General features: G+C 60.7%; 57 protein-coding genes and 1 pseudogene (1 of these 58 running past the window's edge). 27 read left to right on the top strand and 31 right to left on the bottom strand.

From position 1 onward, the window contains the following. The coding region (locus J2046_RS14370; protein ID WP_411828503.1) for a LexA family protein at positions 1–430 on the top strand (430 nt) is incomplete at its 5' end. Positions 431–441: 11 nt separating this feature from the next. On the opposite strand, the gene J2046_RS14375 is transcribed toward J2046_RS14370, so the two are convergent. From J2046_RS14375 to lgt, 5 genes are all read right to left on the bottom strand, one after another. Then, positions 442–1,206, bottom strand: coding sequence for a hypothetical protein (locus J2046_RS14375; RefSeq protein WP_210052834.1), 765 nt, complete (start codon positions 1,204–1,206; stop codon positions 442–444). 84 nt (positions 1,207–1,290) lie between these two features. Then, the gene (locus J2046_RS14380) at positions 1,291–2,442 is read right to left on the bottom strand and encodes a M24 family metallopeptidase (protein WP_210052836.1); all 1,152 of its coding nucleotides are present in this window, start codon (positions 2,440–2,442) and stop codon (positions 1,291–1,293) included. A 1-nt stretch (position 2,443) separates the two neighbouring features. Beyond that, the gene (gene pgeF / locus J2046_RS14385) at positions 2,444–3,238 is read right to left on the bottom strand and encodes a peptidoglycan editing factor PgeF (protein ID WP_210052838.1); all 795 of its coding nucleotides are present in this window, start codon (positions 3,236–3,238) and stop codon (positions 2,444–2,446) included. Positions 3,239–3,340: 102 nt separating this feature from the next. Further along, positions 3,341–4,441 (bottom strand): class I SAM-dependent methyltransferase, encoded by a 1,101-nt coding sequence (locus J2046_RS14390; protein ID WP_210052839.1) that lies wholly within the window; start codon positions 4,439–4,441, stop codon positions 3,341–3,343. A gap of 17 nt (positions 4,442–4,458) precedes the next feature. Further along, positions 4,459–5,286: a prolipoprotein diacylglyceryl transferase gene (gene lgt / locus J2046_RS14395; RefSeq protein WP_411828508.1), complete on the bottom strand. Its 828-nt coding sequence runs from the start codon at positions 5,284–5,286 to the stop codon at positions 4,459–4,461. 230 nt (positions 5,287–5,516) lie between these two features. On the opposite strand from lgt, the gene J2046_RS14400 reads away from it, so the two are divergent. The 5 genes from J2046_RS14400 (at position 5,517) to J2046_RS14420 (ending at position 8,607) form a co-directional block, all read left to right on the top strand. Beyond that, complete coding sequence (locus tag J2046_RS14400; protein WP_210052843.1) at positions 5,517–5,771, top strand: accessory factor UbiK family protein; 255 nt, start codon at positions 5,517–5,519, stop codon at positions 5,769–5,771. Positions 5,772–5,805: 34 nt separating this feature from the next. Continuing rightward, complete coding sequence (locus J2046_RS14405) at positions 5,806–6,606, top strand: nucleotidyltransferase family protein (RefSeq protein WP_210052845.1); 801 nt, start codon at positions 5,806–5,808, stop codon at positions 6,604–6,606. A 329-nt stretch (positions 6,607–6,935) separates the two neighbouring features. Further along, positions 6,936–7,436 (top strand): type III secretion system chaperone family protein, encoded by a 501-nt coding sequence (locus tag J2046_RS14410; protein ID WP_037147997.1) that lies wholly within the window; start codon positions 6,936–6,938, stop codon positions 7,434–7,436. Continuing rightward, positions 7,436–8,254 (top strand): pyrroline-5-carboxylate reductase, encoded by an 819-nt coding sequence (gene proC, locus J2046_RS14415; RefSeq protein ID WP_210052846.1) that lies wholly within the window; start codon positions 7,436–7,438, stop codon positions 8,252–8,254. Before J2046_RS14410 ends, proC begins: the two co-directional genes overlap by 1 nt. 11 nt (positions 8,255–8,265) lie before the next feature. Then, positions 8,266–8,607, top strand: coding sequence for a tRNA-binding protein (locus tag J2046_RS14420; protein ID WP_210052848.1), 342 nt, complete (start codon positions 8,266–8,268; stop codon positions 8,605–8,607). A 23-nt stretch (positions 8,608–8,630) separates the two neighbouring features. Here J2046_RS14420 and J2046_RS14425 read toward each other — a convergent pair whose 3' ends face one another. The 5 genes from J2046_RS14425 to J2046_RS14445 form a co-directional block, all read right to left on the bottom strand. Continuing rightward, a complete protein-coding gene (locus J2046_RS14425) occupies positions 8,631–9,212 on the bottom strand; it encodes a DUF1349 domain-containing protein (protein WP_210052850.1) in 582 nt (193 codons plus the stop codon). 13 nt (positions 9,213–9,225) lie between these two features. After that, complete coding sequence (locus tag J2046_RS14430; protein WP_210052853.1) at positions 9,226–10,605, bottom strand: ATP-binding protein; 1,380 nt, start codon at positions 10,603–10,605, stop codon at positions 9,226–9,228. 196 nt (positions 10,606–10,801) lie between these two features. After that, positions 10,802–11,500: a response regulator gene (locus J2046_RS14435; protein ID WP_210052855.1), complete on the bottom strand. Its 699-nt coding sequence runs from the start codon at positions 11,498–11,500 to the stop codon at positions 10,802–10,804. A 36-nt stretch (positions 11,501–11,536) separates the two neighbouring features. Next, positions 11,537–12,013, bottom strand: a complete 477-nt coding sequence (locus tag J2046_RS14440; RefSeq protein ID WP_233469789.1) for a MarR family winged helix-turn-helix transcriptional regulator — start codon at positions 12,011–12,013, stop codon at positions 11,537–11,539. Positions 12,014–12,240: 227 nt separating this feature from the next. Then, entirely contained in the window at positions 12,241–12,870 is a 630-nt protein-coding gene (locus J2046_RS14445) for a DUF1236 domain-containing protein (protein ID WP_210052859.1), read from the bottom strand. Positions 12,871–13,038: 168 nt separating this feature from the next. Here J2046_RS14445 and J2046_RS14450 point away from each other — a divergent pair, with 168 nt between their 5' ends. After that, positions 13,039–13,242 (top strand): hypothetical protein, encoded by a 204-nt coding sequence (locus J2046_RS14450; protein WP_210052862.1) that lies wholly within the window; start codon positions 13,039–13,041, stop codon positions 13,240–13,242. A gap of 173 nt (positions 13,243–13,415) precedes the next feature. After that, positions 13,416–14,063 carry an MBL fold metallo-hydrolase gene (locus J2046_RS14455; RefSeq protein WP_210052864.1) on the top strand — a complete coding sequence of 216 codons (648 nt, stop codon included), beginning with the start codon at positions 13,416–13,418 and terminating at the stop codon, positions 14,061–14,063. Between the two features lie 69 nt (positions 14,064–14,132). Here J2046_RS14455 and J2046_RS14460 read toward each other — a convergent pair whose 3' ends face one another. Next, positions 14,133–14,348 (bottom strand): cold-shock protein, encoded by a 216-nt coding sequence (locus J2046_RS14460; protein WP_003494703.1) that lies wholly within the window; start codon positions 14,346–14,348, stop codon positions 14,133–14,135. Positions 14,349–14,879: 531 nt separating this feature from the next. Further along, positions 14,880–15,821 carry an EAL domain-containing protein gene (locus tag J2046_RS14465; RefSeq protein WP_210052866.1) on the bottom strand — a complete coding sequence of 314 codons (942 nt, stop codon included), beginning with the start codon at positions 15,819–15,821 and terminating at the stop codon, positions 14,880–14,882. Between the two features lie 210 nt (positions 15,822–16,031). Between J2046_RS14465 and J2046_RS14470 the strand changes: the two genes are divergently transcribed. From J2046_RS14470 to J2046_RS14480, 3 genes are all read left to right on the top strand, one after another. Continuing rightward, entirely contained in the window at positions 16,032–17,234 is a 1,203-nt protein-coding gene (locus tag J2046_RS14470) for a pyridoxal phosphate-dependent aminotransferase (protein ID WP_210052868.1), read from the top strand. A gap of 100 nt (positions 17,235–17,334) precedes the next feature. Next, positions 17,335–17,601: a type II toxin-antitoxin system Phd/YefM family antitoxin gene (locus J2046_RS14475; protein WP_210052870.1), complete on the top strand. Its 267-nt coding sequence runs from the start codon at positions 17,335–17,337 to the stop codon at positions 17,599–17,601. Next, entirely contained in the window at positions 17,598–17,984 is a 387-nt protein-coding gene (locus J2046_RS14480) for a type II toxin-antitoxin system VapC family toxin (protein WP_210052872.1), read from the top strand. Before J2046_RS14475 ends, J2046_RS14480 begins: the two co-directional genes overlap by 4 nt. Before the next feature lie 39 nt (positions 17,985–18,023). Here the strand turns inward: J2046_RS14480 and J2046_RS14485 are convergent, their stop codons facing one another. The 4 genes from J2046_RS14485 to J2046_RS14500 form a co-directional block, all read right to left on the bottom strand. After that, positions 18,024–19,250 (bottom strand): PQQ-dependent sugar dehydrogenase, encoded by a 1,227-nt coding sequence (locus J2046_RS14485; RefSeq protein WP_210052874.1) that lies wholly within the window; start codon positions 19,248–19,250, stop codon positions 18,024–18,026. Positions 19,251–19,482: 232 nt separating this feature from the next. Further along, a complete protein-coding gene (locus tag J2046_RS14490) occupies positions 19,483–19,896 on the bottom strand; it encodes a DUF3597 domain-containing protein (RefSeq protein ID WP_210052876.1) in 414 nt (137 codons plus the stop codon). A 97-nt stretch (positions 19,897–19,993) separates the two neighbouring features. Beyond that, positions 19,994–21,109, bottom strand: coding sequence for a 5-methyltetrahydropteroyltriglutamate--homocysteine S-methyltransferase (locus J2046_RS14495; protein WP_210052878.1), 1,116 nt, complete (start codon positions 21,107–21,109; stop codon positions 19,994–19,996). A gap of 168 nt (positions 21,110–21,277) precedes the next feature. Further along, on the bottom strand, positions 21,278–22,381 hold the full coding sequence (locus tag J2046_RS14500; protein WP_325169758.1) for a calcium:cation antiporter: 1,104 nt from the start codon (positions 22,379–22,381) through the stop codon (positions 21,278–21,280). Between the two features lie 221 nt (positions 22,382–22,602). Here J2046_RS14500 and J2046_RS14505 point away from each other — a divergent pair, with 221 nt between their 5' ends. Then, positions 22,603–22,866, top strand: coding sequence for a DUF2188 domain-containing protein (locus J2046_RS14505; protein ID WP_037147972.1), 264 nt, complete (start codon positions 22,603–22,605; stop codon positions 22,864–22,866). A gap of 9 nt (positions 22,867–22,875) precedes the next feature. Here J2046_RS14505 and J2046_RS14510 read toward each other — a convergent pair whose 3' ends face one another. Next, positions 22,876–23,784, bottom strand: coding sequence for a LysR family transcriptional regulator (locus tag J2046_RS14510; protein WP_210052882.1), 909 nt, complete (start codon positions 23,782–23,784; stop codon positions 22,876–22,878). A 97-nt stretch (positions 23,785–23,881) separates the two neighbouring features. On the opposite strand from J2046_RS14510, the gene J2046_RS14515 reads away from it, so the two are divergent. Together J2046_RS14515 and J2046_RS14520 are read left to right on the top strand one after the other, a co-directional pair. Then, positions 23,882–24,892 carry an NAD-dependent epimerase/dehydratase family protein gene (locus J2046_RS14515; protein WP_233469780.1) on the top strand — a complete coding sequence of 337 codons (1,011 nt, stop codon included), beginning with the start codon at positions 23,882–23,884 and terminating at the stop codon, positions 24,890–24,892. Beyond that, positions 24,889–25,275, top strand: coding sequence for a DUF6220 domain-containing protein (locus J2046_RS14520; protein WP_210052886.1), 387 nt, complete (start codon positions 24,889–24,891; stop codon positions 25,273–25,275). The genes J2046_RS14515 and J2046_RS14520 overlap by 4 nt, the downstream gene beginning before the upstream one ends. Positions 25,276–25,315: 40 nt before the next feature. Here the strand turns inward: J2046_RS14520 and J2046_RS14525 are convergent, their stop codons facing one another. The 4 genes from J2046_RS14525 to trxB form a co-directional block, all read right to left on the bottom strand. After that, positions 25,316–26,437: an alkene reductase gene (locus J2046_RS14525; RefSeq protein WP_210052888.1), complete on the bottom strand. Its 1,122-nt coding sequence runs from the start codon at positions 26,435–26,437 to the stop codon at positions 25,316–25,318. 40 nt (positions 26,438–26,477) lie between these two features. Then, positions 26,478–26,774 carry an ArsR/SmtB family transcription factor gene (locus tag J2046_RS14530; protein WP_210052890.1) on the bottom strand — a complete coding sequence of 99 codons (297 nt, stop codon included), beginning with the start codon at positions 26,772–26,774 and terminating at the stop codon, positions 26,478–26,480. Positions 26,775–27,371: 597 nt separating this feature from the next. Further along, the gene (locus J2046_RS14535) at positions 27,372–28,268 is read right to left on the bottom strand and encodes a LysR family transcriptional regulator VtlR (protein ID WP_037148640.1); all 897 of its coding nucleotides are present in this window, start codon (positions 28,266–28,268) and stop codon (positions 27,372–27,374) included. Between the two features lie 15 nt (positions 28,269–28,283). Continuing rightward, the gene (trxB, locus tag J2046_RS14540) at positions 28,284–29,258 is read right to left on the bottom strand and encodes a thioredoxin-disulfide reductase (protein WP_210052892.1); all 975 of its coding nucleotides are present in this window, start codon (positions 29,256–29,258) and stop codon (positions 28,284–28,286) included. Between the two features lie 175 nt (positions 29,259–29,433). Here trxB and J2046_RS14545 point away from each other — a divergent pair, with 175 nt between their 5' ends. Genes J2046_RS14545 through J2046_RS14560 form a run of 4 tightly spaced genes read left to right on the top strand, consistent with a single transcriptional unit; the run spans position 29,434 to position 32,826 of the window. Beyond that, positions 29,434–29,943 (top strand): Lrp/AsnC family transcriptional regulator, encoded by a 510-nt coding sequence (locus tag J2046_RS14545; RefSeq protein ID WP_233469781.1) that lies wholly within the window; start codon positions 29,434–29,436, stop codon positions 29,941–29,943. 8 nt (positions 29,944–29,951) lie between these two features. Next, on the top strand, positions 29,952–30,761 hold the full coding sequence (locus J2046_RS14550; RefSeq protein WP_210052894.1) for a glycosyltransferase family 2 protein: 810 nt from the start codon (positions 29,952–29,954) through the stop codon (positions 30,759–30,761). A 14-nt stretch (positions 30,762–30,775) separates the two neighbouring features. Continuing rightward, positions 30,776–31,807, top strand: coding sequence for a glycosyltransferase (locus J2046_RS14555; RefSeq protein ID WP_210052896.1), 1,032 nt, complete (start codon positions 30,776–30,778; stop codon positions 31,805–31,807). Further along, positions 31,804–32,826: a glycosyltransferase gene (locus J2046_RS14560; RefSeq protein WP_210052898.1), complete on the top strand. Its 1,023-nt coding sequence runs from the start codon at positions 31,804–31,806 to the stop codon at positions 32,824–32,826. The genes J2046_RS14555 and J2046_RS14560 overlap by 4 nt, the downstream gene beginning before the upstream one ends. On the opposite strand, the gene J2046_RS14565 is transcribed toward J2046_RS14560, so the two are convergent. The 6 genes from J2046_RS14565 to J2046_RS14590 form a co-directional block, all read right to left on the bottom strand. After that, positions 32,810–33,868 carry a glycosyltransferase family 4 protein gene (locus J2046_RS14565; protein ID WP_210053409.1) on the bottom strand — a complete coding sequence of 353 codons (1,059 nt, stop codon included), beginning with the start codon at positions 33,866–33,868 and terminating at the stop codon, positions 32,810–32,812. The two genes, J2046_RS14560 and J2046_RS14565, sit on opposite strands and share 17 nt — an antisense overlap. Before the next feature lie 42 nt (positions 33,869–33,910). Continuing rightward, entirely contained in the window at positions 33,911–34,387 is a 477-nt protein-coding gene (gene greA, locus J2046_RS14570) for a transcription elongation factor GreA (RefSeq protein WP_210052901.1), read from the bottom strand. Positions 34,388–34,716: 329 nt separating this feature from the next. Then, on the bottom strand, positions 34,717–35,925 hold the full coding sequence (locus tag J2046_RS14575; protein ID WP_210052903.1) for a T6SS phospholipase effector Tle1-like catalytic domain-containing protein: 1,209 nt from the start codon (positions 35,923–35,925) through the stop codon (positions 34,717–34,719). Between the two features lie 254 nt (positions 35,926–36,179). After that, positions 36,180–37,466 (bottom strand): UDP-N-acetylglucosamine 1-carboxyvinyltransferase, encoded by a 1,287-nt coding sequence (locus J2046_RS14580; protein ID WP_210052905.1) that lies wholly within the window; start codon positions 37,464–37,466, stop codon positions 36,180–36,182. 8 nt (positions 37,467–37,474) lie between these two features. Next, positions 37,475–40,960, bottom strand: a complete 3,486-nt coding sequence (gene carB / locus J2046_RS14585) for a carbamoyl-phosphate synthase large subunit (RefSeq protein ID WP_210052906.1) — start codon at positions 40,958–40,960, stop codon at positions 37,475–37,477. A 154-nt stretch (positions 40,961–41,114) separates the two neighbouring features. Next, entirely contained in the window at positions 41,115–41,924 is an 810-nt protein-coding gene (locus J2046_RS14590; RefSeq protein ID WP_210052908.1) for a LytTR family DNA-binding domain-containing protein, read from the bottom strand. Between the two features lie 104 nt (positions 41,925–42,028). Here J2046_RS14590 and J2046_RS14595 point away from each other — a divergent pair, with 104 nt between their 5' ends. From J2046_RS14595 to ypfJ, 3 genes are all read left to right on the top strand, one after another. Continuing rightward, positions 42,029–42,511: a DUF2306 domain-containing protein gene (locus J2046_RS14595; RefSeq protein ID WP_210052910.1), complete on the top strand. Its 483-nt coding sequence runs from the start codon at positions 42,029–42,031 to the stop codon at positions 42,509–42,511. 143 nt (positions 42,512–42,654) lie between these two features. Next, positions 42,655–43,881 (top strand): MFS transporter, encoded by a 1,227-nt coding sequence (locus J2046_RS14600; RefSeq protein ID WP_210052912.1) that lies wholly within the window; start codon positions 42,655–42,657, stop codon positions 43,879–43,881. 95 nt (positions 43,882–43,976) lie between these two features. Beyond that, positions 43,977–44,879: a KPN_02809 family neutral zinc metallopeptidase gene (gene ypfJ, locus J2046_RS14605; protein ID WP_210052914.1), complete on the top strand. Its 903-nt coding sequence runs from the start codon at positions 43,977–43,979 to the stop codon at positions 44,877–44,879. Positions 44,880–45,616: 737 nt separating this feature from the next. On the opposite strand, the gene J2046_RS14610 is transcribed toward ypfJ, so the two are convergent. Further along, positions 45,617–46,099: an SRPBCC family protein gene (locus J2046_RS14610; protein WP_210052916.1), complete on the bottom strand. Its 483-nt coding sequence runs from the start codon at positions 46,097–46,099 to the stop codon at positions 45,617–45,619. A gap of 50 nt (positions 46,100–46,149) precedes the next feature. Between J2046_RS14610 and J2046_RS14615 the strand changes: the two genes are divergently transcribed. Beyond that, positions 46,150–46,473 carry an ArsR/SmtB family transcription factor gene (locus J2046_RS14615; RefSeq protein ID WP_037147935.1) on the top strand — a complete coding sequence of 108 codons (324 nt, stop codon included), beginning with the start codon at positions 46,150–46,152 and terminating at the stop codon, positions 46,471–46,473. Positions 46,474–46,477: 4 nt separating this feature from the next. On the opposite strand, the gene J2046_RS14620 is transcribed toward J2046_RS14615, so the two are convergent. Then, a complete protein-coding gene (locus tag J2046_RS14620) occupies positions 46,478–46,957 on the bottom strand; it encodes a DUF2938 domain-containing protein (RefSeq protein ID WP_210052918.1) in 480 nt (159 codons plus the stop codon). A gap of 188 nt (positions 46,958–47,145) precedes the next feature. Between J2046_RS14620 and J2046_RS14625 the strand changes: the two genes are divergently transcribed. From J2046_RS14625 to J2046_RS14635, 3 genes are all read left to right on the top strand, one after another. Further along, the gene (locus J2046_RS14625; RefSeq protein WP_210052920.1) at positions 47,146–48,405 is read left to right on the top strand and encodes a TCR/Tet family MFS transporter; all 1,260 of its coding nucleotides are present in this window, start codon (positions 47,146–47,148) and stop codon (positions 48,403–48,405) included. Between the two features lie 128 nt (positions 48,406–48,533). After that, the gene (locus J2046_RS14630) at positions 48,534–49,928 is read left to right on the top strand and encodes an MATE family efflux transporter (RefSeq protein ID WP_210052922.1); all 1,395 of its coding nucleotides are present in this window, start codon (positions 48,534–48,536) and stop codon (positions 49,926–49,928) included. An 80-nt stretch (positions 49,929–50,008) separates the two neighbouring features. Next, entirely contained in the window at positions 50,009–50,158 is a 150-nt protein-coding gene (locus tag J2046_RS14635) for a hypothetical protein (RefSeq protein ID WP_210052924.1), read from the top strand. Positions 50,159–50,188: 30 nt separating this feature from the next. Here J2046_RS14635 and J2046_RS34340 read toward each other — a convergent pair. After that, positions 50,189–50,311: pseudogene (locus J2046_RS34340) on the bottom strand (antibiotic biosynthesis monooxygenase); the annotation flags it as partial. 98 nt (positions 50,312–50,409) lie between these two features. Next, entirely contained in the window at positions 50,410–51,615 is a 1,206-nt protein-coding gene (gene carA, locus J2046_RS14640) for a glutamine-hydrolyzing carbamoyl-phosphate synthase small subunit (RefSeq protein ID WP_210052925.1), read from the bottom strand. A gap of 324 nt (positions 51,616–51,939) precedes the next feature. Between carA and J2046_RS14645 the strand changes: the two genes are divergently transcribed. Together J2046_RS14645 and dnaG are read left to right on the top strand one after the other, a co-directional pair. Further along, complete coding sequence (locus J2046_RS14645; RefSeq protein WP_411828504.1) at positions 51,940–52,392, top strand: GatB/YqeY domain-containing protein; 453 nt, start codon at positions 51,940–51,942, stop codon at positions 52,390–52,392. 439 nt (positions 52,393–52,831) lie between these two features. Continuing rightward, positions 52,832–54,710: the 5' portion of a DNA primase gene (gene dnaG / locus J2046_RS14650; RefSeq protein WP_210052927.1), read on the top strand. Its footprint extends 116 nt past the window's final position; the window shows 1,879 of its 1,995 coding nt (coding positions 1–1,879); its start codon is at positions 52,832–52,834; its stop codon lies beyond the right edge, outside the window.

Here is a 54,710-nt window from a genome sequence, read left to right on the forward strand (position 1 = left end):
GTTGCTTGCCACCACTTACCAAAGCGCCAAGCTCGTCGCGTTCGATCTGGCTAAGATCGACTCGATATCGTACGTTCATCACAATATCCCTCATCGTCGAGGGACCTTGGATGAATCCGAAATGAATCAATTGCTTGACCAAAAGAAGCCGGGCGGACCAACCCCCTTCACCGCAAAGCAGGGCCAGTATCTTGCCTTCATATGGGCCTATTCACAGATCAATGGCCGTGCCCCAGCCGAGGCAGACTTCCAGCGATACTTCAAAGTCACCCCACCCTCGGTCCACCAGATGCTAAAGACACTTGAGAAAATCGGATTGATCCAAAAGCAACCAGGTGTCGCGCGCAGCATCCAACTGCTCGTCCCCCCGCAAGACCTGCCAATTCTGGGCATAGAACAACCCGTCATAATCTCTGGGACGTCACACTAGAGCCTCAGGCCCTAGCCCCTCTGCGATTGCCGCCAGCTCAGATAGTCCTGAATGGTTTTGCTGGCGATCGCCTCCATGGTGGAAGCAGGTACCGCGGCCCATGGATCGGAGCCTTTGGCCGGCACGCTTTCCTGCCCCTGCATGCGATGCAACCGAGCGCCTGAATTGTCGAGTATATCCCAGACATAGACGATGGTGACCTTGCCGCCGTCGACGAAGGCGGAGAAGTAGCCCTTCAGGATATTCTCCGTGCCGGTATCGCCTGATGGGCGGATGGTAAGCCCGCTGGCGCGCGCCTCGGCGCCGAGCTGACGCGAAAGCGGGGTCACCGCCTGGACCGGCGCGCCGATGATCGGCAGGAAACGGATCGTGCTGGAGGAGGAACTCGGGGGCGGTAACGATGCCTGCCGGGGTGCAGCAGCCGTTGCGGGCTGTTGCGTCGCCTGCTCCTGTCCCTGTCCATCCCATTGCGGCGGTGGGCCGGAGGAGGAGGGGGATACCGTATTGCCTGATTCCAGAGCGCGAGCCTGGGCTTCCAGCGTGTTCTGCGGTCCCGTTGCTCCGCCTTGGGCATAGGTGCTGCTATTGTTATTATTATAGGTCTCCGGCTGCTGCGAGCGCGCCATCCGGTCCGCCTCGGCTTGTGTCACCGGCGTCGAAGCCCCGCCATTGCCCGTGCCCACGTTCGCCTGTGGCGTCAGGGCCTCCGTCGTGTTGCAAGAGGACAGAATGATGGCGAGCAGGGTGGCGGAAAATAATCTTCCGAAAAGCTGCATGCCCGCCTCCTGTCAAAGATTCCCTGTCACGAAAGCTTATTGGTCGCCTTCGGGACCTGTCAATTGCCTGATCAAAGCGGGAAATCAGCGCAAAATAAGGTCCAGACCGTGGCGCGAAAGCGGCTGCGGATCGGCGCCCGTCGTCAGATAGGTGTGGCCGAGCGTCATGGCGGCACCGCTGTCGGAATCCATGATGATCATGTGCACGAAGAGGGTCATGTCGGGCAGGATCTCCTGCGGGTTGCCGACATGGAACATCTGGTGCTCCATCCACGAGGGCGAGAAACGGGCGCCGAGCGAATAGCCGCAGGCATTGAGGCGGTGGCGTGAGAGCCCGCGCTCGTCGAGGATCCGGGCATGCGTGTCGAAGACGTCGCCGAACGTGTGGCCGGGGCGCAGCACGCTCTCGATGGCCTGGATCGTCTCGAGGCAAGCTTTGTAAAGCTCCCGGTGGCGGAAGGACGGTTCGCCGACCATGATCGTGCGCATCATGGCGGCATGATAATGTACCGCCGTGCCGGCCCATTCGAGCGTCAATTGGTCGGTCGCGTCGAGTTTTCGACGGCCGGCCTTGTAGCGGCAGAGGAGCGCGTCGGCGCCCGACCCGATAATGAATTCGTTGGCCGGATAATCACCGCCGCCCAGGAAGATCGCGCCCTGCATCGCAGCGAGGATTTCCGCCTCGTCGCCGCCGGCCTTGATGAGAGGGAGTGCCGCATCAAGCGCATCATCCGCAAGTTCGGCGGCGCGCCTGGCGTAAGCGACCTCCGCCGGGCTTTTGACGAGCCTGAGCGCGCTGACGAGATAGGAGGCGTCGCTGATCTGGCCGAATGTGGCGAGCTGATTGTCAAGCAGGCGGGCGACCCGGCCGGTCATGCCGTGCGTGTCGTACTCGACGCCGATCTTCGCGCCTAGCAGGTCCATGTCGCTCAGGAGATTCTTGAGGTCGAGCGTCGGATCGGCATTCACCCGGTCGACCCACACGATGACATTCTCGATGACCGAGGTATGGCGCGCCTGACGCAGGTCGGCCGAGCGGGTCAGCAGCGTCATCGTGCCATCGGCCTTGACCACCAGCGTCTGGAAAAAGCAGTAGCCGAAGGTATCGTAGCCGGTTAGCCAATACATGCTCTCCTGGGCGAAGAGAAGCAGCGCATCCAGCTTTTCAGCACGCATCTTTTCCGTCAGTCGTGTCAGGCGGTCAGCATATTCGCTTCTTTCGAAATGCAGGGCCATATCAATCCTCCCGAAGTGCAATGGCTGAAATCTGGCGGCCGTAATCCGGCTCCTTGGCGTGAGTCGTGCGGCGATAGGAAAAGAACCGTGCCGTGTCCGGGTAGGTGTCGAAGCCCAGGTTTTCGGCGCGCACGCCTGCGGCCGTCAGCCGTCTGATCGTCAGCGACGGCAGGTCGAACATGGCATGTCCCGGCTTCGGTGAGGGCATGAAGAATTCCTCGTATGCCGAATCGAATGCCAGAAAGCGTTCGACGAATTCCGGGCCGACTTCGTAGCTCTTCGGGCCGATGGAGGGACCGAGCACCGCATTGATCCTGCCGCGCATGGCGCCGAGGGAAACCATCGCTTCGATCGTGTTTTCCAGCACCCCGCCAAGTGCACCCTTCCAGCCGGCATGGGCCGCGCCGATCACGCCGTTCTCGCAGTCGGCAAACAGGATCGGTCCGCAATCGGCCGAAAGCACGCCGAGTGCCACGCCGGGGACCGACGTCACCATCGCATCCACCTGCGGCCGCTCGCCGGCATAGGTCTCGTCGACGATGAAGACGTCGGGCGAGTGGACCTGATGGACGGTTGCAAGCTTTTCGGTGGGCAAACCGAACCAGGCGGCGACCCGCGCACGGTTCTCGATCACTCTTTCCCGGTGATCGTTCGAGCCGATGCCGACATTGAGGCCGGCATAAAGCCCTTCGGATACGCCGCCCTGACGGGTGAAGAAGCCATGGCGGATACGATTGCCGGCCATCTCGTTCAACAGGGGGCTCTCGATGGGCGTCGGCAAGGGGCTGTCCTGCATCGGCGTTGTCTATCCCGTTGATTTCAAGAGGTTTTCTGCAGGCGATGAAACCTGCGTGCTGCTTCGATCTAGGGCGAGAGTGGCGCAAGGAAAGGGCGGATGTCAATCCACCGGCCGGAACGGCATCAAATTCAAGGCCGGGCTGGAAACTGCGATCACCTTGAACAACTCCCCCATCTTGCCCGCACCTTCGCCCGCCAGCCGATCGACCGCCGCGGCAATCAGCCGCTGTTCGGATGGCGCCTTGTCCTTCGCGAGTGCCGCGGCGCGTTCGGCAAGGCCGAGGCCGTAGAGGAACTCGCCCTGGCGCAAGCCGCCGTTCAGGTGAACACCCATGGAAAGGGCGATCCTCGCCAGATCCTCGAAGTCCACGTGGCTCGTCAGGTCCGCCTCGCCCGGATGGGCGAGCGGTGGATCGAAGTCGTGGTTGCGCACGGCCTGCAGCGTGTCTCCGAAGCCGGTGACCATATGGCCGTAGTCGATGATCAGGGCAGTTCCGCCAAACGTCTTCAGCCGGTCGCAGAGCGTCTGCATGACCGCCTGGCGTGCCGGCGCCAGCTCGAAGACCGTGCCGTCGGGAATGGAGGCCGTTGACGATGGCAGAAGATCGGGATCGAGCGTCGCGACGCCGGCGGCGAAAGTGAGTTGATCGTCGGCATTCAGGCCGACAAGACGCTCGCGGAAGCCGGTCGGTGTTCTGACGAACTGGCGGATCGGGATCGCGTCGAAGAGTTCATTCGCGGCAATCAGCGTAAAACCTTCGGGTACATCTTCGAAACTGTCGTGCCAGGTAATCTTCGTGGAATAGGCCTCCAGCGTCACGCGCTGCACGCCGCGAAGCCTTTCGCTGGTCTCGACCAGATGAACATTCAGGCCTTCGAAGAGCAGGGGGGCGATGCGTTTGATCACCCGCAGCATATCGGCCATCATCGTGCCGCGGCCGGGCCCGACCTCGACCAGCCGGACGGCTGCCGGGCTGCCATGGCGCTGCCAGGCATGCACGACGAAGATGCCGACCATCTCGCCGAAAAGCTGGCTGATCTCCGGTGCGGTGATGAAATCGCCATGCCGGCCGAAAGGCTCGCGGCTGCGGTAATAGCCATATTCCGGATCGGCGAGGCAGAGCGCGAAATAATCGGTGACGCTGATCGGGCCGCTCGCCCGGATGAGGTTTTTTATCTTGTCTGTAAGGGGCGTGCTCACGGCCGTGCGCCTCCGCCTCAAACCTGGGCAGACGCAGAAGCAGCTGCTGCGCGTGCCCGGGCGATGGCCCAAAGGCCGACAGCGATCATCGGCAGCGACAGAACCATGCCCATCGTCAGCCAATTCGTGCCGAGCAAGTAGCCGAGTTGGGCATCCGGCTCCCGGAAAAACTCCACGAAAATACGGCAGAGCGCATATCCGACGACGAAGGTGCCGCAGACCGTGCCAGGGGCCCTCAGCGCCTTGAAGCCGAAAATCATCAGCGCCAGCACCAGAACGAGCACGATTCCTTCGAGGCCCGCTTCGTAGAGCTGGCTCGGATGGCGCGCGAACGGCCCACCGGTCGGGAAGACGACGGCCCAGGGCATGTCGCTCAATCGTCCCCAAAGCTCGCCGTTGATGAAGTTGGCGATGCGGCCGAAGAAGAGCCCGAAGGGCACGACGGCAGCCACCGTATCGAACATGCTCCAGACCGGAATGCCATTGCGGCGGGCAAAGAAGATCATGGCGATCGTCGCGCCAAGGAAACCGCCGTGGAAGGACATGCCGCCGTTCCAGATCTCGATTGCCCGAATCGGATTCTCCAAAACGGCAGCGAAATCGTAGAAGAGCACGTAGCCGATGCGGCCGCCGAGCACCACGCCGACAGCGACCCAGACCAGGAAGTCGTCGAGGTGGGCAATGGTGATCGGAGACTGACCACCCTTCCAGAGCGAGCCGTTTGCCGCCAGACGGCGCGCATAGAGCCAGCCGAGCAGGATGCCGGCGACATAGGCCAGACCGTACCAATGGATGGCCAGCGGGCCGATGGAGAAGGCCACCGGATCGATGTTCGGGAACGGCATCAGGGCGAAAAGATGTAGCGCTTCGTACAAGTTATCGGGTTCTCAACCTGTTCATATCGTCGCGGAACATGGCGTTGCGGCCATCGCCGGTCAAGGCGAATCTCAGCAAGAGCCCGTGCCGGCGGTGGATGACGCTTGCAACGGGTCGCGGCAGGCCCTACTTCATCTTCATGGACATTTTCGGGCCGCACTTCCGTAGAGTGGGCGGCCAGACATACGGGAGTAAGATCATGGCAACCGGCACGAACCGCATTCTCGACGATTTCGCGCGGCTGATGACCGATGCCGCGGGAGCTGCGCAAGGCGTGCGCAAGGAGTTCGAGACAGCCTTCCACGCTCAGGCCGAGCGCTTCCTGAACAATATGGACGTAGTCAAGCGTGAGGAATTCGAGGCCGTCCGCGAAATGGCCGCCCGCGCCCGCGACGAAAACGAGGCACTGAAAGCCCGGATCGAGGCGCTGGAGGCGAAGCTTTCAGGCCAATGAGACCGGTACCGTTTATGAGGACGGGGGCAGTGGAATGGACAAGGCGACCGTCATCAACGATATCGCGGCCGCCCTCAGAAACGAACCGACGATCGCAGCGCTGTTCTTAAGCGGCAGCTATGGCGCTGGAATCGAGGATGCATACAGCGATATCGATTTCCTGGCGGTTTCCCGCGACGGCCCTACGGATGAATTTGCCGCGCTCTTGCGCGAATCCATCGGTAAAAAGGGTGAAATCGTTCTCTGGCGGGACAGGCAGATCAAACCCACGCTGATCAACGCCATCACGGCGGATTGGCTGCGCATCGACGTTGACATCATCAATCCCGATCAAATGGCCCGGCGAAGCGCCGACGGTTTGAAGGTCGTGTTCGATCACGATCGGATTCTGGAAACCTTGCCAACGGCTCCGTCAAGGGCGAGCCCCGATCCGGCGCGCATGAAATGGCAGTTCGAGGAATTCATCCGGATTTTCGGGCTGCTGCCGCTCGCGATAGGCAGAGGGGAATATCTTAACGGGATCACCGGCATCTTCCATCTCAGGAATCTTCTCACCGAGCTTCTGATCGAAGAGACAGCCGCTCCCAATCGGGGAGGGGCTCTTCATCTGAACAGGCTGATCACCGAGGAGCAAAAGCAGGTCCTCGCCGGGTTGCCACTGCCTTCACCGACGAGAGAGGCGATCATCTCAGCCAATCTAGCCTATGCGAAAGCGTATCTGCCGCGGGCACGCAGGGTGGCGACGAAGATCGGCGTGGAATGGCCCGAGCGGTTCGAAGCGGCTACGTGGGCTCACCTCCGGCACATGTTGGGAATCGAGTTTTCCGACACCTGATCCGACCTTGCCGTCGAAAAATCCTTCCCTGTGGACACTGGCAAAAAAGCAAGTCGCCAGAGTCGGTTATGACTCCCTTCTGATCCCGGACGCGAAGAAGTTTCCAAGTGGAATTTAGTAAAATCGAGTGAAAGGGGCTGCCAGTCGGACTCCGTCTAGGTACACTGATTTTAAACGATGATTCGAAACGGGTTGGTAAGCTCCAGACAGGGTGACTGCGTTATTCTGGAGGTGTCGGGCGATCATCGAACGTGTTGTTCCCGGTCATTGTTCGCGTGTTTTGGCGTTTTCGCACGAATCCGCAATCATCCCGGTCAAGAAGGTGCCGCATGAGCCTTATGGAATTGGAAATCGAACGTCAGTCGAATCCGGTCGACATGATCGAGTTCGTCGCAGCCTCGAACGACTGGACGTTCGAACGGTCGGGCGAAGATGAAATCGCTATGACCGTGGAAGGGCGCTGGGCCGACTACCATGTTTCCTTCTCCTGGATGGAAGAATTCGAAGCGCTGCATCTGGCCTGCGCCTTCGATATCAAGATCCCGGACATACGGGTCAATGAAGTCATCCGCCTGCTCTCGCATATTAACGGGCAGGTGCTGATGGGTCATTTCGACCTTTGGCGTCAGGAAGATGTGATCATCTTCCGGCAATCCTTGCTGCTGGCCGGCGGTGCGGAGCCGAACAATCAGCAGGTGGAAGTGCTGCTGTCGAGCGCGCTTGAGGCCTGCGAGGCCTATTATCAGGCCTTCCAGTTTGTCGTATGGTCGGGCATGGAAGCGAAAGCGGCCATGGATGCCGTTCTGTTTGAAACCGTAGGCGAAGCCTGATGACCGTGGTCCAGCTCGGATCGATCCTTCTCATCGGCGCCGGCAACATGGGGGGCGCGATGCTTTCCGGCTGGCTGAAGAACGGCGTGCCCGGCGCTTCCGTCACGGTTGTCGATCCGTCGCCGTCGGAGGCGATGAAGGCGATCATTTCCGATGCCGGCGCGCGTCATTTCACCGCCCTGCCGGAAAGGTTTTCGGCCGATATCCTGTTCCTTGCAATCAAGCCGCAATTGATGGATGCAGTCCTGCCGCCGTTGAAGCCGGCTGTTGGTCCGGGGACCGTCGTGGTCTCCGTCGCTGCCGGCAAGACACTGTCCTATCTTCAAAGCCATCTTGGCGATGCGGCGATGGTGCGCGCCATGCCGAATACGCCGGCGATGATCGGCCGCGGCGTTACCGGTGCCTATGCCAATCCCAAGGTCAGCGATGCCCAGCGAGAGGCGGTGCAGTCTCTGCTCAAGGTCAGTGGGCCTGTGGAATGGGTGTCGAGCGAAGCGGATATCGATGCAGTGACCGCGGTTTCGGGCAGCGGTCCGGCTTATGTGTTCTATCTCGTGGAGTGCATGGCCGAGGCGGGCCGCAAAGCCGGCCTGCCGGCGGACCTCGCCATGCGGCTTGCGCGGGAAACTGTCTCGGGGGCTGGTGAGTTGCTGCACCAGTCCCCCGAAGACGCTTCGAAACTTCGTCAGAATGTCACATCGCCCGGCGGCACGACGGCGGCAGCGCTTGCGGTGCTGATGGCCGCAGACGGCATGCAGCCGCTGTTCGACAAGGCGATCGCCGCGGCTCGCAAGCGGGCGGAAGAACTCGGAAGCTGAGCGAGAGTGTCATGGCCGAAGAGATCACCTACGGCGATTTTGAGAAAGTCGATATCCGCGTCGGCACGATCGTCGAGGCGGAAATCTTTCCGGAAGCCCGCAAACCGGCGTTCAAGCTGAAGATCGATTTCGGCCCCGAAATCGGCGTCAAGAAATCCTCGGCGCAGATCACGGTGCATTATACGCCAGAGATGCTGGTCGGCCGGCAGGTGCTCGGTGTCGTGAACTTTCCACCGCGGCAGATCGGCCCGTTCCGCTCCGAGGTGCTGACCCTCGGTTTCGAGGATGAGAAGGGCGCGATCGTGCTTGCAGCCGTCGAACAGCAGGTGCCGAACGGCAAAAGGCTGATGTAGGACGGATCTCGCGCGGCGACCCTTCAGTGAATATCGCGGCTTTTGACGTCGGTCAGGCTGAAGGACCGGAATTCCACCTCGAAGCCTTCCCGCTGCGGCGAGCAGAAGGTCATACCGACGGAAAGCTCCGAAAGAGTCGGGGGGAAATAAGCCAGCCGCGCCATCCGCCAATCCGGCCGGCTATCCGTGCGGTATTGGATGAAAAGCGCGTCGCCCATGCGGGTAACGCGGACGAAGATTTCCTCAAAATCCTCATCGAGGCGGAAGGCGGACCAGTCCGAATGACCGTTGGTGACGACTGTGCTGAAGTGACGGGCACCGTCGGTGAATTCGATGCCGCATTTCATCCAGTGCTTTTCGTCAAGGCGGAGCATCAGGCCTGCCTGATCGTAGAGCGCTTCATAGCGCCCGACGAAGGATGTCTCCGCCGTGAAATCGCCGACGCAGCGCCGGTAGAGGAAATGGCCGTTGTCATGATGGAAACCGTAATAGGTCTCCTGCCAAAAGTCGGTCTCCGGACCGGAGCGGGCGATCAGCCGGCCGCTGTCTTTGCGGATTTCCGGCGGCGGGTTCAGCCATTGCATGTCGGAAAGATCGACCGGCATCCGTCCCTCCCGTTCAGGCCGGTATCCGCACGACGGCACGCAGGCCGCCCTGCGGGCTTTCGGCAAGTGTGACGTTGCCGCCATGGGCACGGGCGATGTCGCGGGCGATGGCGAGGCCGAGGCCCGTGCCGGAAGCGTTCAGGTTGCGCGCCTCGTCGAGCCGGTAGAAGGGCTTGAAGACGTCTTCGCGCGCTTCGGGCGGAACGCCGGGACCATCATCGTCGAGGGTGAGCGTCAGCCATTTGGCGCTATGCCTCGCGTCGACATGCAGATTATTGGCGTAGCGTTCGCTGTTTGAGACGAGATTTCCGACGAGCCTGGCGAAGGCATTGGGGCGCACTGCGATCTCGTCTTCCCCCTCGATCTCATAGGTCATGGTCTTGCCCTGCAAAGCAAAGTCCGACTGCAGTTTCCCCAGGAGTTCGCTCAGCCGCAGTTCGCCGAAATCTTCCTCGGCCTGGCTTTTGGCGAAGGCCAGATAGCCTTCCAGCATCGACTGCATATCCTCCACATCCTGGCTCATGCCAGTAAGCTCCGGCTTGTCGCCGGCAAGTGCCAACTGGAGCCGGAAGCGGGTCAGGATGGTTCGCAGATCATGGCTGATGCCGGCAAGCATGGTCGTGCGTTGCTCCATCTGCCGCTCGATCCGCTCGCGCATCTGGATGAAGGCAAGACCGGCGCGGCGGATCTCGTCGGCGCCGCGCGGTGAGAAACCCTCGGTGCTCTGGCCCTTGCCGAAACTTTCGGCAGCTTGCGCGAGCGTCAGGATCGGCCGGATCTGGCCGCGCAGGAAGAGAATGGAAATGCCCACCAGCACCAGGGCAGTGCCGATCATCCAAACCAGGAAAATATGCGTGTTCGAGGCATAGGTGGAGCCGCGGCGGGCAAAGACCCGCAATACGCGGCTGTCGAACTTGATGCGGATCTCAACGAGCCGGCTGTCGCCCACCGTATCGATCCAGAACGGCATCTGGATCTGGCGATTGATCTGATCGGCAAGCACGTCATCGAGCAGGGAGAAGAAGGGGCGCGGGCGTGGCGGCGGCAACTGGCCGTTTTCTTCCACCGCGATCGTGAGATTGAGAGCGTTGCCGGCAATGCCGGTGATCGCATCGTAATTGCTGTCCTGCGGATAACTCTTGATGACTTCGATAATGCTGGCGATGTCCCGGACAGTGCCTTCCGAAAGGCGTTCGGTGACCATGCGCCAGTGCCGTTCCATGAAGACGGCGGCGACCACCGTCTGCAGGAGCAGCATGGGCAGGATGACGATGAGCAGCGAGCGGGTGTAGAGACCCGTGGGCAGGCGCCGTCGCAGCCATCGGGTCAGCGGACGCCAGCCGGGGAGGGTAAACCGGTCCATGTCGCGCTTCAGGGTGTCGAAAAGTGCCATCCTGCCTTCCGCTTGCGCCTGGTTTCCAGGCTAGTGGTTCAATTCCGACATTTGCATCCCTTTGCAGCACCCTCTGAGAGCAAATGTCGGAATCTAAAGGACCACTAGCAACTTTATGATTCTAGTGGAATTTTCGAATTTGACATTTGAGTTCAGAGGGTGCCGTGAGCGGGGCTCAAATGTCAAATTCATTCCACTAGTCAATACTCAGCCGATATCCGATGCCGCGCACCGTCTGGAGGTAGACGGGATTGGCCGGATCGTCCTCGATCTTACGCCGCAAACGGTTGATCTGCACGTCGATCGTGCGCTCACCCACTTCCGCATCGTCGCCGATCAGTTCGTGGCGCGGGATTGTGTCGCCGGCGCGCAGCGCAAAGAGGAGCATGATCTCCTGCTCGCGGTCGGTCAGCCGGATGGTTTCTGCCGCCTTGCGCAATTCCTTGCGCGGGATGGAGAAAGTAAAAGGACCGAACATGACCTGCTCGATCTTCGGAGTATCCGGCGAGCTGCTCCGGCGCAGGATGTTATTGATGCGAAGGACGAGCTCGCGTGGATCGAAGGGTTTTGAAAGATAGTCGTCGGCGCCGGCTTCCAGTCCCTCGATGCGGGACTCCATTTCAGCACGGGCCGTCAGCAGGATGACCGGAGTTGTCTTCTTCTGAAAAAGAGACTGCGTCAGCGAGAGGCCGGATTCGCCCGGCATCATGACGTCGAGAATGATGAGATCGAAATGCAGGCCTTCGAGCTTGCGGCGAGCCTCCGCCGCGTCGCCCGCGACAGACACGCGGAATCCCTGTTCCATCAGATAGCGGTTAAGGAGATTACGGATACGGGTATCGTCGTCGACCACGAGAAGGTGGGGTGCGTCGTCGGAAGGAGGCGTTTTCGTCATCGGTCCAGTCCCAACTGAGGGTTATCAGTCCTCAACCTAATCCAACTCGTCTTCGATGGGTTCGAGATTCTCGTCCCGCCCACGCATGCGGCGCAGGAATTCCTTGACCGCGGTCCGCATCTCCGGCGTGAAATCCTCCAGCGCGCGAGCGATACGGCGCGATTGCGGCTCGGAAAGGGCGAGCGCCAGTTCGCGGCCGGCAAGCGTCGGGTAGAGCCGCCTTTGCCGCCTGTCCTTGGCCCCCGCCATCTGGCGAATATAGCCGGATTCGATCAGTTGTTTGAGGACGCGCGCAAGGCTCTGCTTGGTGATCTGCAGCGTATCGAGAAGGTCGGTCACCATCATGCCTGGCTGACGGCAGACAAAATAGACGACGCGGTGATGGGCGCGGCCCATGCCGATCTTGGCAAGGATCGCATCCGGGTCGGAGACGAAATCGCGATAGGCGAAGAAAAGCAACTCGATGGTCTCGAAGTCGATCTGGCCTTCGTCAACCACCGGCATCGGCGGCATGACCTTCCTGACGGCTTTTCCCGTCGATGCGCGCGACACTCCCGTTTCCTTTCCCGTCATGGTTCCATGCGAAGGCCGAAGCTCATTCAACACTCAAGCACTGTAGACGCTCGTTCGTCATAAAGCGCGAACAGCTTGAACAATCAACAGCATTTCTTGAAGGACGGATCGGATGGCACGCTCGGAGGCGAAGGGCGCCAGCAGCGCGGCGCCCCCCGCGATATCGGTCATTCGTAGATATGCACGATGCGGCGAGTACCCGGATCGACCAGAACGGGCCGGTCGTTGACGACCACATAGTCGTAGTCATAGTCGGGCACTTCGCGGATGATGACATCGGGCGGCAGTGTCGCCCCAACGACCACTTCATTGCGGACGCGGATCGGGTCGGTCGGATGCTGTTCGATATAGCTGATGACGGTATCCGGCGGATCGATGACATTCACTTCGCCGACCGGGCCAAGCATGATGTCGCCAGGTCCGGGAACCGCAGCAGGCGGAACGCTTGCCGTCGTCTCATAGGTCACCGCCGGTACGTCGTAGCGGGTCCGATAGTCCTCGACCACTACCGGCGTGCCGTTGTGGCGGACGGTCAGGTATTCGGCGAAGACCCAGCCTCGCATGCCGTTGACTTCGATGCGGCACCAGTTGCTACCTTCGAGGCAGCCATCCATCATCGCCGGGCTACCGCGGGTGGCAAGTCCGATCTCGGGGTAATCCTGGCCAGGACCGGAGCGGACGACGATGTCCGATGCCGTCGTCGTGGCCATCTGGGCCTGGGCGGGCAAGGCAAGGGCCGAAAGAGCAGTGCCAAGCCCCAACCACGTCCACTTAAGGAATTTCAACCAACTCGTCATGGAGTTTCTCCTCACGTTGATTGGAGGGAAACCCTCATATGTCCCGCTGGGTTCCGCCAAGACCGAACGGATCCTTCGAGCTGTGGCCGGTCCGCCACGACAAGAGAACCTCCGGAACTTTTGAGCGCGATGTCCATTGATTCAGCCACAGACACTGGAGAGAAGCCCATGACCATTCAGCCGACAGCCCGGACTTTTTCCGCTCTTCCGCCCATCAAGATGGAAACGGCCGCCCCGGCCAATCCGCTCAGGGGTGTCCTAGTGACCGTCTTTGCCCTCAAGATCGTAGTATGTGCTTTCCTGCTTGCGACCGTGTCGCTTGCTCCGCCGGTCTCTGTCGACGCGCGTTTTGCGGCCGTCGCCGGCGATTGATTTTTTGGCTGAAATGTCTTCCGTTTGCCGCTATATCCCCGCTGACATTATCGCTTGAAGCGGGTTACATCTAAACGGATTCATGCAGCGCGCTTCGTCTTCCTGTTTTTCCGCATGTCGCTGTCCCGGGATCGGTTCCCACCATCAAGCGACCTGCTTCAAGCCGAGGCATCATGGGCAAGTTACAGGCCGGCATCATCCCGGTTACACCATTCCAGCAGAATTGCACGATCCTCTTCGATGACGAGACCAGGGAAGGCGTGGTCATCGATCCGGGTGGCGATGTGCCGACGATCCTTGAGGTCGTGAGTGAAAACGGAATAACGCTCAGGGAAATCTGGCTCACGCATGGTCATATCGACCATGCAGGCGGCGCTGACGAATTGCGCGAGGTGCTGGGGATTCCGGTGATCGGGCCGCATGAAGCGGATCTTCCTTTGCTGCAGAAGCTGGAGGTCCAGGCGGAAAAGTTCGGGGTGAAGATGGCGGCGCGCAACCTTGTGCCTGACCGCTGGCTCAACGAGGGCGACACGGTTTCGTTCGGAGATCATGTATTCGAGGTTTTTCACTGTCCCGGCCATGCTCCTGGGCATGTGATCTACTACAACCGCAAACAGAAATTCGCACATCTCGGCGACGTGCTGTTCAACGGTTCGATCGGGCGCACCGATCTGCCGGGCGGGGATCACGAGACGCTGCTTGCGTCGATCCGCGACAAAGTCCTGCCACTCGGCGATGATGTCGGCTTCATTTGCGGTCATGGTCCGGGTAGCCGGATCGGCGACGAGCGGCGCAACAACCCCTTCCTGCGCGGCCTCTGATAGGTCTCCGCCAAGAAAAAAACCCGGCAAACCTGCCGGGCTTCAACTCGAATAGAAAGCCTCCTAGGCTTAACCAGCGATCTGCAGGTTGACGGCCTTGGGGCCTTTGCCGCGACGATCCGGTTCCGTGTCGAAGCTTACCTTCTGGTTTTCCGACAATCCGGACAGGCCGGAAGCCTGTACGGCAGAGATATGAACAAAGATATCGGCGCCACCATTATCAGGCTTGATGAAGCCGAAGCCCTTGTCGGTATTGAAGAATTTTACAGTGCCAGTTTCGGCCATGCAGCAGGTCCTTTTCTCTCTGTCCGTGTTCAGCGGCGGACAGCATAACAGTGTTGCCCCGAAGGGCGGCGGCAGGCAGCTTTAAGAAAGGGTCCCTGTCTTTAACCGCGGTGACCGGCAGGAATAGCTTTGAATATCTCTGCCCCCAGCCTACCGCCCGAAGTCTTCGCGCCTTCGGAGCGCATCATTATAGGTCTTCCCATGCTCGTAAATTGCCCGAACTTGCACAGAGTGCTGTGTTTATCAGAAATTGGCAAGAAAAAGTTTTTTGAACCGGTTCCATGAGGAGAAAGCTGACATCGGCAAAGATGACTGAGAACACTGGGTTGCGCCCTTTTGTTGACATCCAGAGGAGGAAATCATCGTTGGCAATGCTTTCTTGACCGGCGCCTGCGCCGTTTTTGAGCCGACCGTGGGAAAGGAAGATTTTTTTCCGGTCGGCCCTCGGAGCGCCTGTCAAGACGGTTTTATGCCGGATTTCAGCCGGCAGCCGTCATGAATTTCAGGAATCCCGCGTATTTTCGGACCGTTTCATTCCGTTGCGGACTGCCGCCGGCCGAAAGTGCGTGCGTGTCTTGCCAATGCGGGTCGGGAACCGGGGGCGGGCGATGGCGCAGGGTGATCGACAGACGGCGTATCTTCATTGCGAGGCGCTGGTGCGCCTGCAAAATCCGCAAGGCTTTCTGGGAAGGTCTCATTAAAGGTTGTCGGCGCAAGTTCCGGCCGGGCGAGCGCGTAACCCTGCATCAGCGGAACGCCAAGTTCCTCGCACAGATCGACCTGCCGGACCTCTTCGAGCCCCTCGAAAATCGGCTCGATGCCTTCGTCCAGCATCTGCCGGATGATAACGCGCAGGAGCGCATAGCCGGCAGAATTGTCGAGGAAGTCATGGACCCAGGAGGCGTCGAACTTCACGTAGTCCGGTTTGACGCGCTTCAGCCGGGCAAGATCGGAATCGCCCGCGCCGTAATCATCGATCGCAACGCGGAAGCCTATCGCGCGCATATGTTCGATGAAGGAAGCGACGATGTCGTCGGCCACGCCGAACTTTTCTGAGATCTCGCAGACAATCCGAGCGGCCCCAAGGCCTGCCTCATGGCCTGCGAGTTTGATGCGCTCGACCTCCTGGCGCATTTCCTGCGGCGCACGGAAGAGGCCGGGATGAAACTTGACGAAGATCCCCGTCCGTGAACGATTGAGCCGCCCGGTGTTGAGGATATGGATGGTGCGCAGGATGCTGTCGATATCGGCTATATCGCTGGATGAAACGAGGCGAAAGAATTCGCCCGGCGAGACCGGCTCGTCATGGCGCGAAACGCGCACAAGGCCTTCGAATGCTTCTATCTCCAGACCGGAGCCGTTCGAGCGGAAAATCGGCTGCAGGGCGGATTGCAGCGTGAAGGGACCGTAGCCGGTGGAAAAGGCCCCGCTTTCGCTGCGCACCAGATTGGCGAAAATGCTTCTCGGCGTCATGCTTGTCGGACTTTTCGTTGCTGATCCCGATGGTTGTAGCAGCGAAGGGTTACGTGGCTGTAAAGAAGATTTAGAAGGTTTTATCAGCGTCTTTGATGGCTCATATTCAAGCTTTCCGCTTGAAACGGCGTCGTAGTTTAGACATAGAGCTTAGCGGCAGTCTCTTCGCACGATCCCGCCCTTGTTCAACAGCTCCTCAGGACCCAGATCATGGCCTTTCTCGCCGACGCTCTCTCCCGCATGAAGCCCTCCGCTACCATCGCCGTCGCCCAGAAGGCGCGTGAGTTGCAAGCCAAGGGCCGCAATGTCATCAGCCTGGGGGCGGGCGAGCCGGATTTCGACACGCCGGACAATATCAAACAGGCGGCAATCGATGCCATCAACCGTGGCGAGACCAAATACACGCCGGTATCCGGCATCCCGGCTCTGCGTGAGGCTATCGCCAGGAAGTTCAAGCGTGAAAACGATCTCGACTACGATGCCTCGCAGGTGATCGTCGGGACGGGCGGAAAGCAGATTCTTTTCAACGCGCTGATGGCGACGGTTAACCCCGGCGATGAAGTCATCATTCCGGCGCCCTATTGGGTGTCCTATCCGGAAATGGTCGCCCTTTTCGGCGGAACCAATGTCTTCGTTTCCACCAAGCAGGAAAACAATTTCAAGCTGACAGCGGCTGACCTCGAAGCCGCGATCACGCCGAAGACCAAGTGGCTCATCTTCAATTCGCCGTCGAACCCGTCGGGTGCTGCCTATTCGCATGACGAACTGAAGGCCCTGACGGACGTCCTCGTCAAATATCCGAACGTCTGGATCCTGACAGACGACATGTATGAGCACCTGACATTCGACGATTTCAAGTTCGCGACGCCGGTTCAGGTCGAGCCCAGACTTTACGATCGCACGCTGACCATGAACGGCGTATCGAAGGCCTATGCCATGACCGGATGGCGTATCGGCTACGCGGCCGGCCCGAAGGAACTGATCAAGGCCATGGATGCGATCCAGAGCCAGCAGACCTCCGGCACATCTTCGATCTCGCAGTGGGCCGCCGTCGAGGCGCTCAACGGCCCGCAGGACTTCATCGAGAAGAACAAGAAGATCTTCCAGGGGCGTCGCGACCTCGTCGTTTCCATGCTGAACCAGGCATCGGGTATCTCCTGCCCGGTTCCGGAAGGCGCCTTCTACGTCTATCCGTCCTGCGCGGGCCTCATCGGCAAGACTGCGCCGAGCGGCAAGGTCATCGAAACGGACGAGGATTTCGTCACCGAGCTTCTGGAATCGGAAGGGGTTGCCGTCGTTCACGGCTCCGCCTTCGGTCTTGGCCCGAATTTCCGCATCTCCTATGCGACTTCGGAAACCTTGCTCGAAGAAGCCTGCATGCGCATCCAGCGCTTCTGCGCTGCCTGCAAATAAGAACGGCCGAACGATTTTCGACGTAAGCCCGCCGCATTGGCGGGCTTCCTGCATTTGCGTCCTTGTTGACGATGTGGCTGCATGTAGCTACATTTTATCTATGAAGACTGTCTCGATCCGGGAAGCCAAGAACCGCCTGACCGAACTCGCCCGCGAAGTGGAGCAGGGCGAGACCGTGACCGTGACGCGTAACGGCAAACCTGTCTTCGATATCGTGCCCCACAGGAAGCGGGGCGGCATCAATTGGGAAGCTGGGCAGGCGTATTTGCGGGCGAGGGGGATCACCAATCCTGTTCCCTATATTGCAGAGGACTTCGATGATCCGCTGCCGGAAGATTTTCTGATCAAGCCGCTGCCGGAAACATGAGGCTTTTGCTCGACACGCATATTGTCCTGGCATTCCTGCGCCGGGAATTCGACAGACAGTTTCCTGAAATACACCGGTTCTTTTCCAACAGTTCCGCGACCGGCTTTGTCAGTGTGGCTAGTCTCTGGGAGATTGCGATCAAATCGAGGCTCGGCAAGCTCGATCCGGGCATGCCGCTGGAAGATATTCCGACAATATTGGAGGAGGCTGATCTTACCATCCTTCTCATCGATATCCCCCACGTCACTACCGCCGCCGAGCCGGGACCCGAAACGCGCGATCCCTTCGACCGGCTGCTCTTGGCGCAGTGTCAGGTCGAAGGGCTATTGCTCGTAACGATCGACAGGGCGCTTGTCGGCCACCACCTGGCATTCAAGCTCTAAGCGAAGCGGCGAGGGAGCATCGCTTCCACCAATCGCGGGTCAGCTCTTGGTCAGCCTGAGGATCGTCGATCCCCCGCCGCCGCGCCGTTCGGTAACCGCGTAGACTGCGCCGTCTGGGCCGACCTTGACATCGCGGATGCGGGCCTGGAGCGGCACGCGCTCCTCATAGGCGACCTTGTCGCCATCCATGTGGACGACGACAACGCCCTGGGCAACGAGCCCGCCGATCAGGAATGCGCCTTTCCATTCCGGGATAAGATCAGCATCGTAATAGGCCATGCCGGACGGCGCGATGACCGGATCCCAATAGTAGACCGGCTGTTCCGTTTCCCTCATGGCGGTGATGCCCTCGCTGATCGGGGCGCCGCTGTAATCGATGCCGTAGGTGACCTCCGGCCAGCCGTAGTTCCTGCCGGCTTCCGGCCGGTTCAACTCGTCGCCGCCGCGCGGGCCATGCTCGACCGTCCAGAGGCGGCCCTGACCGTCGAGCGTGGCCGACTGCAGGTTCCGGTGACCGTAGGACCAGATTTCCGGCTGCGCACCCTCGCGGTTGACGAAGGGGTTGTCCGGCAGGGCCTTGCCGCTCCTGTCTATGCGGAAGACCTTGCCGAGGCCGCTGCCGAGATCCTGCGCCTGGACGCGCGGCTCGGGATCGGAGCGCTCGCCGACGGTGACGTAAAGCTCGTCGTTCGGGCCGAAAACGAGGCGCGAGCCGAAATGCTTGTTGCCGTCATAGCTCGGCATCTGGCGGAAGATGACATCGACGTTTTCCAGTTTGCCGCCGCCGTTTTCGTCCGGAACCAACCTTGCCGAGGCGACCGATGTGCCGTTGCCGTCTTCCCGCTCCTCCGAAAAGGAGAAGAAGATCATGCCGGAGGTGGAAAAATCGGGCGCGAGCGCGACATCCAGCAATCCACCCTGGCCACCGGAAAGGACATCGGGAACACCGGCGATCGCCGGCCCGGCTCCGCCTTCTTCCGAGATGATGTGCATGGCGCCTTGCTTGGCGGTTACCAGCATGCGGCCATCGGGCAGGAATTCCATAGCCCACAGATGCGGGAGACCTTCCGCGACGACCGCATGCGCGATCTTCGGCATCTGCGCGGGTTGCGGCGCGCGGGTCTGGCCGGCAAAGGCGGGTCGTTGTTCGGGGGCGTTGGGTCTTCTGGTCTCGACAGGCTGGCCCGACGTCTCGGCCTGGAGCGGCGATGAAAGCAGCGTGGCAAAGAGGGCCGGAGCGGTCAGGAGAGGGCTGAGGCGTTTCATCGTGGACTCCCTTCAATGAGGCGGCATCCGCCGCGAAGCAAGAACCGACACTCCGCATGCGGCGAAGGCGTGTCGAACGACACCTTCATCTAGGGCGTCTACCCGGAATGATCGCACACGCCCCATTCAAGATAATTTTATCTGGCTCCGGTCGAGCTCTTCGCTTGCCCCTTCACAAGCAAAAAAGCCCGCCAATGCGGCGGGCCTTTCGTCTGATCGTTGTCCCGGAAACTCAGTCGAGAAGGTCGGCAGGAACCTTGCCGCCGTTCTCAGAAAGTTTCTTCATCAGGGCCTTGTGGAGCCACATGTTCATCTCGGCCGAGCCGTCCTTCGCCCCGGCATATCCCAATTCGTCCGCCAGTTCCTTGCGGGCGGAAAGGCTGGAATCAAGATCAAGTGCCTTCATCAGATCGACGATCGATTTGCGCCAGTCGAGCTTCTGGCCGCTCTTCTTGACGGCGGCGTCCAGGATGGGGGTGACATCCACGGGTGCCGAAGCGGAAGGAGCAGGGGCCGCCGGGGCTGCCTGCGTGGCGGCCGGCGTCGATGGTGTCCCCGCCGGTGCGGACCCGGCCGTGGGCGCTACGGTCTCGGCTGCTTCCGCCCGTCCGAAAATAGCGTTCTTGATCCTGTCGAAAATACCCATGAGTGCTCTCCTCGTGTTGGCCTGGAAGAGTGTTGTGCGGGACTGCTAAAAGTCAAGGACGGCCGCAGGGGAAATCGACCTGCGGCCGCGCAATTCGTCAGGCCGTGCCCCAGATGGCTTCGGCGGTCTTCACGACGAGTTCGAGCTTGCGCTTCTGGTCTTCCTCGGTGATCGAATTGCCTTCCTCCGTTGAGGCGAAACCGCATTGCGGGGCAATCCCGAGCTGGTCGAGATCGACGTATTTCGACGCTTCGTCGAAGTGGCGGCGCAGTTCGTCCGTGCTCTCCAGCTCACCGGTCTTGGTGGTGATGAAGCCCGGATAGACGCGCTGCTTGCCCTTCTTGAGAAGGCTCAGCGGCTGCAGGCCGCCGGCGCGGTCGGTATCGTATTCCATGAAGAACATGTCGACGCCGGTATGGTTGAAGATCGCGTCGGCTGCTGCGTCGTAGCCGCCTTCGGCAGCCCAGGTGGAACGGAAGTTGCCACGGCACATATGCATGCCGATCAGCATGTCCTTCGGACGGTCCTTGATCGCCTCATGCATCATCCATGCGTATTTCTGAATCAGCCAGTCAGGATCGAAACCTTCTTCCCGCTTCATGGCACGCTGCTTTTCGTCACCCAGATAGGCGAAGTAGATGTCGTCCATTTGCAGATAGCGGCAGCCGGCTTCATAGAACTTCTGCACGGCCTTGGCATAGGTCCTGGCGAGATCGGCGAACAGTACCTCGACGTCCTGATATTCGGCAGGATGGATATCCGCCTTGGCGGTGCGGTAGTGAGCGACGCTCGGGCCGGGAATGGAGATCTTCGGCGTAACCTTGGTCACCGAAGCGAGATACTTGAAATGCTCGAGATGCGGGTGATTATCCGGGAAGTCGAGCTTGCCGTTGATGGTCGGAAAGGTCGGAGGCAGCTTGACGCCGTGGAAGGTGACGCCCTTATGCGCTTCGCGGGTGACGAACTCCATCCCGTCGAGCTCGCCAAGGAAGTCGTAGTGCCAGAAATGGCGGCGCGCTTCGCCGTCGGTGACGACCTTGAGACCGACGCCTTCCTGCAGCTTCACGAGGTCCTTGATGGCCTCGTCCTCGACAGCCTTCAGCTCGGCGGCGGAAATGCTCTTCTCTTCGTAGAACTTCCTGCGGGCCTCCTTGACGGAAGCGGGACGCAGGAGCGAACCAACGTGATCGGCTCTATAGGGCGGTGTCGGCATGGGGTCCTCCATTCACGAATATAAGCTGCAACAGCCGTGCAGCGGCGAAGGCGTGTATACAGGTATGCGCCTTTGAAGGTGAAACAGCATATTTCGCAGGTTGATTCAACGCTTTCTCAATCCGATTCCGTATGCATATGCAAGTTGTTGTTATGGAATCGCTTTTTGTCAGAGCCCGAGGACCGTCAGCATCACGAACGTGGCGAAAAGCACAAAATGGGTCATGCCCTCGATAGCATTCGTCTGGCCATCGTTGAGGTTGATCGCCACGGCAACCAGCGTGACGGCCACCATCACCGTCTGGACCGGAGTCATGGCCATGATGAAGGGCTGGCCGCTGTAAAGAGCGATCGCTTCCATCACCGGCACGGTGAGGATGACCGTCGACAGCGAGGCACCCATGGCGATGTTGACGACTGACTGCATGCGGTTGCGGAGCGCAGCACGCAGCGCGGTCAGGATTTCGGGTGCCGCGGAAATGGCCGCGACCACGACCGCCATCAAGGCCGGCGGCGCCCCTGTGCCGTCGAGCCCCACGTTCATGAAGGTCGACATGAACTCCGCGAGAAAGCCGATGATCAGGACGCCGAAGAGGATGATGCCGATGGAGGCCATAGCCTCCTCCTCCTTGGCTTCCTTCTGCGGAGTGTGTCCGCCCGCTGCTGCTTTCGTGCGGGGATAGCTGTAGCTGAAGAAATAGCTGTGCGTGCCGACCTGCATGCGCAGGAAGAGGGCGTAGAGCGCGATCATCGCGCCGATGGTGAAGGCCGAATAGTAATGCCATTTGGAGGCGGGAATGAACTCCGGCACCACCATGGAGATGCTCATGGCCGTTAGGATCATAACGCTGTAGGTGCGGCTGGAATCGTCGTTATAAGGCTGCTCTCCATGGCGAAGTCCGCCGAGCAGGGCGGCAAGGCCGAGGATGCCGTTGATGTCCAGCATGACCGCGGCATAGATCGTGTCGCGTACAAGTGTGGGCGATGTCGTGTTGCCCATCATGATCGCGAGGATCAGCACTTCAACCGCTACGGCCGAAAGCGTCAGGATCATCGTGCCATAGGGATCGCCGACCTTGTGGGCGAGCACTTCCGCATGGTGGGCGACGCGCGTCGACGCGAGGATGATGACCGCGATCAGTACCACGGCGGCGATCGCCGAGGCGGCCTGGCCGCCTTCCAGGATCGAATGCTCCACGGCATAGGCGATAAAGGCTGCCGCAAGTGCTGCGATGAGGGATCGTTCCTGTTTCAGAAGAGGGAGAAGTCCCACCGGCGGCTCCATGCTTTTACGGACACAATCTAACGCGGCGGCTTACCGCATCAAGGAGGTTCGTTTTTCTCTTCAAGGATTTGCGACAGCCGCGCTTTGATGCCATAATTTAACATGTGGCCTGGAACTTCGGGGCACCTCTTTTGCTTCTTTACCCCGATGCCGCGTCTGGAGACGGATCCGGAAAGATCGTTGTGGCCATGAAAGGACAAGGAGGAAGAATGACCAAGATCGTCTACAAGGTCGTACAGCACGACGGCGGCTGGGCATATCGTCAGGGTGACGTCTATTCGGAAACTTTCCCTACGCATTCCGATGCCCTGCAGGCAGCCCGTATCGTGGCTGCCGAACAGCAGGTTGGCGGCGAACCGGAGGAGATCAGCTGGCAGGACGAAAAGGGCGTCTGGCACACCGAATACAGTGAGGGCGGTGATCGCCCGGAAGCCGAGGTCGTGGATGGGGACGAGGGCGCCGACGCCCGCTGACACCCGCCGTCAGTTGCGGGCGTACTCCAGAAGGCCTTTCACGAGTGCGTCGAAGGTGACGCGCCAGCGCGGTGAGGATTTCAGATTCTCGTGCATGGCGACCCAGGTGTCGAGTGGTAGTTGAAAGATGTCCGGCAGGACCCGGACGAGATTCGGATCACGCCGGGCGATGCCGACCTGGCAGATGCCGATGCCCGCGCCGGCCCGGATCGCCGCAAGCTGGGCGAGGTTGCTGTCGGCGCGATAGCTCCATCGGATGCGTTCCAGATCCGGGAAGGCAGGGGCGCTGGCGCGGATGCGGTCCGCTGCCGCGCGGACGAAGGCGGAGCGGCGGTCGAAGCCGATCAGCCGATGGGCCAGAAGCCCTTCCGCATTTTCCGGAGTTCCGTGCCGCTCCATATAGCGGCGATGAGCATAGAGCCCGAGCGGAATGTCTCCGATATGACGGGCGACGAGCGCCTCTTGAGCTGGGCTCGTCATGCGCACGGCAATATCGGCCTCGCGCCTCAGAAGATCCTCCAATGAGTCCGAAAGTGAGAGTTCCAGTTCCAGGCCTGGATGTTCGTCCTGAAGCACCGCGAGAATTGGCGGCAGGACTTCCACGCCGACCACGTCGCTGGCGCTGATCCTGACCGTGCCTCGTATGGCGCCGAATTCACCCGATGCGAGCCGCCGCATGGCAGCCGTCGTCGCGGCCAGGTTCTCCGCATAGGGTTTTAACGCCAGCGCCGGCTCGGTGGGCAAAAGACCCTGTTGCGAGCGGGTGAAGAGCTGGTAGCCGACCGCCTGTTCCAAGGCGTCGATATGCCGACCGACCGTGGGTTGGGTGAGGCCGAGCTCGCGTGCCGCTGCTGAAAGCGAGCCCAAGCGTAGCACGGCGAGGAAGGTTCGGTATAAATCCCAGCTGATATCATTCATTTTTGTATGGATGCCAAAAGGTTTCCGTCAATTCCGTATAATGCGGAAACACGCGATATTCCAGCCATCGAAACCGCAGACGAAAAGGAATATCGCCATGCCCAATATCTCGATTGCCAAACCCATCGCTCTCGTCCTCGGTGCCACCGGGGGCATCGGCGGCCATGTGGCGCGCGGACTCGTAACCCGCGGCTGGACTGTTCGGGCGTTGAACCGAAAGGCAGACGAAGCTGCCCGGCGCGAGCCGCGTTTCCACTGGATCCAGGGCGATGCGATGAGTGCCGCCGACGTTCGTCGCGCTGCCCAGGATGCCAGGCTGATCGTCCACGCGGTCAATCCGCCGGGCTACAAAGACTGGGAAAAGCTGGTCCTGCCGATGCTGGATAATACGGTCGCGGCCGCAAGAGACGTAGGTGCCCGCATCCTGCTGCCGGGCACGGTCTATAACTACGGGCCGGACGTCTTTCCGAGCGTTACCGAGGAAAGCCCGCAAAACCCCGTCACCCGCAAGGGAAAGATCCGCGTCGAGCTGGAGCGCCGGCTGAAGGCGGCTTCGGAGGAAGGCGTGCCGGTACTGATCGTGCGGGCCGGCGATTATTTCGGTCCCGGCGCGGGCAATAGCTGGTTCGGCCAGGGATTGGTGAAGGCCGGCAGGCCGGTGACGTTCGTCAGCCGGCCGAATGCCGGGGGCATCGGCCATCAATGGGCCTACCTCCCGGATGTCGCGGAAACCATGCTGCGCCTAATCGACAAGGAGAGTGAATTGCCGCGTTTTGCGCTCTTTCACATGAACGGGTTCTGGGATGAGGGTAGTCGTGAAATGATCGCGGCGATCGGTCGTGTCGTCGGCAGGAAACCGAAGGTCAAAGCCTTCCCCTGGTGGCTGCTGACGCTTGCGTCACCCGTGGTGCCGTTGTTCCGCGAGCTTGGCGAGATGCGTTATCTTTGGAAGATGCCGGTCCGGATGCGCAACGACAAGCTTCTGGCGTTCCTCGGGGAGGAGCCGTCGACGCCGATCGATGAGGCGGTGAGGGCGGCGCTCATGGATATCGGATGTCTCGAAGCTCCTCGTTTCGGGCCTCGGGCCTTGCCAAAGAGGGCGGCATGACCAGCATTCTTCCTGCGACGCCCGGGGCATCACCGATCGGCTTCCGGATTTTGGCTCTGATCCTGCCGGTATTGATCGGCGGGCAGGTTTTCCTTGCCGGACTGGCGATGTTTTCGAATGCCTCCCTGTGGGAGCTTCACGGAGCAATGGGGGGAGCGTTGGGACTGCCGATCCTCGGCATGGTCGGGCTCGCCTTTCTGCGATCGGGGCTGCGCGCCTATCGGACGAGCGTTCTGCTGATTTTTGTTCTCTATTGTCTGCAATTCGTCTTCGTGATCGCGGGCGAGGGCATCGGCGTTGTCCAGGCTTTGCATCCGACCAACGCGGTTGCAATTACCGTCGTCAGCGTCCTGTTGGCGCGTTCCGTGTGGACGGCGGGATAAAAGGGAAAGAGCCGCGCATGGCGGCCCTTCCTCAAGTCGATCAGGCGACGGCTTCGAGCGCCGGATAGTCGGTATATCCCTTTGCGCCGCCGCCATAGAAGGTGGCCTTGTCCGGCTCATTGAGCGGTGCATTCTGCCTGAGCCGCTCCACGAGGTCCGGATTGGCAAGGAATAGCTTGCCGAAGGCGACCGCATCGGCATATCCGCTCTCGACTGCCTCGATGGCGCTTTCGCGATCGTATCCGTTGTTGACCAGCCAGCCGCCCGTGCCGCCGGCCTTGCGATAGACGGCCTTGAGTTCCCGATAATCGAAGGGCTTGTCGCCCTGGAAGAAATCGCGATCGCCCCCGGTTGCGCCCTCGATCACATGGATGAAGGCGAGGCCGCGCGGGCCGAGCTGTTCGGCCACGTAGTTGAAGAGGGGCTGCGGGTCGGTCTCGGTGATGCCGTTGGCCGGGGTAACCGGCGACAGCCGGATGCCGACGCGGCCGGCGCCGATTTCCTTGGTGACCGCATCGACGACCTCCAGCAGGAAGCGCGCGCGGTTCTCGATCGAGCCGCCATAGCCGTCGGTGCGTTGATTGGTACCTGATTTCAGGAACTGGTCGATCAGGTAGCCGTTGGCCCCGTGCAGTTCGATGCCGTCGAAGCCGGCATCGATCGCGGCGCGGGCACCCTTGCGGAAATCGTCGACGATACCGGCGATTTCGGAGCGTTCGAGCGCCCGTGGCGCGGAGGTTTCGACAAAGGCGCCGCTGCCGTCCGGATTGATGATGTAGGTTTTCGTGCCGGCTGGAATGGCAGAGGGGGCAACGGGCGCAGCACCGTTCGGCTGCAGCGAGACGTGGGAGACACGGCCGACATGCCAGATCTGGGTGACGATCCTGCCGTGTTTCCTGTGAACGGCGTCAGTGACCTTCTTCCAGCCCTCGACTGCTTGCGGCAGGTAAAGACCCGGGACATCGGCATAACCTTGGCCCTGCTGGGTGACCGGCGTTCCCTCGGTGATGATCAGGCCGGCCGTAGCACGTTGCTCGTAATAGGTGGCGTTGAGATTGTTCGGAATTGCCTTCGGCGATCGGTTACGGGTGAGCGGCGCCATGACGATGCGGTTGGAGAGTTGGATGTCGCCGAACTTGGTCGGGTCAAAAAGGTTGGTCATGGGAAATTCCCTTTTTACGGGTGGGAGGATTGAGCCGGCATCAGAGAGTTGACCTGAGCTCATCGAGGAAGGCCGCGATGGTTTCCTCATTGCGGTGGCAGAATGCCCATTGGCCGACGCGATTGATCTTCAGCAATCCAGCCTTTTCGAGCGTCGAAAGATGCGCCGAGACCGTCGATTGGGAGAGGCCGCAGCGCTTTTCGAACTGGTTGGCGCAAATACCCATTTCGAGCGGGTGCGCCTGATCGGTGAAATGGCGCTCGGGCTCCTTCATCCATTCCAGGAATTCGACCCGGGTCGGATGCGCCAGCGCCTTCAAGATTTCCGTCTTATCCATCTGAGGATCCGTATCGGAGTTTTCCGATATATAGATCGTCCAATGACGATTTAAAGAAGGGCGTTTGCGAAAAACGAAAGTCCGTTAAAAAAAACGGGCCGCCGGATCGCTCCAGGGCCCTTTCAGTTGTGAAGGTCAAAACCTCCAGAGGGGAACAGCCGGCGCGGACGACTGGGATGTCGTCGGGAAGCACCAGCTACAACAATATATGGGAATGGGCAGACCGCTCGACAAGGGTGCGGATGGAATATTGAACACAGGTTTTGAGGCGGGAGAAAAAAGAGCTCACTGCACGCAGGCAAAAAAAGAGGGCCACCGGATCGCTCCAGGGCCCTATAAGTGTGAAGGTCAAAAAACCTCCAGAGGGGAACAGCTGCTGCGGTGGAACTGGGAGGAAAAAGCCACCATGTGCATCAGCTGTGTGCGATATGGTGGTTTTTTGTGCAGTGAACAATGCCCTTTTGTGCAGGCCAGCCATGCGCAACGTGCAATGCTGTAATCGGAAGATCTCAGCAGACACATATCAGGCAACCCTAGAGCGCTGGAATCCTTCAGGTTTAAAGGGCTTGAAGCCCATTTGAGTCGCCTGATCGGTTCTCAGAAATTCCAGTTGCGGGCCTTGCCGACGACGAAATCGCGAAAGACTTTGAGCTTCGCGGCGTTCTTCATTTCATCCGGATAGCAGAAATAGGTATCGAAGGATGGAATATCCGCATTGATCGCGAGCTGAATCAGTCCAGGGTCGCGGCCGACGATGTAATCCGGCAGGCAGGCTATCCCGATTCCCAGCAGGCAGGCCCGCTTGATGGAGGTCTGGCTGTTGATCTGCAGATGCGGCGTGCGCGTGTTGTCCGACGAGCGGCCGGCATATTCCAGCCAGTTGACGTCGAGCAGATAGCTCGGCGCCGGTTCGCCGAACGTGATGATGCGGTGATTGTCGAGATCCTCGATCGACTGCGGCTCCCCATAGCGATTGATGTAGGAGGGGGCGGCATAGACGTGCATGTGCACGGTGAAGAGCTTGCGCTGGATGAGGTCGGACTGTTGCGGCTGACGGAGCCGGATCGCGCAATCCGCATGGCGCATGTTCACATCCAGTTCCTCGTTATCAAGGATGAGCTGGATCGACATTTCCGGATAGAGCTGAAGGAATTCCTGCACCTTGTCGGTCAGCCAGCCCTGGCCAAGGCCGACCGTCGTGGTGACGCGCAGCTTGCCGGACGGCTTCTCCGTCGTCTCGGTGAGCTGCATCTTGACTGTTTCGAGCTTCAGCAAGACGTCATGCGCGGTGCGGTAAAGAAGTTCGCCCTGCTCCGTGAGGATCAGGCCGCGCGCGTGGCGATGGAAGAGTTTTACCCCGACATCCTGTTCCAGCGCGCTGACCTGACGGCTGATCGCCGACTGGGAAAGGTGAAGCTTGTCCGCCGCGTGGGTGAACGAACCAGCCTCCGCCGCAGCGTGAAAAATGCGCAATTTATCCCAGTCAAGCGGCATACCCATCCCTGAACGTCACTCCGCGGCCACGGCCACCGGCTGGAGGCCGGCGAGATAACGTTCAGCTTCCAGAGCTGCCATGCAGCCCATGCCGGCGGCGGTGACCGCCTGGCGGAAGGTGTCGTCCGTCACGTCGCCGGCCGCAAAGACGCCGGGCACGTCGGTCGCGGTGGAGTCCGGTGCCGTCCACAAGTAGCCGTTCGGCTTCGTCTTCAGCTTGCCCTTGAAGAGTTCGGTCGCCGGCGCATGGCCGATCGCCACGAAGACGCCGTCAATCGGCCGCTCGGTGATCGCGCCCGTTTCAGTGTTGCGCAGCTTCACCCCCTCGACGGATGGCGGCAGTGGCGCCTTGGCCGGCTTGCCGGTGATCTCGGCCACTTCCGTGTTCCACAGCACGCTGACATTCGGGCGCTGGAAAAGGCGTTCCTGCAGGATTTTTTCGGAGCGGAAACTATCGCGGCGGTGAACCACCGTCACGGACCTTGCAATGTTCGAGAGATAGAGCGCTTCCTCGACCGCGGAATTGCCGCCGCCGACCACGATCACATCCTTGTTGCGGTAGAAGAAACCGTCGCAGGTGGCGCAGGCGGAGACACCGAATCCCTGGAAATGCTGCTCGCTTGCAAGACCGAGCCATTTCGCCTTGGCACCGGTGGCGATGATGAGCGTATCGGCGGTCCAGACAGCGCCGGAATCCGTGCGGACAGTGAACGGCTGATGGTCGAGCTCGACCTCGGTCACCAGGTCGTTGACGATTTCTGTCCCCACATGCGTCGCCTGTTTCAGCATCTGCTCCATCAGCCAGGGCCCCTGGATCGGATCGCCAAAGCCGGGATAGTTCTCCACATCCGTGGTGATCATGAGCTGGCCGCCCTGTTCCAGGCCGGCGATCAGCACGGGTTTCAGCATGGCGCGTGCCGCATAGATTGCGGCGGTGTAACCGGCCGGGCCGGAACCGATGATCAAAACCTCCGTATGACGGGCGGACATATGCAGTTTCCTTTCAAAGACCGATCGACTCATGTTTTTTCAGCCCACATATAGGGGGTCGATTTCCGGTCTGCCGCTTTAAAACGTCATCTAAGATCGATCCATGCAGGAATGCAAGGGCAGCTTTGCATTAACAACAGATCAGTTGGATGCGGGGCCATGATCCTTGCGTTAAATGCCGTTTCCGCTAAAAGCCTTTCGACAAAAGGGGAAAGCCGTGCTTCGTGCCGATCTGGACGCCATTGATATCAAAATCCTCAGAGAGCTTCAGCGCGACGGGCGAATGACGAATGTCGAGCTCGCGGAACGTGTGGGCATCTCCGCGCCGCCGTGCCTGCGCCGCGTGCGCAAGCTCGAGGAAGCCGGCATCATCGAGGGGTATCACGCGCTTCTGAACGGCCCGAAGCTCGGTTTCGATCTCGTCGCCTTCTGCATGGTCGGGCTGAAGCGCCAGTCGGATGCGGATCTCAAGGCCTTCGCTTCCAAGGTGCAGCAATGGCCGCTGGTGCGCGAAGCCTGGATGGTTAACGGAGACAGCGATTTCCTGCTGCGCTGCACGGCGCAGAACCTCACCGTCTTCCAGGATTTTGTCATCGAGGTCCTGACGGCGGACGAACATGTGGATACCGTCCGCACCATGCTGACGATCCGGCAGGTGAAACAGCTCGGCCTCGTGGAAATCTGAGTTCGGCAATGGCCAGGCTTCCGATCTCCGCCTTCATCATCTGCCAGAACGAGGAGGCCTATCTCGGCAACTGCATCGAGAGCCTCGTCGACTTTGCCGATATCGTCATCGTCGATTCTGGATCTACGGACGGAACGATCGATCTCGTCCAGTCCTACATCGACAAAGGTTGGCCGATCCGGCTTTTCCATGAGAAATGGCGTGGATACGCGGGGCAGAAGCAGTTCGCGCTGGAGCAGTGCAGGGAACCCTGGTGTTTCAGCATCGATTCGGATGAGCGGCTGGATGCATCCCTGCGGAAGCTCCTGCCGGAGCTTGTCACGGCGCCCGTGGAGATTGTCGGCTGGAAGATGGCGCGACGGCCCTATCTCATCGGTTACGGCTACACGCCCGAGAAGGTTCACGAGCGCAAGATCCTGCGGCTGATCCGCAAGGGAAGGGGCGCCTTCGACCTCGCCCAGGCGGTGCATGAGGGTATCGTGCCGGACGGCAAGGTTGCCAAGACGAAGACCGGCAGCCTGCTGCACTACCGGCCGATCCTCATCGACGAACAGATCCTCAAGGAAAACAAGTATTCGACGCTCAAGGCGGACCAGAAATTCGCGGAGGGCAAGACGCCGAGGCCGGTCAAGCTCTTCATTTCGCCACTCCTCTATTTCTACCGGCTTTACCTGAGAAACGGTTTGTGGCGTTGCGGGGCGCCAGGATTCATCGAGGCGATGACGGTCGCAGTCTACGCCTTCCTCACTGAGGCCAAGCTTTACCAACGCCAGGCGCTGACGGAGCGCCCCAATCGGGACGACGCGCCGACGCGCTGAAACGGGAGACACGCATGAAGGTCCTGCACATCCATTTCGGCAAGGAGGGCGGCGCGGAACGCTTTTTCGTCAATCTCGCCAACTCCCTGCACGAACGCGGCATCGAGCAGCGCATGCTGATCCGGCCGGGACGGACCTGGCAGAAAGATCTCGAGAAATGCGGCAAGGTTTATCTGGGCATATTCCGGCGCATCTCGCTGTCGCGCTTCTGGCTGTCGTTCCGCATGTGGAGAATCCTGCGCGAATACCAGCCCGATGTGATCATGACATGGCAATTAAGGGCGAGCCGCTTCATGCCCAACTACAAGAAGGCGCGGCGGATTTCCCGGCTCGGCGACTATCCGGAGCATCTGGGGTACTACCGGAATTCCGAAATCCTCGTCTGCCTGACGCCGGACGTAGCGGAGAAGGTACGCTCGTTCGGCTGGAAGCGGGGGCTGGAAGTTATCACGAATTTCACGCGGGCGGCTCCGGTGAGCCCGGTATCGCGGGAGAGTCTTCAGACGCCGGCGGATGCCTTCGTCGTCCTGGGGCTCGGCCGCTTCGTGCCGAGAAAGGGTTTCGATACCCTGATCCGCGCCATGACGAAGGCCGAGCATGCCTATCTCTGGCTGGTCGGCGACGGTCCGGAGCGGGAAAATCTCGAACGGCTGGTCGATGAGCTCGGTCTTCGGTCGCGCGTGCGCTTTGCCGGTTGGCAGACGAATGCCTATGCCTATATCGCCGCTGCCGATGTTTTTTCCATCGCCTCCCTGCACGAGCCACTCGGGAATGTCTGCCTCGAGGGCTGGGCGGCCGGAAAGCCGACCGTGTCGTCGCGGGCGGAAGGCCCCTCCTGGGCGATGACGAATGAGACGGATGCGCTCATGTATGATCCGGGCGACCATGACGGCCTGGCAACGGCGATCCGGCGCCTGATGGACGACCCGGCACTCAGGCAACGTCTTGTGGATGGGGGGCATCGCACCCTTCAGGAGCGGTTCTCGGAAAAGGCGATCACCGATGCCTATATCCGTCTGTTCGAGACCGGCTCAACCGCGTCATGAAGGTCCATCACTATCATTTCGGCAAGGATGGCGGCGCGGAACGCTTTTTCGTCCATCTCGTCAACGCGCTCGCGCGTCGCGGTGTCGAACAACGCGCCATCATCAGACCCGGCCGTGTCTGGCGGAAAGATATCGAGGGCGTGGCGGAGATTATCGAAAGCAATTTTCGCAATCTCTCGCTCGATCGCCTCTTGCTGCCGGCGAAGGTCGCCCGGCTTGCGAAGAAAGAAAAGCCGGATGCCCTGATGGCGTGGGCTCCGCGCGCCAGCGAACTGATGCCGGCCTATCAAGGCTGCATCAAGATTTCACGACTGGGCGATTATCCGAGCAGGCTCAGTTACTTCAAAAACACGGATGTCATCGTCTGCAACACACCCGGCATTGCGGATCAGGTCCGGAAACTCGGCTGGACGCGCGGTATCGAGGTGATCTCCAATTTCACCAATGCGGATGCCATGCCGCCGGCCTTGCGTGCCTCGGCAGATACGCCGGAGGACGTGGCGGTCATCATGTCCATGGGCCGTTTCGTGAAACGGAAAGGTTTTCATACGCTGATCGATGCGATGGCGGCGGTGCCGGACGCCTATCTCTGGCTGGCTGGCGAGGGAGAAGAGCAGGAAGCGCTCGAAGCGCAGGTCAGGGAACGGGGCATGACCGGGCGTGTGCGCTTCCTTGGCTGGCAGAAGGATGCCAGGCCCTACGTTGCCGCGGCCGATATCTTCGTCATGCCGTCCAGCCATGAGCCGCTCGGCAATGTCATCCTGGAGGCCTGGGCGCAGAAGCGGCCGGTCGTTTCGTCGCGCTCGGAGGGGCCGACCTGGTTCATGCGCGACGGCGAAAACGGACTGCTGGTCGATATCGACGACACTGCCGGATTTTCGCGGGCGATCTCAGAACTGATCACCGACAGGGCGCTCGCCGCGACGGTCGCAGAAGGCGGATACAAGACGCTGATGCAGCAGTTTTCCGAGGAAGCGGTCGCTGACGCCTATATCGAGCTTTTCAGGCGGAAGCCGTGATCCGGTAGATATTGCCGAGGCGTTTTGCCTCGCCCTCGATGCTGAAATTCGCCACCGCATGATCACGCGAGCGGATCGACGCGGCTTGCCGCCGCCCGTCATCATCCATGAAGAGAGCCGCCGCTTCGGCCATGGCATCGATGCTGTCACGGTCGATGATCACGCCGGTTTCATCTTCACCGATGACCAGAAGCTCCGGGAAGGCGCCGACATCGGTAGCGATCACCGGCACGGCCGTCGCCATGGCTTCGAGCGGGGTGAGCCCGAAGCCTTCCCAGCGCTGCGGGGCGATGAAGAGGTCGAGGGCGCGGTACCACTCGTTTATATTGGTGTGCTCGCCGACGAAGAGGATGCGGTCGGCGAGGCCGGCGGCAGCGACCTTGTCCTTCAGGCCCTTCTCGAAATCCACATGCGGGCCGGTGGCGCGCCCGGCGACGATCGCCGCCCAGTCAGGCCGGTCGGGCAGCAGGCGGATCATCGAATCCACGAAGACATCCGTACCTTTCTGGTGCCGTACGCGGCCGAAGCAGCCAACGAATTTTTTTGCAGGATCGAGGCCGCGTGCTCGCCTGGCTTCAGCTTTGTCCCCGGGTGGTGAGAAGCGGTCAGTGTCGATGCCATGCAGGATGACGGTGTTGGGAACGGCCAGATAGTCGGCCGTCTTACCGCAGACGGCAATCACGTTGTCCATCTTCGAGATGAGCCATTTCGTCCAGCCTGTATGGCGGCGCTGCGAGGCCGAGGTGAAGACGATCTTCAGCGGCATGCGCAACACGTCGCGCATGAAAATCGCCGGCAGCATCTCGACATTGCGGCGGGCATGCCAGATGCGGAACCGCTTGCCGAGGGGCGGACGCCAGAGGGCGAGGAGATCGCGATATCGGATATGCGGCAGCTCGGCGGGCAGGCCCGGCCCAAGCGCTGCAACCTTCTGGCCGAGCGACCTCTGGACCGGGATGAGCTGGATGATCGTCGACGTGACGCCGGAGAGGCGCCGCTTGAAATTCGGCGCGATCACTTCGACGTCGCGGATATCGATGATGGCGGGATCGCCGTTCTTTCCCCCCCTGTTTTCCAAAGGCGATCAGCCCCAGGAAACGGAGAGGATCTCGTAGCCCTTGGAGCCGCCGGGGGCGACCACTTCGATGGAATCGCCGGCTTCCTTGCCGATCATGGCGCGGGCGATCGGCGAAGAGATGGAGATGCGACCTGCCTTCACATCGGCCTCCTGGTCTCCGACGATCTGGTAGGTCCTCTCCTCGTCGGTATCTTCGTCGACGAGCTTGACGGTCGCGCCGAACTTGATCTTCGAGCCGGACATCTTGGTGAGGTCGATCACCTCGGCGCGCGCCGTCAGGTCTTCGAGTTCGGTGATGCGGCCTTCATTGTGGCTCTGGGCCTCCTTGGCCGCGTGGTACTCGGCATTTTCCGAAAGGTCGCCATGGGCGCGCGCTTCAGCAATTGCCTCGATGATACGGGGACGCTCCTCCTGCTGGCGCCAGCGCAGTTCTTCCTGCAGCTTGGCAAAACCGTTCTGCGTCATCGGTACCTTATCAACCATTTCATTGTCCTTCACACTCATGCCCGCGGATACCGCGGACACAAAAAGAAACAGGTTCCGGAGTAAAACTTCGGAACCATCGCAACATCACAATTTGGGTCACTATAACAGAATTTCGACAGCAAACGCTAGGAATTTCGACACTCTGTCCGAGGAGTTCCCCACGCTCACATGAGAATCCAAGGTCGCCGTTTTGTCAATGACTTGACAAGCGGGTGAAGGAACATTCGAAGAACAAAGCGAGTGAGGAAATCGCCGGAAATCGCCCGGATATCCGGGCCGGCGTTGCCGGATGCGGCTGTTTCCACAGGGGGTGCAGGATGATGAGTTCAGGCAACGAATTGTGGATTGTCCGGCAGGTTGGGCGGATTGTAGCCGCCCGCGTTCATGCGCGCCCTGACCGTTTCGTGGATCATCGCTCCCTCCGGCACCAGGCGCCGGTCGCCGAGCGGTATGTAGAACCTGCCCCGATGCCCGCGTTTGCGCCAGGAGGTCTCGGGTACGCTGCGCGGGGCATATTCGAGGATTTTCCAGCCGATCGTCATGGAATCATGGAGGGATGCCAGCGGTTCGAGAGGAACGTATTTGTTGTCGTTCCTGCCGAGCACGATGTTGTTGATCGTGCGCGTGACGTAGACGAGCCCTGCCGGTTCCGTCTCGCGGATCATCCAGTCGAGCGGTATCTTGATCTGGCCGCTTTCCTCTTCCGCGTATCCGCCGCCCACATCGCCATGGACGCCCGCGAACCAGACCTCCTTGAAATCCTGTGGCGCAGGGGTCTTCGGCTTGAAGGGGCTTCCCCAATACTCCTGTCCAGGCGTCCAGAGTTCGGGCTGGAACATGGTGCGCCGCTCGTCGATCGCCACCGCATGCCGGACGAATTCGACGCTGGGGTTCTTGCGGGTAAAGGGATGCGTCTTGAACTGGGGATGCCACTTGCCGGGCTCGATGACAGAAGCCACCGTATCGAAGAGTCCAAGCAGCCTGATCGGCGGGCGGTCGTTACGGAGCATCCGCTCGTAGAGCCGCATGCTCAGGAAAGCTGATGGCGATTCTCCCTCGCCGGCGGCATTTTCACCGCTCTCCTCCTGATCAGGGATGCCCTTGTAGGTCCTGTAGGCGTAATCGAGCAGATTGAGGTGATATCTGGTCGTCAGGCCGAAAGCATGGATGAAGCCGGCCAGCACGCGTGCCGAATAGGCGCCGCGACTGAAGCCGAAGATATAGATGCGGTCGCGGTCGGGATGGCGGCCATCGGCATCGGCAGGACCCTGGTCGTAGTTCTCGACCAAAAAACGGTAGGCTTCCTTGACGTTCTGGTCGAGGCCCCAGCCGGTCGCAAGACCCCACACTTCGAGGGATTTCCGGTAGAATCTGGACCAGGCATTGGCCGCACCGAAGGTGCCGACACCGGGGTCGTAATAGACGATCTGCTCGGCCGACCGTTTGAGCGTGCCGAACAGCCTCAGGATATTGGTCCGATCCGCCGAAATATCATTCGACGTGCCGTCGAAGAGGATGACGATGTTTTTCGACATGAACTCCCCCCGATCTTATCTCGGGCGGGAGGCTAACACCGGGTGGGGATGGGTGCAAATTTGCTGGGATGTGCCGTGAAGGCCCCCTCTGGCCTGCACGGCATGGCTCAAGATCAGAAATAGCTCTGCAGCGGCCGGACTTCGAGATTTCCGGCCTTCAGCGCCTTGATGGCGAGTGCCTGCGGCTTCCGTCCCCGATACCGCGGTTCGCGCGCCAGCTTACACTATACGCGGCATCGGCCGTATCAAAGGGGCTATTGCCAGCGCACCTCGGCGCCGAGCGCGGTGAGCTTCTCGACAAAATGCGGATAGGCGCGGCGGATCGGGTCGGCATTGCGGATGGTGGAGCGGCCATCGATCTGGATGGCGGCGATGAACAACGCGAGCACCACACGGATGATGTAAGGAGCCTCGACTGTAGCCGGACGTAATTGGTTGCCGCCACAGACAATCAGGCGATGCGGATCAGACAGATGCACCCGCGCACCGAATTTCAAAAGCTCGGAACTCCAACCGAGCGCGCCTTCGTAGACCTTGTTCCAGAACAGGATATCGCCAGTGCAGCCGACCGACACGCCAATCGCCTGCGGCAGGAGATCGGCAGGGAAATAGGGCCAGGGCGCGGCCTCGATCTTGGGCAGCATTTCCAGCGTGTAGGGTTCGGTGATCGAGCGCGTCCAGCCACTTGCGGTGATCGCTCCATCGCCGATTTCGAAGCGGAGGCCAAGCTTTTCGAACTGGCGCAGGATCAGCGGCATATGCGCGCCCATATCCGTTTCGACGGTCAGGCGTCCGCCGGTGACTGCGCCGATGGCCAGATAGGTTGCGACCTCATGGTGATCGTCGGGAACGCGTGCGACCGTGCCGCCGAGGCGATCGACACCATGAATTGTAAGGCGCGAGGTGCCAATACCTTCGATCCTGGCGCCCATGGCCAGCAGCATCTCGCACAGCGCCTGCACATGCGGTTCGGAGGCTGCATTGGTGAGTGTGGACGTGCCTTCCGCGAGCGCGGCAATCATCGCAAAGGTTTCCGTCGCGGTTACCGAAGCATAGTCCGGCCACAGGTCCGCTCCGACCATCACGCCCGGACGCTCGATCTCGTAGGGATGATTGGCGACGATGCGGCCGCCCAGCCTCTCGATGATGTCGAGATGCGGGTCGATCTCGCGCACACCCAGCGCGCAGCCCTTGGCGGTAGTGTCGAATGTCAGCCGACCGTTGCGCATCAGGACCGGACCGAGGAGTAGGACGGCGGCGCGGATGCCGACGGGCAGTTCCGCCTGGCCGTTCCTGAAGGCTCCTGCATCATGCCTGATCGTCAGACGCTGACCATCCAGATCGCGGTCGATAGTCGAGCCCATCGCCGCGAAATACTGCAGCAATTTGTCGATGTCGCTGATCTCGGGCACATTCTCCAGTGTCACCGCCTCATCGGTCAGCAATGAGGCACACAGCATCGGCAGGACGGCATTCTTGTTGCCGGAGGGCCGAACTGTTCCGGAGACTGGGCGCCCGCCGTCGATGATCAGGTCAGCCATCGGTTTTCCTAAAAATAGCTCTGCAACGGCCGGACTTCGAGATTTCCGGCCTTCAGCGCCTTGATGGCGAGTGCTGCCGCTTCGGCGCCGGCCATGGTGGTGTAGTAGGGCACCTTCTGCATCAGCGTCGCGCGGCGCAACGACTTCGAATCCGAGATCGCCTTATTGCCGTCGGTCGTGTTGATGACGAGCTGGACCTGGCGGTTGCGGATCGCATCCTCGATATGCGGACGGCCTTCGAGCACCTTGTTGATCTTGGTGGCGGTGATGCCGTGTTCGCCAAGGAAGCGGGCGGTGCCGCCGGTTGCGAGCACCTTGAAGCCGATCTCGGTCAGAATGCGTATCGCCGGAAGCACACGCGCCTTGTCCTCGTCGCGGACGGAGACGAAGACGGTCCCGTCGCGCGGCAGTTCGACATTGGCACCGAGCTGGCTCTTGGCGAAGGCGAGCGCGAAATCCGTGTCGAGGCCGATGACTTCGCCGGTCGACCGCATTTCCGGGCCGAGCAGCGTGTCGACGCCCGGGAAGCGGGCGAACGGGAAGACGGCTTCCTTGACCGCGATATGCTTCAGCGCCCGCGGATCGGGCTTTTTGCCATAGGCGGCGAAGGTCGCGTCGAGCTTTTCGCCGGCCATGACGCGGGCGGCGATCTTGGCGATCGGTGCGCCGATGGTCTTGGCGACGAAGGGCACGGTGCGCGAGGCGCGCGGGTTGACTTCGAGCACGTAGATCGTGCCGTCCTTGATGGCGAACTGGACGTTCATCAGGCCGCCGACATTGAGCGCCTTCGCCATTGCCTTGGCCTGGCGTTCCAGTTCGTCAAGCGTCTCCTTCGAGAGCGAACGGGGCGGCAGCGAGCAGGCGCTATCGCCTGAATGGATGCCGGCCTCCTCGATATGCTCCATGATGCCGGCGACATAGACGTCCGTGCCGTCGGAAAGGCAGTCGACGTCCACTTCGATCGCATTGGTCAGGTAGCTGTCGAAGAGCAGCGGGTTCTTGCCGAGCAGAGTATTGATCTGGCCGGTCTTGTCGTTCGGGTAGCGCTGCTTGATGTCTTCCGGCACGAGGCCCGGGACGGTGTCGAGCAGGTAGGTCTGCAGCATCGATTCCGAATGGATGATCTGCATGGCGCGACCGCCGAGCACGTAGGAGGGGCGCACCACCAGCGGGAAGCCGATCTCAGCGGCGACGAGGCGTGCCTGTTCGACCGAATAGGCGATGCCGTTCCTCGGTTGGTTGAGGTCGAGCTTCATCAGCAGTTTCTGGAAGCGGTCGCGGTCTTCGGCCAGGTCAATCATGTCCGGCGCTGTGCCCAGGATCGGGATGCCGTTCTTTTCGAGCGCCTCGGCGAGCTTCAGCGGCGTCTGGCCGCCGAACTGGACGATGACGCCGACCACTTCGCCCTTTTCCTGCTCGGCGCGCAGGATCTCGATCACGTCCTCTGCCGTCAGCGGTTCGAAATAGAGGCGGTCGGACGTGTCGTAATCGGTCGAGACCGTTTCCGGGTTGCAGTTGATCATGATCGCTTCATAACCCGCATCCTTCAGCGCGAAGGCGGCATGGCAGCAGCAATAATCGAACTCGATGCCCTGGCCGATACGGTTCGGGCCGCCGCCGAGGATCACGACCTTCTTCCGAGCGGAGACTTCTGCTTCCGACCGAAGCGCGCCGACGAAGGGTGTCTCGTAGGTCGAGTACATGTAGGCGGTCGGCGAGGCGAACTCGGCGGCGCAGGTGTCGATGCGCTTAAAGACCGGGCGGACGCCGAGGCTGTTGCGCAGTTCGGCGACTTCCTTCGGGCGCTTGGCCGTGAGGCTCGCGAGGCGGGCGTCGGAGAAACCCATGGCCTTCAGCATACGCAGGTTTTCAGCGTCGGTCGGCAGGCCGTGCTCGCGGATGCGGGCCTCCATGTCGATGATCGCCTTGAACTGGGCGATGAACCACGGGTCGATCCTGCAGGCCTCATGAACTTCCGCCTCGGACATGCCCATGCGCAGCGCCTGGGCGACCATGCGCAGTCGGTCAGGCGTCGGGGTGCCGATCGCGGCACGAATGGCGTTGTGGCGGTCTTCGCCCTCTTCGAGGCCGGGGATTTCGATCTCATCGAGACCGGTGAGGCCGGTTTCGAGGCCGCGCAAGGCCTTCTGCAGCGATTCCGCAAAGGTCCGGCCGATCGCCATGACCTCGCCGACCGATTTCATCGCGGTCGTCAGGGTAGGCTCGGCGCCCGGGAATTTCTCGAAGGCGAAGCGCGGGATCTTCGTCACGACATAGTCGATCGACGGTTCGAATGAGGCGGGCGTCGCGCCGCCGGTGATGTCGTTTTCGAGCTCGTCCAGCGTATAGCCGACGGCGAGCTTCGCCGCGACCTTGGCGATCGGGAAGCCGGTCGCCTTCGAGGCCAGCGCCGAGGAGCGCGAGACGCGCGGGTTCATCTCGATGACGACGAGGCGGCCGTCCTTCGGGTTGACGGCGAACTGGACGTTCGAGCCGCCGGTCTCGACGCCGATCTCGCGCAGCACCGCGATCGAGGCGTTGCGCATGATCTGGTATTCCTTGTCGGTCAGCGTCAGTGCCGGCGCAACCGTGATCGAATCGCCCGTGTGGACGCCCATCGGATCGATGTTCTCGATCGAGCAGATGATGATGCAGTTGTCCGCCTTGTCGCGGATCACTTCCATCTCATACTCTTTCCAGCCGAGCACGGATTCCTCGATCAGCACTTCGGTGGTCGGCGAGGCGTCGAGGCCGCCCGAGACGATCTCGAAGAATTCCGAGCGGTTGTAGGCGATGCCACCGCCCGTGCCGCCGAGCGTGAAGGAGGGCCGGATGATCGCCGGAAGGCCGACATGATCGAGCGCTTGGGCGGCGATCGCCATGGCATGGCTCATATAGCGCTGCTTGCGGTCGCTCTCGCCGAGGTTCCACTGGTTTTCCAGCGCGTCGAGCGCCTTGTCGAGATCGGCGCCGGAAAGGCTGTCGCGCAGCTTGGCGCGCTCGGCCTCATGGGTCTTGCGGTCGGCATCCTTGATGTCGGTGGCATTGGCCAACATCGATTTCGGTGTTTCCAGCCCGATCTTGGCCATCGCTTCGCGGAAGAGGGCGCGGTCCTCGGCCTTGTCGATCGCGGCGGGCTTGGCGCCGATCATCTCGACATTGTAGCGGTCGAGCACGCCCATGCGCTTCAGGGAGAGAGCCGTGTTCAGCGCCGTCTGGCCGCCCATGGTCGGCAGCAGCGCGTCGGGGCGTTCCTTGGCGATGATCTTGGCGACGACTTCCGGGGTGATCGGCTCGACATAGGTCGCGTCGGCAAGGCCGGGATCAGTCATGATCGTCGCCGGGTTGGAATTGACCAGGATGACCCGGTAGCCTTCCTCTCGCAGCGCCTTGCAGGCCTGGGTGCCGGAATAGTCGAACTCGCATGCCTGGCCGATGACGATCGGGCCCGCGCCGATGATGAGGATCGATTTGATATCTTGGCGCTTGGGCATAGAAGTCTTTCCGCTTTTTTCCTGCGCGAAAAACCGGCCAGGGCGAAGATTTGCCGGCCGGGTGCGCAACTTAAGGTCTTTTCAGGCTAGAAGCGGCTTATAGGCAAATGTTTTTCCGAACGGAACCCCATAAATCGCCAAATCGACAGAATCCTTAAAGGTCTCCGAAACGCGCCTTCGCCGCATCCATGTTGGGCCGGCTGATGGGGACTTCCGCGCCGCCCTTCATGACAACGAACAGTTTGCCGCCATCGCGCCTCAGTTTCTCGACATGCTGATCCGCCACCCAATGCGACCGGTGAACCTGGAGCCCGGGCGTAGTGCCGAGCTCTCTCAAGGCATCCGCAAAGCGCAGCAGGATCAGCTCCTGGCCGCGCGTCGTGACCACTTCCGTATAATGGTCCTGAACCGAGAGCCGAACGAGCGGGCCGCGGTTTTGTGGTTTGAGGCGGCTGAGGATTTCCGGGTCCGCCAATCGTATCGACGACCCCGGTGCGGGCGTTGCCGGCTGCGGTGTCGAAACCTCGGCGATCTGCCGGTGCATGGCGGTATAAGTGAGCAGGCAGAAGAGGGCGCAAAGCGGCAGGGCCACCAGCGCCCGCTGCAGGCCGTTGTTCATCTCGTTCCATGCGCCGGAAAAGGCGAAGTCGATCACGCCGAGCGCAAAGCCGATCGGCAGGGCAGCGAACAGTGAACCGATCATCATCCGCGCCAGCGTATGGCGAAGGCGATTGCGCAACAGCACTTCGGCGATGACGGAAAAACAGACGGCGATCGTCCAGGTGACCGCATGCACGATCAGCCAGTAACCGAGCCGGACGCCGAACATCATTCGTTCCGAAGTGCCGTAGGGACCGCTGACCGCGAAGATGAGAACGATAAGCGCGAAGGTCGCCCAGAAGCGCCGGGAGAGGATGAAGAGCTGCAATTCACGAAGCGTGGAGCTGAAAAACGGGTGAATCACGAAGTTTATCCGCCGTCTGCGCCATTCCGGTTGAGGGTGGAGGAAGTTGTGGCGGAAACAGGCGCCAAGTTCAATCGCTCGACGAATTCCATGAGGCGTTCTTCATGAATCTCCATCCGCTTCTCGATTCCCCGCTTGCCGTGCAGATCCATGTGGCAGCCGTCCTGCCGGCCGCCGTGCTCGGTGCCTATATCCTCGTGAACCGAAAGGGCACGCCCGCACACCGGCTGCTCGGCAAGATCTGGATGGCGCTGATGGTCATCACCTCTTTCTCCAGCTTCTTCATCCACGAGATCAATTTGTTCTATGGCTTCGGTCCGATCCATCTGCTCTCGATCTTCGTGCTTGTCGGTGTCTGGCGGGCGATCAGCGCCGCACGGGTCCACAATATCCGGGCGCATAAGGCGTCGGTAATCGGCATGTATATCGGCGGCATCGTGGCCGCCGGCCTGTTCACGCTCATTCCCGGGCGAATCATGAACGCCGTCGTCTTTTCCGGCGGACCCGACTGGGGCCTGCTGCTTGCCATTGCCGCGATCGCGGGGCTGCTGTTTTTGCAGCGCAAGCTTGCAGCGCGCGAGACTTGATTTCCGTCAGAAAAATTTCCGAACCGTACCGATAGCAGCCTTGCTGACATGGACAGGCTGGGCTTACCGGATTAGTGCTGCAGGAAAGAGAACTGTAGCAACGGCCATCCGAGACGACGACCGCTTGCGCGGAGGAAACGACGATGGCCGATGCAACCTCAGAACCCGTCTCCAGCCCCACGATGGCAGCCGCCGCGGCTGAAGTGACGGTGTTGCCGATCATCCTGGCAGTCAGCTTCTGCCACATGATCAACGACATCATGCAGTCGATGATCTCATCGATCTACCCGATGCTGAAGACGGATTACGCGCTGGATTTCTGGCAGATCGGCATCCTGACGCTGGCGTTCCAGTGCACGGCCTCGCTCCTCCAGCCGGTGATCGGCATCGTTACCGACAAGAAGCCTTTTCCGTATTCGCTGCCGGTTGGCATGGGCTCGACGTTCATCGGCCTTTTCATGCTGGCGAGCGCGCATTCCTATGCCGTACTGGTCGTAGCCGCCTCGCTGATTGGCATCGGCTCCGCCGTCTTCCATCCGGAATCATCGCGGGTCGCGCGGCTTGCCTCGGGAGGCCGTTATGGTTTCGCGCAGTCGGTCTTCCAGGTCGGCGGCAATTTCGGCCAGTCGATCGGCCCTCTGCTCGCCGCCTTCATCATCGTGCCGAACGGGCAGGGGAGTGTCGCCTGGTTCTCGATCGGCGCCATGCTCGGCATCATCATCCTCACCGGAGTGGCGCGCTGGTACAAGGCGCATATGATCGCCAACAAAGGGCGCAAGCGGGTGCTGAACGTCCACAACCTGTCAAGGCGGACGGTCGCCATTGCGCTCGCGGTGCTGGCGCTTCTGACTTTCTCCAAGAATGCCTACATGGCGTCGATCGGCAGCTACTACACTTTCTTCGTCATCGAGCGTTTCGGCGTGACGGTTCAGCAGTCGCAGATCATGCTGTTCATCTTCCTCGGCGCCGTGGCGCTCGGCACAGTCATCGGCGGACCGATCGGCGACCGGTTCGGTTCGAAGGTGGTGATCTGGTTCTCCATTCTCGGCGTGCTGCCCTTCACGCTCGCCATGCCTTTCGCCAATCTGCCGGTGACGATTGCGCTATCGGCCATCATCGGCTTCATCATGGCATCGTCCTTCCCGGCGATCGTCGTCATGGCACAGGAACTGGTGCCGGGCCGGGTCGGTATGATCGCCGGTATCTTCTTCGGGATAGCCTTCGGGATCGGAGGCATTGCCGCTGCGGTGCTCGGCATCTTTGCCGACCATTACGGCATCACATTCGTCTACACGGTCTGCGCTTTCCTTCCGGCGCTCGGATTGCTCACCATCTTCCTGCCGGGCAAAAAGGCCCTCCGGGTCGCCTGAGGGCGGGCCGCACAAAGACGGGCAACCAATCTCGATTTCGCCGCGATATGCGCTATATCGCCCGATGAGCATATTCGCCAAAGGAGAACCGGGGAATGGAATGGAGAGGCCGCCGTCAATCGGATAACGTCGAGGACCGGCGTGGAGCTTCCATGGGTGGTTCCATGGGTCGGGGTGGTTTCCGCATCCCCGTGGGCGGCGGCGGACGCCGCGGCGGGGGCATCGGCATCGGTGGTATCGTCCTTATCCTGATCGTCTGCTGGATTGCCGGCATCAATCCGCTGACGCTGCTTTCGGGCGGCGATATCAACCTTGGCGGTTCCGGCTACGAGCAGCAGGCCGGCAGCCAGGCGCCCGCCAATGACGATACCACGGCCTTCATGCGCACCATTCTTGCCGAGACGGAAGACACCTGGAACGGCATTTTCGAGGCGAACGGCCAGCGCTATCAGGAACCGACTCTGGTGCTCTTCTCTGGCCAGGTGAGTTCGGCCTGCGGCTTTGCTTCCTCCGCGACAGGTCCGTTCTATTGCCCGGGCGACCGCAAGGTCTATCTCGACACCGCTTTCTTCCAGGAGCTGGAGCAGCGCTTCAATGCGGCCGGCGACTTCGCCGAGGCCTACGTGGTCGCGCACGAGGTCGGCCATCACGTGCAGAACCTGCTTGGCATATTGCCGCGCTTCAATCAGGCCCGCCAGCGCATGAGCGAAACCGAGGCGAACCAGATGTCGGTGCGGGTTGAACTTCAAGCGGATTGCTTTGCCGGCGTGTGGGGCAAGTTCACCGAGCAGAAGGGCATTCTGGAGCGCGGCGACCTCGAGGAGGCGCTGAACGCAGCCCAGCAGATCGGTGACGACACGCTGCAGAAGCGCAGCCAGGGCTATGTCGTGCCGGAAAGCTTCAATCACGGCACGTCAGCGCAGCGCATGCGCTGGTTCAAACGCGGCTTCGACAGCGGCGACATGAAGGCCTGCGACACGTTTTCGGGCGATGTGTGAGGGCCACGTTCTCCGGCTATCGACCTAGGCTAACCTGGTGGGCCGGCTTCACCCCTCTGTCCTGCCGGACATCTCCCCCACAAGGGGGGAGATCACATGTAGCATGACCTTCCCATCCCATTTAGCGTCCGCCGGGTAGAACGGTTGTTTGTTTGAGGAGGCTGGTGCGCCCAGCCGATCTCCCCCCTTGTGGGGAGATGCCCGGTAGGGCAGAGGGGGGTGTCGCAAGGCAAATCAAAGCTTTGTGAGAAATCGGCAGAAAAAATCGCTTCCGATTTTCCCCACCCCTTTCTTCCGTGCCTACAATCTCCTCGCTTCCGTCGCCGGAGTGTTTCGCGAGACGTTCGCGGGCAGGCGGGAGCCGGCGCTTTCATCGGAACCGTAACGTGCGGGGACGGTGGAAGAGGTGAAAGCCATGGGAGCGGAACGGAAAACCGGACTTCTCCCTATCAAGCCTCCCCCTGGCCGCCGGGCCGGGTTCGGTTGAGCCGTCCAAGTGGCAAGGTTTCCCGAAAGGAGACCGCGAATGAAGCCATGCAGCGAGGCGAGATGATCACCTGTAGGGGCCGGAAGCCCCGAGAGAACGCCGAAGGCCACGCGAATGCGGAGCCACTTTATACAACTTCAATGAGGTTCCGCATTCGTGTGGGCTCTCCGATCTTTGACACGCCACGGGTTGTTACGCCGCGTGGAGACCTGGCATGCCGGCGAACGAGCCAGCACGTCCTGAAAGAGGATTACTTGTACATCCCCTCGCGCAGATTGATGCCGTATTCCACATAGGCCTTCATGGCGCAGAGCATCTGCGACCAGCCCTGACAATTGCCGTAGGAGGCCGCAAGCCCGCCGGGCGTTTCCCTCCAGCCTTCCTCGGCGATCGTCACGAGCGTACGATTGCCGTCCAGCGGCTCGAAGGTCATCGTCACCGTGGTCTTGTAATTGGCGGGCAGAACATTTTCAGGCCCCTGCTCGGCCGGGTTGCCCTCCGTCGCATCCCATCTAAGGACGATTTTCCGGTTCTTCTCCACCTCGACGACATCGACCGGAAAGGCACCGGGAAAATCGTGAAAATCCCAGGTGACCGTGGCACCCGTTTCGAGCCGGCCTTCCGCGCCGCCGGTCGTGAAATAGCCCGAAAGCTTTTTCGGATCGACCACTGCCTCGAACACGTCCTCGACCGGTTTCGAAATCCGGCCCGACACTTTGAATTTCAGTTCCATGGTCTTCTTCTCCCTTGTTTTCCCGTTCTATCATGTTATAAAAACATAACATGTCAAGCGATAAACAAAGTGACAAGATTTTCAAGGCATTGGCGGCGCCGGTTCGCCGCGAGATTCTGGATGTTCTGAAAGATCACCCGAAAACGACGGGCGATCTCTGTGCCCGCTTCCCGAAACTCGACCGCTGCACGGTGATGCAGCATCTGAAGGTTCTGGAGGGCGCCGACCTGGTGCTGGTGAAGCGCGAGGGGCGGGAGCGCTGGAACCATCTGAACCCGCTGCCGATCAAGGCGATCCACGATCGCTGGATCGGCGCATACGCGGCGCGTGCGGTCGACATGCTCGACAAGATGAAGCGGGATCTGGAGGGGTAGGGCTTCAGCCTATCAGGGACGCGGTACCGTAAAACCCGAGTGCAAAGACCGTGTGGGCGACGAGATTGAGGAAGCGCACCTTGTTCGGCCTGGGCGTCTTCGAGGCCGCCCAGCCGAGACCCATGCCCGGCTGAAACAGGAACCAGCCGGCGCCGACCGTGACGATGCCGAAGATCCACGCCGGAACGAAGGTCGGCGAGACGAACCATCCTGGTCCGACGATCCAGGCGAAGATCACGCCATAAACGATGCCGATGGCATAGTGACCCGTCCAGCCTAGGGCCAGTTCGTGGTGATAGGGTTCGGCAGCGGCGATGCTTTCATGAAAGACCTTGCCGCGGGAGAGGTGCCAGAACCAGCGGCCGCCCGGTGCCCAGTTGGCTTTCGGCTGGCCGAAGACGCGGTAAAGCACGAGGGCCCAGATGTCCATGAGGACGGTCGCACCGATGCCGATCAGGATGCCGCGCCAGAGAAATTCGATCATGGGATGCCGCCGGAACAGAATCGAGGAGAGACGCAAACTCCTATAGATCTTTCCCGGCGGGTTGGCTGTCCTTTCATCAAAAACTTTGAAATGTTCACGCATTGTTTCCTTTTTCGTTTGCGGCTATGTAGGCGGCGTGGCGACACGATCGTCTTTCCAGAAAACATCAAAGCCTAGAGAGACACTCGATGCTCGACCCGAAATTCGTCCGCCGCGGCCTTTTCCTCGTCTTCATGATCCTATTTCTCGATATCATCGGGATTGCGATCATCATGCCGGTGCTGCCGACCTTTCTGCGCGAACTCACCGGCGACGACATGAGCGCGGCTGCCGTCGACGGAGGCTGGCTGCTGCTCATCTATTCGGCCATGCAGTTCCTCTTTGCGCCTCTGCTCGGCAACTTGAGTGACCGCTTCGGCCGCCGGCCGATCCTGCTTGCCTCCGTCTTCACCTTCGCGCTCGACAATCTCATCTGCGCGGCCGCCACCAGCTTCTGGATGCTGTTCGTCGGGCGAGTCCTCGCAGGTATCTCGGGCGGCAGTTTCGCCACATGCTCCGCCTATATCGCCGACATCAGCAATGACGAGAACCGCGCCAAGAATTTTGGTCTGATCGGCATTGCATTCGGTGTCGGCTTCACGGTGGGACCGGTGATCGGCGGCCTGCTTGGCGAGCTCGGACCGAGGGTGCCCTTCCTTGGCGCCGGCCTCCTGTCGCTCGCCAATTTCGTCGCCGCCTGGTTCCTGCTTCCGGAGACGCTTGGCAGGGCGCATCGCCGCAAATTCGAGTGGAGGCGCGCGAACCCGCTCGGCGCGCTGCGCCAGATGCGCCATTATCCGGGGATCGGCTGGGTCATGCTGGTGATGTTCCTCTATTGGCTGGCCCATGCGGTCTATCCGTCCGCCTGGGCCTTCGTCTCGGCCTATCGCTACGGCTGGAGCGAGGGGCAGATCGGCCTGTCGCTCGGCCTTTTCGGCATTTGCGCAGCCTTCGTGATGGGATTCGTTCTGCCGAAGCTCGTGCCGGTTCTCGGCGAGTGGAAGACGGCGGTGCTGGGACTTTCCTTCTCCTGTCTCGGTCTCACCGGTTATGGCCTGGCCTGGGAAGGATGGGTCGTCTATGCCGTGATCCTTGCGACGACAATCGAGAATGTCGCCGACCCGCCGCTGAGGAGCATTGCAGCCGGCAAGGTGCCGCCGTCGGCGCAAGGCGAGCTTCAGGGGGCGATGACAAGCCTTACCAGCCTGACGACGATCATCGGTCCTGCAATCTTCACGCAGCTTTTCAGCGCCTTCACCGGTCCAGAGGCAATCATTGAATTTGCCGGCGCGCCTTACATCATGGCGGCGATCTTCATGGCTGTGGCTATCCTGGTGTTCTTGACCCGGATTTCGCGGAGAACTTCGGCAGTTCCGGCTGGAAACGAGCTTTCCCATCAGATTTCTTGAAGGGACCAGCCAAAAATTCTGCTGGGTCGCGCGTAAGCCTTGCCGCACGGATGATGCTCCTCTATAGGCTGCATCATCCGCCGCTCGCCAGTTCCTGGAAGCGGCTTTTTTCGTCTGTGGAGGAGACCATGTCGAGCCGGGCCACGACCTTCAAGGGGACAGCGGACAATTCCTGGTCCTCGCATATGCGGGCGACATTTGCTCTCGGCGTGCCGCTTGTCGGCGCACAGCTCGCCCAGATGGCAATCAACACGACCGATGTCATCATGGTCGGCTGGCTCGGGACCACCGAACTGGCGGCCGTCGTTCTCGGCAGCCAGATGTTCTTCATCGTCTTCATCTTCGGTTCGGGCTTTGCAAGCGCCGTGGTGCCGATGGTCGCGCAGGCATTGGGGCGGGGTGATTCCGTTTCGGTCCGTCGCTCGGTTCGGATGGGCATGTGGGTGGTGATCGCCTATGGCGTCGTGACCGCGCCCATCCTGTGGTTCTCCCAGCCGATGCTGATCGCGCTCGGACAGGATCCGGAAGTCGCCGGGCTGGCGCAGGGCTACCTGCGCATCATCCAGTGGGGTATTTTCCCGAATCTGGTCCTTATGGTGATGCGCGGTTTCCTGAGCGGCCTCCAGCGGGGCGGCATCATCCTTTACGTGACGATCGGCATGTTCCTCACCAATGCGGTGATGAACTATGCCTTCATCTTTGGCAATTTCGGCGCGCCTGCCCTGGGGCTGCAAGGGGCGGCCGTGGCATCCATCGCTGCGGCCACGATCGGCTGTCTGCTTTCGATCGCTTATATCGAAGCGAAGGAAAAAACGCGGGCCTACGAATTGTTTGTCCGCTTCTGGAGGCCGGATTGGGTGGCATTCCGGGAGGTGGTCAATCTCGGCTTGCCGATCAGCTTCACCATTCTCGCCGAAACCAGTCTTTTTGCTGCTGCGTCATTGCTGATGGGAATGCTCGGCAAGATCGAACTCGCCTCGCACGGTATCGCACTGCAACTGGCGTCCATCGCCTTCATGATCCCGCTCGGACTTTCGCAGGTGGCGACGGTACGCGTCGGATTGGCCAATGGACGCGGAGATGTGCTCGGCCTTCGGCGTGCGGCGGTGTCGGCTCTTCTGATCAGCATCTGCTTTACGCTGGCAGGGAGCGTGCTTTTCGCTCTCTTTCCGCGCGAGCTCGGTTCGCTCTTCCTGGATATGAAGCGACCCGATGCCGAGGCACTGCTCAAATTTGCTGCGCCGCTCATCATCATTTCCGGTGCTTTTCAGGTCGTCGATGGCTTGCAGGCGGTGGGGGCAGGGTTGCTTCGCGGTCTCAAGGATACCAGGGTGCCGATGCTGCTGGCGCTGATCGCCTATTGGCCGATCGGCTTCGCCTGTGCCTGGATTTTCGCCTTCCCGCTCGGCTTCCGGGGGGTGGGTGTCTGGTTCGGCTTCGTGCTCGGCCTTGCGGCGGCGGCGGCATTCCTGTGCGGACGCTTCTGGCTGCTGCTGCATCGGCAGATGCAGAAAGCCCGCTGAAGATCAGCGGGCCGTTGGCGTCAAAGAGCGGATCAAGCCGGAAGAAGCTCAGGCAACATCACGGGCGAGTAGAAGGCCACATGGGTTTCGACGCCAAGGCGCCGGCTCAGCATCTGCCGATCTATCCCTGCCGCAGCATCCGCTTTGGCTACAGCCGCAATGACCGGCTGAAGGACGTGTTCACCCTCGAATTGGAGGATGGTGATGAGATTGAACGTCTCGGCGCCTGAATTCTGTTCAAGAACCATATCGTCAATAAAGCCTGGTTGGGCGCGTATGACGTCGTGCGTCCTTCCGATCAGCCTCATGAACTTGTCACGGGCGTCTGCCGGTACCGAGAATCTATTGACGCGAACGACGTGTCCGCTCTTCATTTCGCTCATAAGAAAAACCCCTGTTCGACATGAACAGGGGTCTTATGCAACCTCAACCAAAGTTGAGGTCAATAGGCCTGGCGTGATTTTTCAAATGCCCGCGAAAGTCAACGTTCAGCGAGCGCCGGTTCACCTTTGCGTTCGCGCACAAGGTTGACGAAACGGCGGAAGAGATAGTGGCTGTCCTGGGGGCCGGGGGAGGCTTCCGGGTGATGCTGCACGGAAAAGACCGGCTTGCCGGCAACGCGCAGCCCGCAATTCGTTCCGTCGAAGAGCGAAACATGCGTTTCTTCAACGCTTTCCGGTAGGGACTTCGAGTCGACCGCGAAGCCATGATTCATGGATACGATCTCGACCTTGCCGGTCGTGTGGTCTTTGACCGGATGGTTGGCGCCGTGATGGCCTTGATGCATTTTTTCGGTCTTGGCACCAAGCGCAAGGCCGAGCATCTGGTGACCGAGGCAGATGCCGAAGGTCGGAATCTCCGTCTTGAGGATGTCACGGATGACCGGCACGGCATATTCGCCGGTTGCGGCCGGATCGCCGGGGCCGTTCGACAGGAAGATGCCATCGGGCTTCAATGCGAGGATATCTTCGGCGGATGTCTGGGCCGGTACGATGGTCACCTTGCAGTCGAGGCCGGAGAAAAGGCGCAGGATGTTGCGCTTCACGCCGTAGTCGATGCAAACGATGTGGTATTTTGCGTCTTCCGGCGAGAGTTCTCCGTAGCCTTCGTTCCAGACCCAGGGCGTCTGCACCCACTGGGAAGATTGCCCGGAGGTCGCGTCCTTGGCGAGGTCGAGACCTTCGAGGCCGCTCCAGGCCTTGGCCTCGGCCTTGAGCGTTTCCATGTCGAAGACGCCGTTCGGGTCATGGGCGATGATGGCGTTCGGTGCACCGTTCTGCCGGATCCAGGCCGTGAGTGCGCGGGTGTCTATGCCGGACAGGCCGATGACGCCGCGTGCCTTCAGCCAGGCATCGAGATGCTTGGCGGCACGGTAGTTGGAGGGTTCCGTGATGTCGGCCTTGAAGATGACGCCGACTGCCCCGCGCCGTGCGGCGGGTGTCAGGTCCTCGATGTCCTCTTCATTGGTGCCGACGTTGCCGATATGCGGGAAAGTGAAGGTGACGATCTGGCCGAGATAGGACGGATCCGTGAGGATTTCCTCGTAACCCGTCAGGGCGGTGTTGAAGACCACTTCTGCCGTAACCTTGCCGGTCGCGCCTATCCCCGTTCCTTCGATCACCGTGCCATCGGCAAGAACGAGCACGGCGGTGGGTTTCTTGGTGGTCCAGGGAGCGGTCGCGGTCATGATCATCCTTCTGCCTCACCGGCCCCGTCCCTTGAAGAGACAGGCTGTGAGGGCCATTTATAGTCGCAGAAAAGGGCGCGCGGTATATCCCGGCGCAAGCCCTGACATTTAAATCTCGTGCAGGTGCCGGAAAATAGACAAAGCAGGCGGGGTGGTCAATCTCGCCCGCCAAGAAATCCATGGGGATTGAAACCTCCGGGATTCAAGGGCTCGGGTGAATTGATTTGATCGATCCGAACCGGTCGTCTATGACTGCAACGGAATGACAAGGAAAAGCCACAATTCCCGGTGCCTGCGCAAGCTTTTCCCAAGGAGAAAAAGACGATGATGCGCGACAAGCTTTCTGAAGCGCTCAAGACTGCCATGAAGGCCAAGGACAACCGTCGCGTTTCGACGGTGCGTCTGATTCAGACCGCGATCAAGGATCGTGATATCGCGAACCGCGGCCTCGGCAAGGATCCGGTGAGTGATGACGACATCCTGCAAATACTGCAGAAGATGGTGAAGCAGCGCGAGGAATCGGCCAAAATCTATGAGGATGCCGGCCGCGCCGAACTCGCCGCCCAGGAGCGCGAGGAAATCGACATCATCAAGGGCTTTATGCCTGAGCAGCTGTCGGATGCAAAAGTTGGCGAGCTCGTCCAGGCGACGATCGCCGAAACGGGAGCCCAGGGCCTCCGCGACATGGGCAGGGTCATGGCCGCGTTGAAGGAAAAATATCCGGGCCAGATGGATTTCGCCAAGGCCTCCGGTGTGGTGAAGGAACTTTTGAAGTAAGTTCGATCTGAACGATGAAATACAAAAGGCGGGAATCCGATCCTCGGATTCCCGCCTTTTTGCTCTTCTATGCCTCCTGCCGACCGACCGCGGACTTGCCGCCGGTAAGAAGGGAACGAAGTGCCGCGATACGCTGCGGCTTACGCCGTTCCGAAGAGCCTGGAAAAGCTCTGCACTCCGATGCGCGGGGCCTCTCGGCAGTCCGGGACGCATCGGTGGTCCGGAATAGAGGTTCACGCTAAGTCGAGAGCGTTCCATCCGGCAAATTACAAAAAGGTAATTTTGCGGATGTTCGGTCTGCCCAAAATTCGCCTGATGTCGGAGAAGAGAGGTGAAAGACTCCATTCGCAAATCTGCCTGTGAATAGCGGGCAGTATTTTGCTTGGCAGTGGTGTTGCGGTGCCACTCTGCTTATATGGAGGCTGGCCCAGAGGTGAATATGCGCTTTTCCAACAGTTTCCTCGATGAAATCCGCGACCGTGTGCCGATATCGGCCGTGATCGGCCGCCGGGTGACGTGGGATCGCAGGAAGACCAATGTCTCGCGCGGCGACTACTGGGCCTGCTGTCCCTTCCACGGCGAGAAGAGCCCGAGCTTTCATTGCGAGGACCGCAAGGGCCGCTATCACTGCTTCGGCTGCGGTGTTTCAGGTGATCATTTCCGTTTCCTGACCGATATCGAAGGCCTGAGCTTTCCCGAGGCGGTGCAGCAGATTGCCGACCTCGCAGGCATTGCCCTGCCGCAGCCGGACCCTCAGGCCGAGAAGCGCGAGAAGGAGCGCATGTCGCTGCTTGATGTCATGGAGATGGCGGCGCGCTTCTTTCAAGACCAGCTCCAGAGTGCCAGCGGTGCCAAGGCGCGCGCCTATTTGCGCGACCGCGGGTTGACGGGCCGCACCATCGAGACCTTCAGGCTCGGCTACGCTTCGGAAAGCCGCAATGCACTCAAGGAGTTCCTGGCCGGCAAAGGTGTGCCGAAGGAACAGATCGAGGCTTGCGGGCTGGTGCGGCATGGCGACGACATTCCGGTTTCCTACGACTATTTCCGAGACCGCATCATGTTTCCGATCCTGTCTTCGCGGGAAAAGGTGATCGCTTTCGGCGGTCGTGCCATGTCACCGGATGCGCGGGCAAAATACATGAACTCACCGGAAACCGAGCTCTTTCACAAGGGGCAGGTGCTCTACAATTTCACCCGCGCCCGGCGGGCAGCTCAAACGGGTGCCGGCAAAAGCGAGGCCGGCACGATCATCGCCGTCGAGGGCTATATGGACGTCATCGCGCTCGCCCAAGCGGGCGTCGACAATGCCGTGGCGCCGCTCGGCACGGCTCTCACAGAAAACCAGCTCGACCTTCTTTGGAAGATGTCGCCGCAACCGATCCTCTGCTTCGACGGTGACGGCGCCGGGTTGCGCGCCGCAAGCCGGGCTGCCGATCTGGCATTGCCTTTGCTGAAGCCAGGGCGTTCGGTGCGCTTCGCACTCCTGCCGGATGGCAAGGATCCGGATGATCTCGTCAAGCATGAGGGCCGCGCGCCTTTCGACAAGGTGCTGTCGGAAGCCAAGCCGCTGGTGGATGTGATCTGGCAGCGCGAGGCGGCTTCCGCGAATTTCGACACACCGGAAAAGCGTGCCGAGCTTGAGGCGCGGCTGAAGCAGATCATCTCGGTCATCGCCGATGAGAATGTGCGCCGCTATTATCAGCAGGATATCCGCGATCGTCTCAACAGCTTCTTCGCGCCGGTTCCGCGCGGCGGCAACGACCGACGGCAGGGTTTTCAGCGCGGCGGCCGGCCGGGGCAGGGAGGAACAGCGCAAGGGCCGCGTGCGGCGGGGCGGGGTCTCGGCGTCTCCGACCGGCTTGCCCGTTCCGGCCTGGTTCGTGGCTATCACGATCTGCCGGCGCTTCGGGAAAGCGTGCTGGCGCTCACCATCGTCAACCATCCGCAGCTTCTCCTTGAAGAATATGACGAGATCGCCGCTATCGATTTCGAGAACCGTGATCTGCAGCGCTTCTGGTCTGCCATGCTGCCGGCAGCGGCGACCGCCGGCGCCAATCTCGCGCGCGAATACCTGGTACAGCGGCTTTCCGCCGAGGGTTTCGACGGTCTGCTGAAGTCTCTCGACCAGCAGATTCGCAATGCGCGGCTCTGGACCGCAACCGAGCAGGCGGTAATGGAGGACGCTCGCGAAGGCTATCGACAGGCGCTGTCTCTCCACAAGCGCACCAAGGCACTGCGGCTCCAGAAGATCGAACTCGAGCGCGAAATTGCCGAGGCGACGGAAGCGGGCGATGCCGGCGAGATCGAGCCGCTGCTCA

It is taken from the genome of Neorhizobium petrolearium (assembly GCF_017873175.1).
Lineage (GTDB): Bacteria > Pseudomonadota > Alphaproteobacteria > Rhizobiales > Rhizobiaceae > Neorhizobium > Neorhizobium petrolearium.

What these genes read in the sequence shown, in the direction of transcription:
- J2046_RS14375 (WP_210052834.1), bottom strand. Translation starts at nt 1,206, where the DNA reads ATGCAGCTTTTCGGAAGATTATTTTCCGCCACCCTGCTCGCCATCATT.
- J2046_RS14380 (WP_210052836.1), bottom strand. Translation starts at nt 2,442, where the DNA reads ATGGCCCTGCATTTCGAAAGAAGCGAATATGCTGACCGCCTGACACGA.
- pgeF (WP_210052838.1), bottom strand. Translation starts at nt 3,238, where the DNA reads ATGCAGGACAGCCCCTTGCCGACGCCCATCGAGAGCCCCCTGTTGAAC.
- lgt (WP_411828508.1), bottom strand. Translation starts at nt 5,286, where the DNA reads ATGCCGTTCCCGAACATCGATCCGGTGGCCTTCTCCATCGGCCCGCTG.
- J2046_RS14400 (WP_210052843.1), top strand. Translation starts at nt 5,517, where the DNA reads ATGGCAACCGGCACGAACCGCATTCTCGACGATTTCGCGCGGCTGATG.
- J2046_RS14405 (WP_210052845.1), top strand. Translation starts at nt 5,806, where the DNA reads ATGGACAAGGCGACCGTCATCAACGATATCGCGGCCGCCCTCAGAAAC.
- J2046_RS14410 (WP_037147997.1), top strand. Translation starts at nt 6,936, where the DNA reads ATGAGCCTTATGGAATTGGAAATCGAACGTCAGTCGAATCCGGTCGAC.
- proC (WP_210052846.1), top strand. Translation starts at nt 7,436, where the DNA reads ATGACCGTGGTCCAGCTCGGATCGATCCTTCTCATCGGCGCCGGCAAC.
- J2046_RS14420 (WP_210052848.1), top strand. Translation starts at nt 8,266, where the DNA reads ATGGCCGAAGAGATCACCTACGGCGATTTTGAGAAAGTCGATATCCGC.
- J2046_RS14425 (WP_210052850.1), bottom strand. Translation starts at nt 9,212, where the DNA reads ATGCCGGTCGATCTTTCCGACATGCAATGGCTGAACCCGCCGCCGGAA.
- J2046_RS14430 (WP_210052853.1), bottom strand. Translation starts at nt 10,605, where the DNA reads ATGGCACTTTTCGACACCCTGAAGCGCGACATGGACCGGTTTACCCTC.
- J2046_RS14435 (WP_210052855.1), bottom strand. Translation starts at nt 11,500, where the DNA reads ATGACGAAAACGCCTCCTTCCGACGACGCACCCCACCTTCTCGTGGTC.
- J2046_RS14440 (WP_233469789.1), bottom strand. Translation starts at nt 12,013, where the DNA reads ATGCCGCCGATGCCGGTGGTTGACGAAGGCCAGATCGACTTCGAGACC.
- J2046_RS14445 (WP_210052859.1), bottom strand. Translation starts at nt 12,870, where the DNA reads ATGACGAGTTGGTTGAAATTCCTTAAGTGGACGTGGTTGGGGCTTGGC.
- J2046_RS14450 (WP_210052862.1), top strand. Translation starts at nt 13,039, where the DNA reads ATGACCATTCAGCCGACAGCCCGGACTTTTTCCGCTCTTCCGCCCATC.
- J2046_RS14455 (WP_210052864.1), top strand. Translation starts at nt 13,416, where the DNA reads ATGGGCAAGTTACAGGCCGGCATCATCCCGGTTACACCATTCCAGCAG.
- J2046_RS14460 (WP_003494703.1), bottom strand. Translation starts at nt 14,348, where the DNA reads ATGGCCGAAACTGGCACTGTAAAATTCTTCAATACCGACAAGGGCTTC.
- J2046_RS14465 (WP_210052866.1), bottom strand. Translation starts at nt 15,821, where the DNA reads ATGACGCCGAGAAGCATTTTCGCCAATCTGGTGCGCAGCGAAAGCGGG.
- J2046_RS14470 (WP_210052868.1), top strand. Translation starts at nt 16,032, where the DNA reads ATGGCCTTTCTCGCCGACGCTCTCTCCCGCATGAAGCCCTCCGCTACC.
- J2046_RS14475 (WP_210052870.1), top strand. Translation starts at nt 17,335, where the DNA reads ATGAAGACTGTCTCGATCCGGGAAGCCAAGAACCGCCTGACCGAACTC.
- J2046_RS14480 (WP_210052872.1), top strand. Translation starts at nt 17,598, where the DNA reads ATGAGGCTTTTGCTCGACACGCATATTGTCCTGGCATTCCTGCGCCGG.
- J2046_RS14485 (WP_210052874.1), bottom strand. Translation starts at nt 19,250, where the DNA reads ATGAAACGCCTCAGCCCTCTCCTGACCGCTCCGGCCCTCTTTGCCACG.
- J2046_RS14490 (WP_210052876.1), bottom strand. Translation starts at nt 19,896, where the DNA reads ATGGGTATTTTCGACAGGATCAAGAACGCTATTTTCGGACGGGCGGAA.
- J2046_RS14495 (WP_210052878.1), bottom strand. Translation starts at nt 21,109, where the DNA reads ATGCCGACACCGCCCTATAGAGCCGATCACGTTGGTTCGCTCCTGCGT.
- J2046_RS14505 (WP_037147972.1), top strand. Translation starts at nt 22,603, where the DNA reads ATGACCAAGATCGTCTACAAGGTCGTACAGCACGACGGCGGCTGGGCA.
- J2046_RS14510 (WP_210052882.1), bottom strand. Translation starts at nt 23,784, where the DNA reads ATGAATGATATCAGCTGGGATTTATACCGAACCTTCCTCGCCGTGCTA.
- J2046_RS14515 (WP_233469780.1), top strand. Translation starts at nt 23,882, where the DNA reads ATGCCCAATATCTCGATTGCCAAACCCATCGCTCTCGTCCTCGGTGCC.
- J2046_RS14520 (WP_210052886.1), top strand. Translation starts at nt 24,889, where the DNA reads ATGACCAGCATTCTTCCTGCGACGCCCGGGGCATCACCGATCGGCTTC.
- J2046_RS14525 (WP_210052888.1), bottom strand. Translation starts at nt 26,437, where the DNA reads ATGACCAACCTTTTTGACCCGACCAAGTTCGGCGACATCCAACTCTCC.
- J2046_RS14530 (WP_210052890.1), bottom strand. Translation starts at nt 26,774, where the DNA reads ATGGATAAGACGGAAATCTTGAAGGCGCTGGCGCATCCGACCCGGGTC.
- J2046_RS14535 (WP_037148640.1), bottom strand. Translation starts at nt 28,268, where the DNA reads ATGCCGCTTGACTGGGATAAATTGCGCATTTTTCACGCTGCGGCGGAG.
- trxB (WP_210052892.1), bottom strand. Translation starts at nt 29,258, where the DNA reads ATGTCCGCCCGTCATACGGAGGTTTTGATCATCGGTTCCGGCCCGGCC.
- J2046_RS14545 (WP_233469781.1), top strand. Translation starts at nt 29,434, where the DNA reads ATGCCGTTTCCGCTAAAAGCCTTTCGACAAAAGGGGAAAGCCGTGCTT.
- J2046_RS14550 (WP_210052894.1), top strand. Translation starts at nt 29,952, where the DNA reads ATGGCCAGGCTTCCGATCTCCGCCTTCATCATCTGCCAGAACGAGGAG.
- J2046_RS14555 (WP_210052896.1), top strand. Translation starts at nt 30,776, where the DNA reads ATGAAGGTCCTGCACATCCATTTCGGCAAGGAGGGCGGCGCGGAACGC.
- J2046_RS14560 (WP_210052898.1), top strand. Translation starts at nt 31,804, where the DNA reads ATGAAGGTCCATCACTATCATTTCGGCAAGGATGGCGGCGCGGAACGC.
- greA (WP_210052901.1), bottom strand. Translation starts at nt 34,387, where the DNA reads ATGGTTGATAAGGTACCGATGACGCAGAACGGTTTTGCCAAGCTGCAG.
- J2046_RS14575 (WP_210052903.1), bottom strand. Translation starts at nt 35,925, where the DNA reads ATGTCGAAAAACATCGTCATCCTCTTCGACGGCACGTCGAATGATATT.
- J2046_RS14580 (WP_210052905.1), bottom strand. Translation starts at nt 37,466, where the DNA reads ATGGCTGACCTGATCATCGACGGCGGGCGCCCAGTCTCCGGAACAGTT.
- carB (WP_210052906.1), bottom strand. Translation starts at nt 40,960, where the DNA reads ATGCCCAAGCGCCAAGATATCAAATCGATCCTCATCATCGGCGCGGGC.
- J2046_RS14595 (WP_210052910.1), top strand. Translation starts at nt 42,029, where the DNA reads ATGAATCTCCATCCGCTTCTCGATTCCCCGCTTGCCGTGCAGATCCAT.
- J2046_RS14600 (WP_210052912.1), top strand. Translation starts at nt 42,655, where the DNA reads ATGGCCGATGCAACCTCAGAACCCGTCTCCAGCCCCACGATGGCAGCC.
- ypfJ (WP_210052914.1), top strand. Translation starts at nt 43,977, where the DNA reads ATGGAATGGAGAGGCCGCCGTCAATCGGATAACGTCGAGGACCGGCGT.
- J2046_RS14610 (WP_210052916.1), bottom strand. Translation starts at nt 46,099, where the DNA reads ATGGAACTGAAATTCAAAGTGTCGGGCCGGATTTCGAAACCGGTCGAG.
- J2046_RS14615 (WP_037147935.1), top strand. Translation starts at nt 46,150, where the DNA reads ATGTCAAGCGATAAACAAAGTGACAAGATTTTCAAGGCATTGGCGGCG.
- J2046_RS14620 (WP_210052918.1), bottom strand. Translation starts at nt 46,957, where the DNA reads ATGATCGAATTTCTCTGGCGCGGCATCCTGATCGGCATCGGTGCGACC.
- J2046_RS14625 (WP_210052920.1), top strand. Translation starts at nt 47,146, where the DNA reads ATGCTCGACCCGAAATTCGTCCGCCGCGGCCTTTTCCTCGTCTTCATG.
- J2046_RS14630 (WP_210052922.1), top strand. Translation starts at nt 48,534, where the DNA reads ATGTCGAGCCGGGCCACGACCTTCAAGGGGACAGCGGACAATTCCTGG.
- J2046_RS14635 (WP_210052924.1), top strand. Translation starts at nt 50,009, where the DNA reads ATGGGTTTCGACGCCAAGGCGCCGGCTCAGCATCTGCCGATCTATCCC.
- carA (WP_210052925.1), bottom strand. Translation starts at nt 51,615, where the DNA reads ATGACCGCGACCGCTCCCTGGACCACCAAGAAACCCACCGCCGTGCTC.
- J2046_RS14645 (WP_411828504.1), top strand. Translation starts at nt 51,940, where the DNA reads ATGATGCGCGACAAGCTTTCTGAAGCGCTCAAGACTGCCATGAAGGCC.